This window comes from Nostoc sp. (assembly GCF_036917235.1).
Classification (GTDB): Bacteria; Cyanobacteriota; Cyanobacteriia; order Cyanobacteriales; family Nostocaceae; genus Nostoc.
Genome location: NZ_JBALDU010000070.1, coordinates 1 through 54666 on the forward strand (window position 1 = coordinate 1; position 54666 = coordinate 54666).

Below are 54666 nucleotides of genomic sequence, written 5' to 3' on the forward strand. Positions count from 1 at the left end.
TCTATGGGCTTAGTTAAAGCTGTTCGCCAACGACATCGACGTAACGCTGCAAGGTCGCTTGACATTTGGGCTTCTGCCTTAACTTGACACCAATGACATCTTGTCCGCCTCACAAAATGGATAATTTATTTCTTGGAAGTCCCTTGGGAGAAAAATCTATGCATTTGAAAAGCGCTTTAACCATCAAAAATCGCCAAAATCATTATCTATACTCAAGCTAATAGTCCAATCTTGTCGCATCAATTCGCTGCCATCATCAACATCACGCAGCGTTTCGTAGACAAAGAATTTGTAGAGAGTAAGTCCTAATTCATTCAATCTTGCATTTTTTTAAACATCTGTTACATTACTTTACAGACAGTTACAACTGCTACAACACTTGAACCTTGGAGTTATGCTCATGTCAGGCTTTAAGAATCCTGCGCCTATTGTTTCAGAAGATCCTAATGCTGTGCGTTTTGGCTTCACTCCTCAGAGTGAAAATTGGAACGGTCGTCTAGCAATGATTGGTTTTGTATCTGCGATTTTGATTGAAGCTTTTTCTGGTCAAGGGCTACTCCATTTCTGGGGTATCCTCTAAATTGATGATAGTAGGGTAGAACTGCTGTGCTACCCTACGTAACTCTCTATATTTCACGCTAGGAACTCGTTTCTAACATCTGGCAGTTGTTGCCATTGGTGCAAAATATCAGATTTTTCCGGTTGAGCCAAAATATAAGTGAATAATTACTTTACGTTGAATATGTATAGCTAAAACTCATGGAACTACCCCAACGCGTATCAGTCCGCTACAAAGACGCGTCCTTCAACACCAATGAAATCCGCTTGAGAACTTTTCGGCTTGGCTTGCAAATATGGGATGAACAGACCAAACCCAGAAAAACAGAGCTTTATCAGTTTATATCGTCTTGCTTGAAACAAGTTGACCGCCAAGATCGTTTTATGTTTTCTCTGTTGTTTATAGAATTAACAGACCTCATACGCAACTCTTCTCTAGAAAGAGGAACGAAAGAGGTTCTGATTAAAACAGCTTTTAGAGAATTTGCTTATGCGATAACAGATTTTGAAGACGTTGCCAAATAAGGTTAGTTATGGGGATGCTGGAATTGCGTAAGCGTAGGCATCACCCTAAAGTCGGCTGACCTAATCGAGTAGGATATATGTAAGTCAACAGAAACAGCTTTCCAATCAGATTAGTTTTTTCGCTAGATGCGCGGATGGGTGGGTGTTGGGGAAGGGGTGAATACAAAAATAGCTGAATTGCCGTATATGCAAGGATTTGACAGCTTTAGTATCTTGAAACCATCCGCGCACCTTATGTAGACTGACTTTCAGCTATTTACAGTTAGCACAATTACCACTTCTTATGTTATGATTTTTGCATTCGCATCGCAATCAACTAAAATCCCTATTAGGGATTGAAACGCACACGTAGGTATTTAGAGTAGCAAGGGCAAATCGCAATCAACTAAAATCCCTATTAGGGATTGAAACGTGGCAATTATATCATATATATATGTTTTAGGGATCGCAATCAACTAAAATCCCTATTAGGGATTGAAACAAGTGCCGGATGAGTTTAAGAGGGTACTTGTAAAATCGCAATCAACTAAAATCCCTATTAGGGATTGAAACCAACAATCTCTTCAGGACTCAAGTGAAGACAGGTACATCGCAATCAACTAAAATCCCTATTAGGGATTGAAACCAGTGCTAACCATTCCCTCCATGTGCTCAACCAATCGCAATCAACTAAAATCCCTATTAGGGATTGAAACCTCATTACGAAATCCACTATGCTCGCCAGAGGTAAAATCGCAATCAACTAAAATCCCTATTAGGGATTGAAACATAGTAGCTTGCCCCTTGCGGTTCCCATATTTATACTGCAAGCAATCAATTAAAATCCCTATCAGGGATTAAAACTTATACTGAGAATCAGTTCTAGAAATTAGTATTAAAAAGTACAAATATTGCCTCAAGAGTCATTCTACATCCAGCTTGAGGGCTGTGATATTATAGGAGACTGCTGCATACATTTTAGAAAAACTAGAAACTGAATCGACCATGGCCCTCACGCAACTGCGGAAACAAGAAATAATCTCCAACTACCAAGTTCACGAAACTGACACTGGCTCGGCCGATGTCCAAGTTGCTATGCTAACTGAGCGCATTAACCGCCTCAGCGAACATCTACAGGCAAATAAAAAAGACCATTCTTCTCGGCGGGGACTGTTGAAGCTAATCGGACAGCGCAAGCGTCTTCTAGCTTATATATCCCAAGAAAGCCGTGAAAAATATCTAGCTTTGATTGCTCGTCTTGGTATTCGTGGATAGGACTACCGCTTATGTCTGCTGAAGAATCTGAACGCAGTCGTTTGCCCTTTGAACCGAACAAAAAGCGCCAAAAACCCGCAAAAACTCAAAGTAAACCAGCAGCACAGCCCCAAGAATCCGTCAAACAGGCTGATAAAAAAGTGGTTTACACCAAACAAGAGATGGCAATTCCCCAAGTAGTCAGCCAACGGATGATCCGACGGGTAGCTGGGTTCTCTGGTGTACCAACAGCTTTGGGGATTAGCGCCTTGATTGCTAGCTATCTGCTTGCTACCTACTCTGACATCCGACTACCTCCCATCGCCGTGTTATTGGTGAACATGGGATTATTTGGTTTGGGAGTTTTAGGGATAACTTATGGCGTTCTCTCTGCCTCTTGGGATGAAGAAAAAGTCGGCAGTTTGTTGGGTTTGGGTGAGTTCAACACCAATTTGGGACGAATGGTGGCAGCTTGGCGCGAAACTCGGCAAAAAAACTTATAATGAACAGCGCTCAGGTATTAAGTAACTGTGATATTGGGTAAATGAAAAAGTTAATGTTGAAGTTGAAATTTTATCACTTCAACATTGTAATTAAAATTATATAATCCTTTTTATACCCCATATCTAGTTATTTAGTAGTAAGACTACTGACTGGGCGCTACATTTCGTCTATTTATTTTGTAAACAAATTTTATTTTTAACTATTTGTAATTAGGCCAATAGGTAACAATAAAGTTAGCCTATTTACAGAAAATTTTACTCAATTAATTAATCAGGAACTTTCAGATGATTATAGTAATGAAAAGTGGTTCCCCAGAGGCGGAAATAAACCGCATTGATGAGGAACTAACTAGCTGGGGGCTAACTCCAGAAAAAATTGTAGGTCAACACAAAGTAGTTATTGGTCTAGTAGGTGAAACCGCCAACTTAGATCCGCTACAAATTCAGGAACTTAGCCCCTGGATTGAGCAGGTGTTACGGGTAGAGCAGCCTTACAAACGAGCTAGCCGTCAGTACCGCCACGGCGAAGCTTCGGATGTGGTGGTTAATACTCCCAATGGAGCGGTGGTATTTGGCGAACACCAGCCTTTGGTAGTTGTTGCTGGCCCCTGCTCCGTAGAAAATGAAGAAATGATTGTGGAAACGGCGCGGCGCGTCAAGGCTGCTGGAGCCGCATTTTTGCGCGGAGGGGCATACAAACCCCGGACTTCACCTTATGCCTTCCAAGGACACGGCGAGAGTGCTTTGGATTTGTTAGCAAGGGCGCGGGAAGTCAGCGGACTTGGGATTATTACAGAAGTGATGGATGCCGCAGACTTGGATAAAATTGCCGAAGTTGCTGACGTGATTCAGGTGGGAGCAAGAAATATGCAGAATTTCTCCTTGCTCAAAAAAGTGGGAGCGCAGCCGAAACCAGTTCTCTTGAAGCGGGGAATGGCAGCTACTATTGAAGATTGGTTGATGGCAGCCGAGTATATTCTGGCATCTGGCAATCCCAATGTAATTTTGTGCGAAAGAGGAATACGCACCTTTGACCGTCAGTATACGCGAAATACACTAGATTTATCGGTAGTGCCCGTGTTGCGAAAGCTGACTCACCTGCCAATTATGATTGACCCCAGCCACGGCGTAGGTTGGTCTGAATTTGTGCCTTCAATGGCAATGGCTGCGATCGCAGCTGGTACAGATTCCCTGATGATAGAGGTTCACCCTAATCCTGCCAAAGCTTTATCCGACGGGCCCCAATCTCTGACACCAGACCGTTTCGATAACTTGATGCAAGAATTGGCAGTAATTGGTAAAGCAGTGGGACGCTGGCAGCAACCAGCAGTAGCTCTAGCTTAAAATTCAGTTGCAACTTGTTGCTAGGCATAAATAAATTAGGGACTTCCAAGAAATAAATTATCCAAATAAACGTAGACGCTTCTCTACGAGACGCTACGCGAACGGCTTGCCGCAGGCTACCACAGAGACAAGGCAGCGCGGTCTTGGGGGTTTCCCCCATGAGCGACTGGCGCGCAGAGAACACAGAGAGAAGAGAAATAGAGAGGATTTTTCCGTCAGTTTTGGGGTATTTTTTTATTTGGAAGTCCCTTAAATTTTGTAGTCAAGACATTAGTCCTGATAAATCAAATTCTCGCCAAATTGGGAGAATATGAGCCAATTTCAAAGTCCCTCTCCCAACGCTTGGGAGAGGGATTCAGGGTGAGGGATGAAGTCTATTGTAAATCTGAAATAATGCCCCTTTAGAAGATTTATAAAGGAGATTTTTAAACACTAACTAAAGCTATGAAAAAAGAAATCTGCAATCAATATTGATGGACAATATTTTTTGCAATTGTAAGACTTCTTATCTATATACAGAGCGAGCAGGTATCCAGCGGCGACCACGATTTGTTTGCACCCAACGTCCAGGAACCACTATTCTCCTTCTCGCTTGAACAGGGGTACGAACCCTAACTCGCACTGGTCTTCTGATTATTCTAGTTGGAACCGATCGCCTAACTGGTCGTCTGATCTGAGCATCGGCTTGAAAAGGAATAAAGGTAACAGCAATTGGTAAAATCAGCGCTGCACTAGCAAGCATTCTTTTAATACTCATTCGCAAACTTCCCTTTTATGATATTGACATCAAAGAAATTAATTTTTCATAAAATACGAATTCCTTTGACAAATAAATACTAGGACTGAAAAGAGCTATTCACTAGTGAAAAAGGTAATTACTGGACTTTAGACTAAAAAGCAGAAAATGACTCAGGGAAGCTGAGTTGAAAACAAGCAAAGCCAAAAAATTAAAAAATCAGAAATCAAGCAGTTTTTTGGGCGGCTTTACGTGAAATAGTAGTACGCTTTTTAACCATTGGATAGCGAATTCTACGCTGTCGGGGTTGTCCGGTCTTCCAACCAGGAGATTTACCTCGTGGTTTTGGTGGCTTTGCAGGAGTAGAAACTCTGACCAAAATCCCAGGCATCGCTTGTGCAACCCGTCCAGGCGTGAATTGAGTCATTTGTTTCTGCCAGGGCAGGGGATTATCACTGACAAGATCACGAGCCAGCCATAACTCCCAAGTCATGAGTGGCATGAGGTCACTCCATCGGTCGCACTGTTGGGGAGTAGAGAGCTTTGGTAGTGTCCAATGCAAGCGTTGTTTAATAAACCGATACCAGTGGTCAACCGCAAAGCGTCGTAAATAAAGTTTCCATAGTTGAGACAAAGGCGGCATTTCTTCACCCACAAAAGCCAACCACATCGGTTTATTGACACGTGGGGAGCCGTCTTCTTGCAGCCTTTCAACCAGTATAATGGACATCGGATGCTGTGGAGAAAGACGAAAATGCTTTGTTGTCCAGAGGCGAATTTTGACTCTACCCAGTTTGGCATCAAGTTGTTCAATGGTTTGGGTCGGTTCTGACCACGTACTGGTATCGTTGAGTTTAAACTTATCTCCGTGTACACGTGGTTTCCCCCTGCCTGAGTATTGTGGTGGTTCTCCCCATAAACACAAGTTTGAGCGCAACCGCATCAGTTTATCTGCATTAATGTCAGCAGTTTTGATCACAAATGGCGCACATCCATATTCGTTGTCCCATAATGTGATTGGTCGTGATGGTAAATGCTGACACACCTGTTTTAGTTGCCATACAGCTTTATCTATGGGATTTTCCCAACTTGTAATTCGCTCATGTCTTAGTGGTAATGCCCAACTCCCTTCAGTTTCTGGTATCCACGCAATACTACTGTATCCGTACCCAGGGGTGATGGGACGACCTCCTCTTCCACCTTGAGTATAATGCTCATAGGTTCTTTCCCTGAGCGTTGGCGCATGCGGTCTTGACCATGTGGTATGGTCTCCTGCGAGGATAATACGTTCTTGTTTTGGTATCTTTTTACTATATAGTCCCATCAGCTTCTGGCGCTGCGGTCTGGTATCCTGTATTGCCTCATAGATACTTGACCATTGACGACGGAACACTGGGCACATTGATAAATCCCCCAGGCTGTAAGCATTGCGTGTTAGCAATATTGCATCCATCAGTTCAAATGTTGCATCCTTTGCCCGACATAAACATTCGTATACTGCTTGACGGAATTCCTTCAGTTGTGCAAAAACATCCATAACGATAGATGAAGATTGGTTGTGCTTTTTTCATCTTCCGTTACTGGGGTGCTTGTGATTACAGGCATCCCTTTCTTTTTTGCCCACCCTCTCACTTACTGATCGCTCACCTTTAGTCTAAAGTTCAGTAATTCCCTTTGGCTGCCTTCTTTGCTTTGCCACGCACTTAATATCTTTTGTCGTAAGTCAATTGAATATGCTGCCATCTTTAAATACTATTCTTAACATTTTTACAGTTTACGATCTTTGTGACGGATTTGATATCAAATTGCTGTAACAGAACTTTTGCAAGTGTCATCTGGTGGTGTTGTCTTTACCACTATTCAAAAATTCGCACCAGAACCAAAGCAAAAATACCCGAAATTATCTGACCGTCGCAACATAGTTGTTATTGCTGATGAAGCCCACCGTAGCCAATATGGAATAGAAGGGCGTGTAGTCACAAGTCGAGATGAAAGCGACACCTATATGGTTTACGGCTTTGCAAAACACTTGCGAGATGCTTTACCGAATGCCTCATTTATTGGCTTTACTGGCACTCCTATAGAATCAACTGATATCAACACACCAAAGATATTTGGTGAATATATTGATATTTATGATATTCAAAGAGCCGTTGAGGATGAAGCCACCGTCCGCATTTACTACGAAGGACGCATGGCGAAACTGGAATTAACAGAATCAGAACGCCCCAAAATTGACCCCGAATTTGAAGATGTCACATAATCCGAGGAACAGTCAACCAAAGAAAAATTAAAAACTAAATGGACAACTTTGAAGGCTTTGGTTGGTGCAGAAAAACGCATTGCTTTAGTTGCTCAAGATATTGTAGAACACTTTGAACGTCGCCAAGAAATCATTGATGGTAAGGCAATAGACCTCTTGCAAAAGTCCCAGATACGTGAGACAAGTAGGTTAAAGTTGGGTAGTGTGATTTTACCCCTTGCATGACCAAATTGTGAATCATAGCGTGACCAAAAGTTAACGTAATTTCAAGGTTTTTAGCAAATCTTCAACCCAAATTTATGAATCAAATTTGGTTAGATCAGCCAATCGTAAGCGTTACATTACAACCTTGATATTTATCATTGTGCTTAAGGCGATAACAAACCAATGCCAGCCAAAATCTCCTTGCTCACTCGCTCTCCTGATTCCAGTGCCGATTCCATCCCACCAGATGCGATCGCAGTATGTTCGCCTGCAAAGTGAATTCGCTGCCAGGGTTTAGCCATTTTGTCTTGAAAGCGCCGGACTTGTCCGGGGGCAAAGTGGGAATAAGCACCCAGAGCATAGCGATCTCGTCCCCAAGAAACAACGCGCACAATATCGATATTTCCCTCTGTTCCAGGGCGAATTCGAGTCAGTTCCGAGGTAACATATTTGGCTAATGCGTCTGCACTCATGGCATCTAACTGTTTGGCATTACTGCCATTTGCCCAACAGACTAAGCTTTGCACTCGCCCCTGTTCATCCCGAATCGGTGACACCCTTTCAAGTCGTGAGTCTGTCCACATCATCGGCGGATAGCCATCAGTTTCCCAGAACGGATGACGAACCGTAAAGTGAATCTGCGTTACTGCTGTGTAGGGCAATTCCTGCACCGCCTGTGCTTGTATCTTTGGTAATGGTGGAGTGATTTCTACCTGGCGCAGCACCGAAAACGGCAACGTCACCACCACATAATCAGCATCGAACTTCGAGCCATCTGAGCAGTGAACTTTTACACCTGTTGCCTGAGAGTGAATCGACTCTACAACTTTGTTTAACTGCACAGGAGACTTGAGAGAGGCTGCCATCTTTTCCGGCAAACGACTGTTACCGTTCTGAATATGCATTGATTGCTTGCTGCGAATTTGGTCGCGCTGGTCATTCCGTAATGCCCACAAAGAAGAAGTAGTTTTTATACTGTTGAAGTGAGTGCCTGGATTAAAGTCGATTAACCGTAAGGCTTCATTTGAGGCACCTTGAGCGAGGAGATACTTGTCTAGGGGAATATCTAGATCCGCATATTTCGGATTGATCCAAGCCCTCGCACTTTCTAAGGGATTGTGTTGGCGGAGGTAATGACTCAGCAATTTTTGGGGAAGCACTTGGCGTTCGCTGGCTGCTAACTGGTTAGCAGTAGAGACAGCCCAGTCTTGTGGCAGCACTGCTTGTCCTCTAATATGCAGCAGTAATTCTTTGTCTAACCCTTTGCTATGTTCCGTTGGCACTTGCAAACGTTCAGCTAGCGCTAATAATCTGTGATATTCTTCGCTCAAAGCTTGTCCCCCCGCCTCTGGCTTCCCGGGAATATCATCTAAGGTCTGGATGCGACCACCAACGCGTTCGCGTGCCTCTAAAACCCTCACTGACAAACCCTTGGCTTCTAACAACAACGCCGTATATAGCCCAGATAAACCTGCACCGAGAACCAGGACTGAGGTCGACTTGTTTGCCGCCACCACTTGCCCAGATGCCCGACCCATAACGAGTAATGCTAGGGCTGATTGGCTCATGCCCCATAGGAATTCACGGCGATTCCAGTTTTTTAATGTCATTTTCTTATTTCTTTGAAGCTTTGAACGCCAACTTCCAGTAATGTCAAACGACAGCTATTTGCCGACCACAGCTATTTAACGATATTTAAGTTTCTAGAACCACACTTCTAGCTTGTTGAATTTAAACATTAGAAAAACTCCTTAGTTATGTTTTCTTTCGTAATCAAAAGTATTTTGTAAATAACAGCTAATTAACAGCATATTTTACAAAAATTAACACTATCTATAATTACCTTTTTACTGGACTTTAGTCTAAAGTCCAGTAATTAGTTGAACCGTGACTAATGTCATGGATAAAAAATGTAAACATGACTCTGCTATTGAATAAAACTATTTTTACGATTTTGATGTTGGTGACAGTGCCTACCTTGCCAGCAATACGGTTACTGCAACTCAATTGCGCCACATAAAAAAAGGACGGGCACAATACCCATCCCAGAAAATTCCCTTTTACTTAATTGACTAGCAAAACTTTTATTGCACTTGGGTGGGGAAAGCACCCGGTTGCACAGCTATGTTAAGACTCTGCCCATTGCGACGTAATTCCATACGTAAATCGCTCCCGACTTGGCTATTTTCTACTGCCCTTTGGACACTGCTGGCATCTGTGACTGCTTGACCTCCAAGCGTTTGGATCACATCACCAGCACGTATCCCTGCTTTAGCAGCTGGTGAATTTGGCACAACTTTCACAACCAATACACCTTTATCTTCATTCACACTCAAACCGCTGTTGGGATCTGAGTTGATATTTTGTTTTAGCTGAGGTGTTAACCCCACCATCTGAATTCCCAAGTAAGGATGTTCTACTTTACCTGTAGCTATTAGTTGACTGGAAATGCGTTGCGCTGTGTTGATAGGAATAGCAAAGCCTAATCCTTGTGCCCCTTGAATAATGGCTGTATTCATGGCAATTACCTGTCCACGAGAATTTAACAGGGGGCCGCCGGAGTTACCGGGGTTAATTGCGGCGTCGGTTTGAATATACTCTACTCGCTTATCGGGAGCGCCAATTAGATTGCTACTGCGTCCGGTGGCACTGATAATTCCGGTAGTTACTGTATTATCTAATCCAAGGGGGTTGCCGATCGCGATCGCCCATTCTCCGGGTTGTAGTTGATCTGAGTTACCCAAGGCTACTAACGGGAGATTCTCTGCCTGAATCTTGACAACAGCAACATCGGTCAGCTCGTCTTTTCCTAATACTTTACCTTTAAAGCTACGCCCATCTTTGAGTGTAACTGTCACGGTATCAGCACCATCAACTACGTGGGCATTGGTGAGAATACGACCATCAGCACTAATAATAAAACCTGAACCAGTACCTCGTTCTACGCGATTTTGTTGTTCTGGCATTTGAGAGCCAAAAAAGCGTTGGAAAAGTGGATCGTTAAATTCATCTGGTAACTGGGTTTTTACGGTTCGGGAAGAGTCAATTCGCACCACGGCAGGCCCTACCTTTTGCACCACCTGGATAACAAAGTTAGGATCTGTGCCTGCTGGTAATGGAGGAGCAGCATTTACTCGACTTACTGCCAAATTAGATGCATTTTCAGACACCTGCTGAGAGTGTCCAGCCATATAGCCGCCTGCCAATGTCATACCCGATCCCAGCAGCACCAGCGATAGAGAGGCGGCAGCCTTTTTCCAGGGTGCTTGATTGCGGTATTTGGCATCAGCAGTGTTATGTGAAATGCTATTTGATGGGTGTTCTCTGTCGCGAGATTCGTTTTGCATTGCTGTCTGGAAGGATATTTAGATGTATTACTAATGTAGATATGATTTGTGACAGTTTTGTTGCGGAGGTATTGCGTTGTTGTGAAAGCTTTGGTATTTTATTGAACCGTATTGGAATATAGTCATTCGTAGAGACGTACATTGCTGCCTACTCTTTACCAAACTCAGTGCTGTTAGCGGATAGCTAAGGTTTAGCCCGTGCTGAGTAAATTAAGAATTACTCAGTAATTTATGTACTTGGGTTTGAGCAAGGTCCCTTGTGGGCGGTCTTTAAACTCAGCACTCAGCACTCTTCATCATGCCTGAAGGAATAAAAGTGACAACTCTCACCGCTAATTGCAAGCAATGTAGCGTCCGACACTCAAATTCACATAAGAGACTTTCTGCTTCATAGGCTGACTATTGTCTAAGCCTCCACAGACAGGAGTCGGTAGTCCAACCGACCCACGCTTTAAAAGATTTAATGCGCTGTTCCAGTCGCGGTCAATGACCAATCCACAAGAACAACTATGAACACGAATTGCCAATGTTTTCTCGACTCTTTCACCACAACTCGAACAATTAATACTCGTGCTTCTAGGGTCAACTCCAAGTGTCAGCTTGCCGCGTTTTACCGCTACTGCTTGCATGATTTCCAGGAATGCGCCCCAAGCAACATCTAGTATTAATTTAGCTAGTCGTGTTCTAGCTAATCCTCTAATATTCAAGTTTTCAAAAACAATTAAATCGTATGATTTAACCAACCAATGAGCGACATGATAATGAAACTCTTTTCTTTGCCGAGCAACGTGCAAATGAGTAAGTGCAACCTTTTTGGCTTGTTTCTTATAGTTCTTAGACCCATTAATTTTACGTGCAAGCTTGTGCTGCTGACGGGCTAATTTTGATTGTGCCTTACGGTAATACTGCGGTACTTCAATACTTTGTCCATCAGCAGTAGTTAAAAACTTTTCCAACCCGACATCTATGCCAGTAGCAGTTTTAATTTTATCAATCGGCAACAATTCAGGTACAGTTTTATCTTCAAGAGAAAAACTGACATACCATCCATCAACTTTGCTTAAAATTGTTGCTTGCTTAATCTCAAATCCGTTACTGATTGGACGGTGCAAGATAACCTCAATTTCACCAATCTTAGAAAGCTTGAGGGTATTGCCTGTTAGATGTGCGCCTGCTTTGGGGTGGTTAACGCGAGGAAATGTAAAAGAACTTATATCACCACGCTTTTTAAATCGTGGCTTACCTCCTCGTTTGCCTTTTTTATCAGGTGTTAACCATCGTTTCCACGCCTTGTCCAACCTCATCAGATTTTGTTGTTGGCAGTCAGCATAGATGCTTTTGTAGTCAGGGAATAGTTCTTTGGTTCTTTTGAGGTCTGAAGCTTGTGTGTAATAGTCAGGTCTACTTGGTATCTCTCTTATCGGTTCACAGAATAAACTGCAACGATCAATTTGTGACCTTGTACGCCTTAACCAATCCAACCTCTGACCCAATGCGTAGTTCCAGTGACGGCGCAACAGTTCGCCCCAAGTTTCAAGAATGACAACTTGTTCAGGCGTGGGGTTGAGTTTGAACTGGTAGGTGAGTAACATATAGTCATAATACCATTTGGTGGCATGACTTACAATATAGGACACAGAGCAGTTTATAGTCTAAACATTCATTTAGTGCTTGTCACTAAATACCGAAAAAAGGTTATAAATCAAGCAATGCTAAAACGACTGCAAGAAATATTTGAAAGTACTTGCGCTAAGTGGAGAAGCAAGGTAACAGAGTACAACGCAGAGTCAGATCATGTTCACTTGGTTATTAGTTACCCCCCGGATGTGGAAGTAAGTAAACTCGTGAACAACATCAAGACGGTATCTAGTCGGTTAATTCGCAAGGAGTTTCATGAACACGTTAATCGGTTTTACAGCAAACCCGTCTTTTGGACAGGTGCATACTTTGTTGCATCGTGTGGAGGCGTTACCCTTGAACAACTTAAATCTTATGTTGAGAAGCAAAGTAGTCCAACCAATTAAGAAAATTGCTGACTTCGGGGCTATTAAAACCCACTCAGCCAGCCCTCCTATCCCCCTCACCGCCAAGCTTCGCTGTGGCGGGAGTACCCCGGAGGCTTAGATGGCACAAGGGAAAATCTTACTTAAACCTGGCACTTTATGGAGAAGTGTTAAAGAACGGACTGAATCTGCTTTGCAATGCGAGGCGCTACTCTCGATTCCGACAGAATTTGAATTTGTTGAACAGGATGGCGTGCGCTTTTTGGTGCGGATTTTGTCTAACCTGAATCGCAAAAAAGCAGCTAAGAAGAAACAGGAAAAACAATCTGCTACTTCTGGTGAAGAGTTTAATCCTTTTTTGCCCTACGAAGAAGATTTATTTGTAGCGGATATCTCCGATACCCATGTATGTATTTTAAATAAATTCAATGTTGTAGATTATCATCTGCTAATCATCACCCGTGGTTTTGAGGAACAAGAAAGCTTACTCACTCTGGAAGATTTTACGGCTATGTGGGCGTGTTTAGCTGATTTCGACGGTTTAGCATTTTACAACAGTGGCAAAACCGCAGGTGCTAGTCAGCGACACAAGCACTTACAATTAGTGCCACTACCACTTGCCCCTTCAGGGTTGCAAATACCGATTGAAGCTTTGCTAACATCAGCACAATTTCAAAACTCGAATGCAACTTTAGCAAAACTTCCTTTTGTACATGCTTTCGCACCATTAAATTCTAATTGGGTGCGATCGCCATTTGCAGGGGGTCAAGCAACACTGGAAATTTATCATACTTTGCGTCAGGCTGTGGGTTTAGATGCAAAGCAATCTGGTGCTTACAATCTGCTAGCGACACGAGAATGGATGTTGATAGTACCGCGATCGCAAGAGCATTTCCAATCTATCTCTGTGAATTCATTAGGATTCGCTGGTGCGCTGCTGGTACGAAACGCAGCAGAAATGGAGATTCTCAAAACCCAAGGGCCAATGAATATCCTCAAAAATGTTGCTATATCCTAATTGAGTGAGTGGGATATACAGCAGTTTTCAAGAAAATGAGGTACAAAATGCAGGACTTAAAATCAGCCATAAAAAAAGTTTTACTCCCCTCCCCTGCTCCCCTGCTCCCCTGCTCCCTACCCCAATTTAATCATTCTCAAGTGTTAGTGTTTCCCAATCCAAATCTGATGTTATTTGAGCAAGTTTATCTAAATCAGTCAGGTTATCTAGATAGGGTAAGCAGCCTAAAACTGGCGTGTTAGTGAGTGATTGAATCAATTGAAATGGTGTCCAGTCGGCTATTTCTGCATCCGTTCGGGGTTGTACGCAGTTCAAAACAATGCCTTTGAGATTGATGCGCGATTGTCTAGCTAATGCCACATTCGCCACTGCTTGAGCGATCGCACCCAATCTCACTGGTACTACCAATACTGTTGGTAAACGCCATTCCCCCGCCAAATCAGCTACCGTTAATTCCTCAGTTATTGGCGAACCTAACCCTCCCAAGGCTTCTACAAGCACAAAATCACGCTGCGATCGCAACTTAGATAAAGCTTGCCAAACTACTGCTAAATCTACCCGGCGATTTTCCCGTGCTGCTGCGATTGGAGGAGCCAGAGGTGCTTGAAAGTATAAAGGTGTAATTTCTTCAGCAGATTGTTCTAGCGCAAATAGCTTTTGATACCACTCGCGATCGCCAATCCCCGATTGAATCGGTTTCATAATTCCCCAGCGACGCTGCGGGTAATATTTTTGCCAATAAGCTGCTAACGCTGTCGTTAAAACAGTTTTACCAGCTTCGGTATCAGTTCCAGTAATCAGTAGTGTGTTTAACATTAATTTCTTTGGCCAGAAAATGGTTGTGTTTCATCAGCCGGCGGCAAAGTTGGCGCTTCAGTAATCGTCGGAATTGGTAAGGGTGTCTCTGTGGGAATTGGCAAAGGTGTTTCTGTGGGAAGTGGGAAGGGGGTTTCTGTAGGAAGTGGCAAGGGTGTTTCTGTGGGAATTGGCAAGCGTGTTTCTGTCGGTGTTGGTTTGACTGGTTTTTCTAATGCAACATTGAGATTGTAATTGCTTTCGGCAACTCCTGAAAGCAGAGTTAACTCAATAGTATATCTACCAGTAACCAACAATGTGCCTTGATAAAATGTGACTTGTTGGGCAGTACTCTCAATTGGTTGTCCATTGGGACTTAAGATTGTTAGCAGAATGCTGCTTCCTGGATCAATAAACGTGTTTAATTTAGTACCTTCTCGCCCAAAAAAGCTGTACTGGATGATTTGATTTGCTTTGAGAGTACCTTCAACCGCGATCGGGTTAGATGTTGTAAGCTGGAGGCGCTTAGTAGATATAACAGGTTGGTTAGTAGGTGTGGGTGTTGGTGTTGGCGTGGGCGTCGGTGTGAATGTAGTACCACTAGAAATTACTGGTGAAGGGAAATTTTGTGGAAGCGTCTCAGTTGGTGATGGTTTTGACTGACTGCGGATAGAACTAACTAATGCCCAAGAACCAAATCCTGCTACGATCGTGACACCAATAGCAATTGCGGCGATCGCTAACGGATTATCCAAAATTGAGCTAGTGGGACTTGGTGGAATCACAGGATCGGGTTTCTTGGGCGAAGCTGCTGGTGCTACTAAGTCAGGACGGCGACTAACTGCCATTGTCTGCAAGTTAGACACATTTACATTAGGAAGATTGACTTCGTGTAAAGGTTGTAGTGCTTGAGATACACTAGCAGCACTTTGATAGCGATCGCTCGGTATATGATTCAACATTCGATTCAAAACTACAGCAAATCGCGGGTTCACTTTTACCCACCGTTGCCAATTCCAAGTTAGTTGGTTTTGATCGAATAGCTCCTTTGGTTCTTTACCAGTCAGCAAAACAATCGCGCTTACCGCTAATGCATATAAGTCACTACTAGGATAAGCTCCCCCTGTTTGCATTTGTTCGCTGGGAGAGTAGCCTAATTTTCCTACGGTGGTTTTTGGTATGGGACTATCTGGCGATTGTAAACGCGTTGCCAGTTCCTTCACCACCCCAAAGTCAATTAACACAGGTTTAGCATCACTATCTCGCAAAATAATATTTTCTGGCGAGATATCTCGATGAATAATTCCTCGACTGTGAATATGCTCTAAAACAGGCAACAACAACTCTATCAGCTGCAATACTTCAGCCTCTGTGAAAGTTTTACCCATAGCTTGACGTTCAGCCAGCAGAGTGCGGTACGTCTGACCTGCAATGTAGTCCTCCACCAAAAATAAGCGTTGGTCTTGCTCAAATCTTTCCCGGAATTTCGGCACTTGTGGATGTTCGATTTGATATAAAATGGCCGCTTCTCGGTGAAAAAGCTCTTGTGCCCTCTCCCAATCCAAAGCCGACCCTGCTGTTGAATTCAATTCTTTGATCGCGCAAAGTTCGTTAAAGCGCCTCTGGTCTTCTGCCAGATAGGTTCTACCAAATCCTCCTTGTCCGAGAATTTGAATTATGCGGTAACGGTTTTGCAAGACAGTGCCAACTATAATCGGTGGTTGCATGATCGGTTGATTGAGTGTAGTAGCAACTGAGGAGGAAGTCACCCACAAAGATTAAGTCCAAGAGGCGACGGACAGTTACCTGCGGCAATATTCTACTATACCCAACAAGTAAATCCCCACCAGAGCAAGGTTGTTTCCTAGTCCATAACTTCAGAGTCCCCAATCCTCAATTCAATTTTTCTTCCTGGGAAAACGATAGATTTTGAAATATCTAAACCAAAACAGCAAGAAGAAAATCATGTCAGCACTTCAGTTTCTCTTACTCGAAGCTAATCTAACCGATGCAGAAGTCGTGCAAGCCACGCTGAGAGAGGGCGGGATTGACTGCGAACTACTGCGGGTAGATACTCGTACTGCTTTTATTAGGGCACTGGAGAGCAACGCCATCGACCTGATTTTGGCAGACTATGCCTTGTCTAATTTTGATGAGATTGCGGCACTAACGATCGCCCGTCGCCTACGTCCTGAGATACCGTTTATTTTCATCTCTGGCAGTTTGGGCGAAGAATTGGCGATCGCAGCGATCAAACAGGGCGCGACAGATTATATACTCAAGCAACGCTTAGGGCAATTAGTGCCATCGGTACAACAAGCATTGCAGGAAGTAGCGGAACTTGATAAAGATACTATCAAGCGCAAACAAGCTTTATCAGCCATCGAGTCAGACCTGAAAGATACGCAACTACTGCACGAACTGAGCGCAAGGCTTGTAATCGAGGGCGACATTCAGACGCTTTACCAGGAGATTATAGCTACTGCGATCGCCCTCACACGAGCAGATGCGGGATCGATCCAAATTCTCGACGAAGCGACGCAGGATCTCGTGCTGCTTGCCACTCAAGGCATAACGCCAACAATGCTTGAGCATTTCTATCGCGTCAACGCGGATTCAAACACGCCTTGCGGTATAGCATTGGCAACGGGCGATCGCGCCTTTGTTGATTTCGATGTACAAGAAAGCGAAGACCCGGATGGCTCAATGCGACTGCACCGTGAGGCGGGACTTCTCTCAGCACAGTCCACGCCGCTAATTACCCGTTCCGGTAAAGCGATCGGCATGGTTTCGACCCATTGGTGCAAACACCATCGATCCACAGAACACGAACTGCGCTTTCTCGATTTACTGGCCCGCCAAGCCGCTGATTTGATTGAGCAACGGCAAGCCCAAGTCGCCATTGCCGCCGACCTGCGCGACACTCAACGCTTACACGAACTAAGCACTTACCTGGCATCGGAAGACAATATTCAGGTGCTTTACAACGAGATTGTGGCTGCTGCGGTTGACCTCATGCAGGCTGATGCTGGGACAATTCAAATTTTGGAAGCAGAAACTCAATACATATTATTGCTTGCAAGTCAAGGTTTAGAACAAAAGACAGTCGAGTATTTCTATCGTCTTGACGCTAGTTCCAATACTGCCTGTGGCGTTGCTCTTGCAACTCGAAAACGGGCAATTATTAATTATGATGTACCCGCAAGTGAAGACCCCGGTGGTTCGCTGCAAAAGCTCGTAGAGGCAGGATTTCTCTGCGGACAGTCAACACCGCTAATTACCCGTTCGGGCAGAGCGATCGGTATGGTTTCGACCCACTGGGGCAAACACCAGCGACCGAGCGATCGCGAACTGCGGTTTCTCGATTTACTCGCCCGTCAAGCGGCTGATTTGATTGAGCAGCGACAAGCCCAGGTCGCCTTGCGCAAATCGGAAGAACGGTTGCAGGCTGTCGCCAACCTCGTCCCCGATCTGCTCTGGGACAGCGAACCGGACGGCTCGACCAACTGGTACAACCAGCGCTGGATGGAGTATACAGGGCAAACCTTTGAGCAAGCGATCAGTTGGGGCTGGATAGACGCGATTCATCCCGACGATCGCGCCGCCTCCGATCGTCGTTACCGTGAAGCCGTCGAACAGGGCGTACCGCTGCAACAGGAACACCGCATTCGCCGCCACGATGGAGAATATCGCTGGTTTGTGGTCAATGCGTTTCCGCTTAAGGATGAGAGCGGCAAGGTCATCAAGATGTACGGTGCGGCAACCGACATTCACGAAGCACGCATCTCACTCGAAGCCCTGCGCGAGTCGGAAGCCAAATATCGATCGCTGTTTGAGTCGATGGAGGAAGGTTTTTGCAGCGTCGAAGTGTTGTATGACGAGGATGGGCAGCCCGTTGACCATCGGATTCTTGAAGCGAATCCGGCGTTTGAAAGACATACTGGCTTAAGCAATGCCAGCGGCAGATTAGCGAGTGAGTTGATGCCAGAAATCGAACAATTCTGGAGCGACCATTACGCGCGAATTGTTGCCACAGGGGAATCTGAGCGACTTGAGCAGTACTCGTTTGCGTTTAACCGTTGGTTCAATGTTGAAGTTTCGCGCCTTGGTGACGAATCGCTGCCCCGCGTTGCGATTATTTTCCAAGACATTACCGATCGCAAACGCGCCGAAGCAGCCCTGCGCGAATCGGAAGAAAAATTCCGCGCTTTTGTCAGTGCAACTTCGGACATCATTTATGAAATGAGCGCAGATTGGCGGGAAATGCATTATCTTGGAAGCAAAGAGTTTCTCGCCACGACTGAAGAGCCGCGCCGCGATTGGACAGAGGAGTACATTCCCGAAACCGACAAGCCGCGAGTTAGGGCGGCGATCAACCGCGCGATCGCAACCCGCAGCAATTTTGAATTGGAACACCGCGTTATTCGGTTGGACGGCACTGTGGGCTGGACGTTCTCCCGCGCCATTCCGCTGATCGACGAGGCAGGCGTTATCGTCAAATGGTTTGGTGCGGCGAGTGACATCACCGAGCGCGTAGAAGCTGAAGCAGCCTTGCGCGAATCAGAAGAAAAATATCGATCGCTGTTTGAGTCGATGAACGAGGGGTTGGCGATCAATGAGCTTGTCCGCGACGAGAGTGGTCGCGCTGTAGATGCCCGATATCTTGAACTCAACCCAGCATATCAGAGGCACACAGGATTTGACCCAAGCAGCACCCTCGGTCGGTTAGCGAGTGAAGTCTTTCCAAACTACTACCGCTCCTGGTTGGAGATTGTTGAGCGCGTTGTCAGAACCGGACAGCCGGAACGCTTTGAGCATTTCGTTCTGGACAATGATAAGTGGTTCGCTTTCCAAGTCACTCCTTTTGGTCGAGCAGACGGCTTCACGATGCTCTACGACGACATCACCGACCGCAAACGATCGGAAGAACAATTGCGTCGTGTGGCTGAGATGGATGCGTTTCGGGTCAAGCTGTCGGATGCACTGCGATCGCTCTCCGACCCGTTGGAAATTCAACGCGCGGCGATGCATACTCTCGGCGAGTATCTCGCGGTTGACCGTGCGATGTACGCCGAGATTACGCCCGACGGCGAAAGGGTAATCGTCAATGACAACTATCTGAGCGGACGTTTTCCGGCGTTCATAGGCGAGTTTCCGCTCGCGGCTTACGGCTCAATCTTCGACAAGCTCCGCAACGGCGAGCAGTTGATTGTCGTGGATATTGACGCGCAAACCGAATTGACCGAGGCGGAAAAGACGAACTACAAGGCAATCGGCTCGACTGCCTTCGTTACCACCCCGCTCATCAAAGACGGACGCTGGGTTTCCAATCTCGTCGTTCATCAGGGCGAGCCGCGCCGCTGGACGACGGAAGAAATCACCGTTTTGCAGGAGACGGCGGAAAGAACCTGGGCCGCCGTGGAGCGCGCCCGCGCCGAAGCAGCCTTACGCGAATCAGAAATTGGGCGAGTTCGAGAACAATCAGCCCGCGAACAAGAACGCCAACGAGCAGAATCCCTGGCAGAACTCGATCGCGCTAAAATCCTCTTCTTTAACAACGTCAGCCACGAATTCCGCACACCGCTAACGCTATCACTGGCTCCCGTGCAAGATGCCTTGAGCGATTCGGTAAATCCCCTAACTTCTTCACAACGGGAACGGCTAAAACTAGCACATCGCAATAGCTTGCGTTTGCTGAAACTGGTCAATACCCTGCTCGACTTTTCCCGCATCGAAGCCGATCGCCTGAAGGCAAACTACGAACCCACCGACTTATCCACCTACACGGCGGAACTGGCAAGTGTTTTCCGCTCGGCGATTGAGAATGCCAATTTGCAGTTAGTCCTCGATTGTCCTCCCCTGCCCGATCCCATTTGCGTAGATCGCGAGATGTGGGAAAAGATTGTCTTGAATCTACTCTCCAATGCCTTCAAATTTACCTTCCAGGGTATCATTTCTGTCTCGCTCAAACCCAAAGCAAACAGAGTTGAATTAATGGTCAGCGACACGGGCGTAGGTATTTCCGCTTCCGAACTGCCTCACCTCTTTGAGAGGTTCTATCAAGTCAAAGGCGCGAAGGGGCGCAGCTATGAAGGCTCAGGTATTGGCTTGTCTCTGGTGCAAGAACTCGTCAAGCGGCACGGCGGCGCGATCGCGGTTACGAGTGCAGTAGACCAAGGCACAACCTTCACCGTCACCATCCCCACCGGAATCGCCCATCTACCCGCCGACCAAATTGAGGTTGCCTCTACACTGCCATCGACGGCTGTAACTGCAAATGCTTTTGTTGAAGAAGCCTTACGTTGGCTACCTGAAGAAGCAGGGGAGCAGGGGAGCAGGGGAGCAGGGGAGCAGGGGGCAGGGGGAACTGCCCTTGACAAAAGCACAGAATTTCAACTTCAAAGCTCAGAATTTCAACTTCAAAGCTCAGAATTTCAACTTCAAAGCTCTGAGGTTCAAGCTCAAAGCTCTGAGGTTCACGCACAAAGCTCGGAGGTTCAAGCTCAAAGCTCTGAGGTTCAAGCTCAAAGCTCTGAGGTTCAAGCTCAAAGCTCTGAGGTTCACGCTCAAAGCTCTGAGGTTCAAGCTCAAAGCTCTGAGGTTCACGCACAAAGCTCTGAGGTTCAAGCACAAAGCTCCAAGAGGGCGCGTATTCTCCTAGTGGATGACAACGCCGATATGCGCGGCTATCTCAGGCGGTTGTTAAACCAGTACTACGAGGTAGAAGCTGTAAATGACGGGTTAGCCGCACTGACTGCGATCCGGCGTGGTGAAAATGTCATCTATGACTTAGTGTTAGCAGATGTAATGATGCCCAGAATGGATGGATTTGAGTTACTGCGATCGCTACGGGCTTCACCAAATACCCAGACAATCCCGATTATTTTGCTCTCTGCCCGTGCTGGCGAAGAATCACGGGTGCAAGGTTTAGAAACTGGCGCAGATGACTACTTAATTAAACCCTTCTCGGCACGAGAACTATTAGCGCGAGTCAATGCCAACCTCCAATTAGCACAGCTGCGACGCGAAGCAGTCTACCGCGAACAGGTGATGCAAGCAGTACAAACACTCAACGATCGCTTAGAGCAACAGGTAAAAGCGCGGACTGCTCAACTAGAAGCCATCAACCAAGAACTGGAAACGTTCTCTTCCTGTATATCCCACGACTTGCGAACGCCGCTACGCTACATCAGCAGCTTTGCCGAACGGTTGGAAGGCAAGCTCAATGCAACCCTCGTCGATGCATCCAGTTTGCAAACTCTCAACATTATCATCAAATCTGCTCTTGAGGCAGAAAAAATGGTAGACGACTTGCTGGAATTTTCCCGCCTGGGGAAGACAGAGATGCATTTGACTACTGTTAATATCAGTCAATTGGTGCAGCAGGTGCGAGAACAATTGCAGCCGGAACTGGTTGGGCGATCGCTCCACTGGGAAATTGAGCCATTGGTAGCGGTAAAAGGCGATCCGGCACTGCTGCGGTTAGTAGTGCAAAACCTGCTGTCGAATGCCGTAAAGTACACCCGCAATAACAGCAAAGCTGCAATTACAATTGGTAGCATTGAACAGGAGCCAGAAGTGATTTTCTTTGTCAAAGATAATGGTGCAGGGTTCAACATGGAATACTGCGATCGACTATTTAGCATATTTCAACGGCTGCATCCCCAGGAAGAGTTTCCTGGCACGGGAGTCGGGCTTGCCACTGCACGGCGGATCGTTCATCGACATGGCGGACGCATCTGGGCAGAAGGCGCAATCGACGAGGGCGCAACGTTTTACTTTTCGCTGCCAAAACATGAGGCACAATAATTATGACAGCATTGCGGTTTCTTTTGCTGGAAGACAATCCCCTTGATGCAGAGGTGATAGATGTCACCCTGACCGATGGCGGCGCTAATTTTGAACTGCTTCGGGTAGAAACTCGCGCTGAGTTTGTGACGGCATTAGAAACCAATGCGTTTGATTTAATTTTGGCAGACTATGCTTTGCCCGGTTTTGATGGCATTTCCGCCTTGAAAATTGCCCAAAACCTGTGTTTTGACACGCCCTTTATTTTCGTCTCTGGCAGTATGGGCGAAGAATTGGCGATTGAAGCGCTGAAACTGGGAGCTACCGACTATGTGCTAAAGCGCAACTTACGGCGGTTGGTTCCTTGTGTCCAACGAGCGCTGCGAGAAGCCCAAGAAAAGCGCGATCGCCAACTTGTCGAAGCAGCACTGTACCAAAGCGAAGCCCGCCTGCGTCAAGTCGCGGCCAAACTACCTCATGGCGCTGTGTTCATTGTGGATCGAGATTTACGCTACCAGCTGGCAGAAGGCGAAGCGCTGGAGTGGATCGGTATGACTACTGAAAACTTTGTTGGCAAAACACTCTCTGAAGCCCTCGGCCCAACGCTGGCAGCCAGCTACGAACCCAACTACCGCAAAGCTCTCAATGGCGAATCGTTTACCTCAGAACACAACAGCCACGATCGCTACTATATCTCTCATGGCACACCCTTACGCAACGATCGCGGTGAAATTGATGCTGTGCTGGCAATGTCCTACGATATTACCGCTCGCAAACAAATCGAAATTGCCCTCAAACAAAGTGAAGCTCGCTTTCGGTTAATGTTGGCAAGTGCAAAAGAATATGCTATTTTTACCATTGATCCCAACGCTATAATCACCAGTTGGAGTGCTGGTGCTGAAGAATTGTTCAAGTATTCAGAAGCAGAAATCATTGGCAGTGACTGTCACAGCCTTTACAGCCGCGAAGAAAACCTAGAAAACCGCGTTGGCTGGGAATTTCAGACCGCCGAAACTGAAGGACAGGCAGAAAATGAGTGCTGGCATATCCGAAAAGACGGTAGTCGCTTTTGGGGTAGTGGCTTTGTGATGCCCATACGCGATGAAGCCGATGAGGTGCAAGGATTTATTAAAATCATGCGCGACGTAACCTCACAGAGGCAAGCCGATGAACGTTTTCGGTTGCTCTATGACATCACCAGCGATCTCCTGGCGGTCGAGCAACCGATGACGCTGATGCACAATTTATTCAGCAAACTCGCACCTGCGCTAGGGTTGGACTTTTACTACAACTACATCGTCGAGTCAAAAGACAACCGCCCCATCCTGCATTTGAAAAACTATGAGGGTATTACTCAAGAGTTGGCTGAGGCGAACAAGTGGATTGAGTTTGGTGAATCCCTCTGTGGCTGGGCAGCCCAAGAACGATCTGCTGTCGTTCTCAACCACACCCAAATTGCCACTGATCCTCTTGCCGAAATCGTCCGCAACCAGGGTGTTACTGCTTATGTCAGTCAACCGTTAATTGTGGAGGAGAGGTTATTAGGAACCATCTCGTTTGCTAGCCGCACCCGCACTGGCTTTACCCCAGAAGAAATCAATTTGCTGCAATTAATGTCTGAGCAGATAGCGATCGCCCTCGATCGCGCCAACCTAATTGTCTCGATTCAGCAACAGGCAGAACAGTTAAAACGAGCCAACCAGATTAAAGACGAGTTTTTGGCAGTGCTGTCTCATGAATTGCGATCGCCCCTAAACCCCATCTTAGGCTGGGCACAACTGCTGCAAAGAGGCAAGCTCAACGCCGCCCGTCAACGCGAAGCACTACTAACAATTGAGCGCAACGCCAAACTGCAATCACAATTAATTGAAGACTTGCTCGACATTTCGCGGATTATGCGGGGCAAGCTGTCCTTAACAGTGGCTTCCCTTAATTTAATCCCTGTTATTTCTGCTGCCCTGGAAACGGTGCGTTTAGCAGCAGAAGCAAAGAATATTAACTTACAGATCGATCTCAATCCAACTGCACTTATCTCTGGTGATGCTGTCCGCTTGCAGCAAGTGGTGTGGAACTTGCTTACCAATGCCGTCAAATTTACACCAGATGACGGACAAGTAATCATTGAATTAAGGCAAATTGCAGGGCAAGCTCAGATCCGGGTGATCGATACAGGCATTGGCATTCAACCGGAATTTATACCACAGGTGTTTGAGTATTTCCAGCAAGAGGATAGCTCGATGACACGCAGATTTGGTGGCTTGGGTTTAGGCCTTGCGATCGTCCGCCAAATTGTAGAACTGCACGGTGGCACAGTCAAAGCAGAAAGCTTGGGTGAGAATCAGGGCGCAATCTTTACAGTTCAAATACCGCTCTTGAACCAGTCAGCACAAATTGTACTTGACTCAGCCGACGCTGAAACATCAAGCGCCCAGACTCCCTTAAGCAACCTGCAAATTTTGGTCGTGGATGATGATACTGATACTCGTGAGTTTCAAGCATTTTTGCTAGAACAAAATGGCGCAAAAGTGACGGCCGTAGCGTCTGGGCTAGAAGCATTGCAAGTACTTGATAGTTTCATTCCCGATCTAATTATGAGTGATGTCGGCATGGCTGACATGGATGGCTATATGCTGATCCAGCAAATTCGTTCACGCCCAGCTAATCAAGGAAGAACGATTCCGGCGATCGCATTAACTGCCTATGCCGGAGATATTGACCAACAAAAAGCCTTAACTGCTGGGTTTCAAGCTCACATTGCCAAGCCATTAGAACCAGAGGAGTTAGTGAGGAAGATTGTCAAGCTGCTAGAACACAACTAATACCAATTCAAAATTCAGCAACGCCCAAAATTCATCTTAGAAAGTTCTGAGCGCCAGCATAGCAGTGCAGATTAAAAACCAAGATGATAAATTAATGCTAGTAGCAGTAGCATCGGCATAGGCTCGTAGAACAAATCCGATAGCGATCGACTCAACATCCAAAATTATCATCCGTTTGAGTCGCGCATCTTAGGCGATATGCAGTATTGCTGCAACCACCCAAAGATTAGAGTACACCCAACAGTACTAATTTTATTCCGGCAGCAATACGGATGCTAACTAATTCAGCCGCAATTGGTAGCTTACACTTGACAGAATGCTCAGGTTCAAGTTGAGATTTACAATGTTATTGATATTGAATAACTTTTCTAGATTTAATTAAAAAAATAAGTAAAAATATTTACATGAATTTACTTAGAGAGAAGTATTTTTTTTGAGCAATATTTTAGTATCAAAAAAATATGTTTATTTAATATTTATTTAATATTTATTCAAACTTTATCTAAAAACGTGCTTGTACGTGGAGTAATTTTGTCCACTGCTAGCGGCTTCTAGGCTGTATGATTGTCATTTTTGTCAATACGTATGCAGTGGAATAATAAGCTACTTTTTTACTACTTAGCCAGAGGTGCTATACTGTGTGAGAACAAACTCTTTAATATCGCTAAAGTTGTCAATGCTTTACTATCAGCTATCAATGAGGTAATTAGAAGAACCTACCACACCAATAATTTTTAAGCGATTAGGGTTATTTACCTCAACCAAAAAATTTAACTACAGACCTAGTGTATGAACTTGATGTCAGTTAAGCTATCAATAGCTTGTTTGCCAAGAAAACTAGATAGTTAGCGAATAACAATTTTATGCAAAAATGTTTAAATTTTGTATGGAAGCTTCAATAAAACTTACAGATGTTTTTTCAGGCTATTTCTTGGTTAAATCTATTAAATCTTTAATGATAATATTGCTATGAATGCACATAGAGGATCTGCTGTGCTCAGTTCTGCAACTTTCAAAGTGCAACCATCTGCAACAGGACTGAACGATAATCATCGCCTGCGGCTGTTTTCTGGCTCTGCCAATTTACAACTGTCTCAAGAAGTCGCTCGTTATCTGGGCATGGACTTGGGGCCAATGATTCGCAAAAGATTTGCGGATGGAGAACTTTACGTTCAAATCCAAGAATCGATTCGGGGTTGTGATGTCTATTTAATCCAGCCATGTTGTCAACCCGTCAACGATCATTTGATGGAATTATTGATTATGGTTGACGCCTGTCGTCGAGCTTCTGCGCGACAGGTAACGGCAGTAATTCCCTACTATGGCTATGCTCGTGCCGATCGCAAAACAGCAGGACGAGAGTCAATAACCGCCAAACTGGTTGCTAACTTGATCGTGGAAGCAGGTGCCAACCGCGTTCTAGCAATGGATTTACACTCGGCTCAGATTCAAGGCTATTTCGATATCCCCTTTGATCATGTTTACGGTTCACCAGTATTGCTAGATTATCTAGAAAGCAAACAGCTGCCAGACTTGGTAGTTGTTTCTCCCGATGTTGGTGGTGTCGCACGAGCTAGGGCATTTGCGAAAAAACTGGGTGATGCTCCACTGGCGATTATTGACAAGCGTCGTCAAGCCCATAATGTTGCAGAAGTGTTAAATATCATCGGCGATGTCAAAGGCAAAACGGCAGTATTAGTAGATGACATGATCGACACTGGGGGAACGATCGCAGAAGGAGCGCGATTACTGCGTGAAGAAGGAGCGCGTCAGGTATATGCCTGTGCAACTCATGCAGTATTCTCTCCACCAGCGATGGAGCGGTTGTCTAGTGGCTTGTTTGAGGAAGTCATTGTTACAAATACGATTCCAATACCAGAAAACAATCGTTTTCCACAACTAGTAGTGCTGTCAGTAGCTAATCTGTTAGGAGAAACTATCTGGCGGATTCATGAAGATACTTCAGTCAGTAGTATGTTCCGCTAACTACATTCCCGTTACAAGGATAAAGGGGTTGCATATTTGCGGGATGATTTTACTATTTTTGTGGGATGGGCAACATGAGCGTCCCTTGTATTTCCGGGCGCTCATGTTGCCATTGGTGTCAAGTTAAGGCATCAGCCCAGATGTCAAGAGAGCGAGCAGCCGTTCGTCGGTGACGTTGACGGACGGCTTTAACCAAGCCCATCGAACGATAATGTTCGACAAGCCAAGGAATAAGTTTTAACTCAGGGTTAAGTAAAAGTGCGCGGTGAAAAAAATATAAACGGCGTTTCACCATTTCTACGGAAATGCGTTCAAGGGGAAGCCGCAAAGGGTTGCATCATAATCTATCTATTTTGGGATTGAGATGGGCGAGTATTGCCCACCCCAAAATTATTATTTTTTGAAAGATGATTATTGAGGATTGCCTTGTTGACGGCGTGATGGAGCATTTTGACGAAATTGCTCCATTTTTTGACGCTGTTCCGGGGTTAAGACTGCTTGAATCTGTTGTTTTTCAGACTCGCGGATTTGTCGCATTTGGGTTTTTTGTGTTTCAGTTAGATTTAAGTCACCAAAACCACCCTTTCCTCGACGTTGGCCGGGTTGCCGTTGACCTTGACCTGTTTGCCCTTGAGCCTTACGCGCTTGCCACTCAGCCCGATGTGCTTGTTTCGCTGCCTCTAATTTTGCTTTTTGTTCTGGGGTCAAAACTGCTTCAAATTTGGCGCGGCTATCGCGGCGAATCGTCTGAATTTGGGCTTTTTGGGCATCTGTTAAACCCAATTCTTTCCAAGGGCCTCTTTCTTTTTGTGTAGTTTGTGCAAGTAACAGGGGTGAAGGAGAGGCTGTTTGGGCGTGAACAGCAAAGGAGGTTGCAGTTAAAGTTAAGGCGATTGCGGAAGCAACTAGCGATAATGCTTTGAGTTTCATTACTTGTTTGGTGGGTTTTTCCTGGTTGGATGCCACCATCATAAGAACTTATCTTTAGCAGTTACATGAGGATAAAGTCATGGTTATACCCATGACTTTAGTCATGATTGACAATAGATAGTTAAGAGTTAAAAGTTAGAAGTTAGGAGTTAGGAGTTAGGAGTTATAAATCTTGAAAATTTTGATTATGATGATTTTATAAGTCATTATTTAGATTATTAACTAACGATTCTGTTGTTTGAATTTACTTTTGATTTCTCACTCAGGGAAAATTGTAAGCGGCGGAAGCCACTGCTCAAATCTTCGGAATTATTAACTTCTAATTCCTAACTCATAACTCATAACTTATAACTTATAACTGGAGCAACGCGACTCATGAGTCGTCCAATTGAAATTAAGAAACATCCTTTTCCGTCTCTGCTTTATCTGGAGTGGACATTACTGGCGATCACCGCATTGACAGCTGTTATACCACCTCCGTTACGGCGTTTTCGTCCCAAGCCTCCAGAACTATCAATTTGTGTTGCATTTCCAGACTTGTCAGTTTGTAGTATATTGCCAGAGCTATCGATTTATAGTCTGATTATTTTTGCATTAATGGGCTTAAGATTACCCAGAAAAAATCAGACAACTAAGATAATATATACAGCTATTGAATTTTTATTAATTTTAATAGTTGGACTTTTTGGGGAAAGATTTGCTCGACTTTTCCCTTTTCTCTATATAATTTTAGTAACTCGCAGTTGTCTGATTTTTCAGTTAAATGGGCGCTTATTTGTTACAGCTTTGTCATTTGCCTTATTTTTAGTTACTACACAACTAAAATATCAGTTATTCAATTTTCAAGCATCGCCACAGGCACAAGAGCGATATCGATTTTTGATTTTGAATTCATCGTTAGTATTTGGCTTAAGTTTGGTTTTTGTGTTGTTGATGATGAATGCAGTTTTGTCTGAACGGCAAAGTCGAGAAAAGCTAGCTCTTGCTAACGACAAACTCCGTCAATATGCCATGCAAATTGAAAATCAAGCTACTTTAGAAGAACGTAACCGCATTGCTCGTGAAATTCATGATTCATTAGGACACTCTCTGACTGCTTTAAATCTGCAATTAGAAACTGCTTTAAAACTATGGCAATCTAACCCAGGTAAGGCTGAAACATTTCTCGCAACTGCAAAGGAATTAGGTTCAAAGGCACTAAAAGATGTCCGTCAATCTGTTTCTACTATGCGTTCTAATCCCTTACAAGAACAATCTTTAGAAGATGCGATCGCTAGCCTCTCAGAAAATTTTCATCGCTTTAATGGGATATTACCAATTTATCAAATCAACCTGGAATATTCTCTACCACCTGAAATAAATACTGCTATTTACCGGATTACTCAAGAATCTTTAACTAATATATCTAAATATGCCTATGCCACAGACGTAAAATTGGAACTCACTACGACTAAAGGCAATTTGCGATTGATAATTCAGGATAATGGTAAAGGTTTTGATGTAGGGCAAAATACTACTGGTTTTGGACTTCATAGTATGCGCGATCGCACTTTAGCACTTGGGGGTCAGTTTAATATTACTAGCGCTCTTGGCTCTGGTTGCAAAATTACAGTTAATATTCCATTAACATGGTTAACATAATGATTAAAGTATTGTTGGTAGATGACCAAAGTTTAATTCGTCAAGGATTAAGAGCATTATTGGAACTAGAACCAGATTTAGAAATAGTTGGAGAAGCAGAAAACGGCGAACAAGCAATTAATTTTGTTGCAGAATTCCAGCCAGATGTAATATTGCTAGATATTAGAATGCCGATTATGGATGGAGTTGCAGCCACAAAGGAGATTCAAAAACGTTTTGCCAAAACTAAAATTTTAGTACTAACGACTTTTGATGATGATGAATATGTGTCAGCAGCTTTAAAGAATGGGGCTATGGGTTATTTATTGAAAGATACACCATCAGAAGAATTAGCTGTTGCTATTCGTGCCGTTCATAAAGGATATACGCAATTAGGGCCAGGTATAGTTAAAAAGCTGTTGACCCAATTTTCTCATGTTGCACCAACTCATTCATCGCCTGTACCATCTAGTTTAGCTGAACTTACTCCTAGAGAAAAAGAGGTTTTGCGATTAATTGCTACAGGCGCTAGTAACCGAGAAATTGCTCACGGACTTTACATTTCTGAAGGGACAGTAAAAAATCATGTTACGAATATTTTAAACAGGTTGAATTTGCGCGATCGCACTCAAGCTGCGATTTGGGCAAATACATATTTATCCTATTTGAATGAGCCAAGTTAAATAATTCGTAATTCGTAATTCTAAGCTCTATATAGCAATCCTATTTGATTTGTGAAAATGCGCGGGTGTCCAGATCCCCGACTTCTCGAAGAAGTCGGGGATTTAATTTTTCACAAATGATTAAGGAATACTCTAAAAATAAGTTTCTTGATAGCTTATTTAAATAATTCCAAACATTCATTTTTTAAAACATCTTTTGTGATTTTTATTTTCCTAAATGACTTATCGATTACCTCTTCGCAAGATATACTAATTTGTGATTGATTTACTGAAATTAAATCTTGAATTGAAGCACCATATACAATCTCTGATAAACCACTCCAAACACAAGCAGTTGCACACATCGGACAAGGTTCGCCAGTTGTATATATCCTATAACCTTCTAAAGAGGGGTTTTTCAGTTTAGCTGTTAAACTACGAATAGCATTGATTTCTGCATGGGCTGATGGATCGTTGTCTCTCCTCACAGTATTATGAGCTACGGCAACGACTTCGTTATCTTTAACAATCACTGCACCGTAGGGTGCATCACCTTCTTTTGCTTCTGCTAATGCTAAACGCATAAAATATTCTGGGTTCATATAAGCTGAGGTTAACATAAGGATAATGGTTAATAATATCGTATTTCTAATGCTATAACTGGGAATTAAGATGTATTAATGGTCGAATATGTTACTGAGCAGACAAGAAACAGAGTTTTACTTAGAAGACCTAGAAACACCAATAGGTAAAGCGATTAATTTAACCCTTGCCTCTTTGGTGTTAATATCATCAGGAATTTTTGTGGCAGAAACATATAATATTCCTGATTATATGCGGTTTCAGTTAAATGTAGCTGATACTGCGATCGTCATCATCTTCGCTGTGGAATATTTACTCCGCCTGTGGAGTGCGGAAAACAAAATTAAGTATATTTTTAGCTTTTATTCGATTATTGACTTAATGGCAATTTTGCCATTTTTTCTAGGTATGGTTGATATTAGCTTTATCCGCCTATTACGATGGTTTCGGATTTTACGATTAATTAGATTTATAGATCGAAAATTTTTATTTGCCAGTATCAGCAGTGAAGACGGGATGATTTTTGCGCGAATATTATTTACATTATTTGCAATTGTTTTTATTTATTCTGGCTTAATTTATCAAGTCGAGCATCCGGTTAATCCTGAAAATTACGGTACATTTTTGGATGCATTCTACTTCTCTGTTGTCACAATGACAACTGTAGGATTTGGCGATGTTATTCCCATTTCGGAATTAGGACGCTTGCTAACAGTATTAATGATTTTTACTGGAATTGCATTGATTCCTTGGCAAGTGGGAGATTTAATTAAGCAAGTGGTGAAAACTGCTAATCAGGTAGAAATAGTTTGTTCAAGTTGTGGTTTAGCTTTCCATGATGTAAATGCTGGGTTTTGTCAGAGGTGCGGGACTAAGTTACCTAGTCGCAGGATTGATTAGACAATAAACTCTTTGAGGTTCTTTTATTATGGCAATTCAATAAACATGATATCAATCCTAACCCGTCAATTTGATAGGTTGCTTAGGGTGTCGTCTGCGGTGGATTGGTAGAATTAGGAAATGGAAGAGTTGGTACAATTACAGGTACAGGCTTTGCTTTTTCGCCTTGCAGTTGAATTTGGGCTTGATTGCGGGCGTCTATTGCTTGTTGGTAATTAGGTTTGTATTTTATTGCTCGATCGTAAGAAGCGATCGCATCTTGATATCGTTTTAAATTTAATAGAGCATTGCCTCTACTAAACCAGCTTTCGGAATGGTCTACTTTATAGCGAACTGCCTTATTATAAGACGCGATCGCATCTTCGTATTTCTGCAATATGTATTGTGAATTACCTAAATTATACCAGAGTTGATAGTCATTTTGCTTAATAGTTGCCGCTTTATTATAAGATTTTATTGCTTCTTCATAGCGTCGGTTTTGATGCAGCGACCAACCCAAATTATACCATGCTTGATAGTTTCTGGGACTGTATTTAATTACTTGATTAAAAGATTCAATCGCTTCTGGATAACGTTGTAAATTCAGCAGTATATTACCTCTAGACAACCAAGCTTGGTAATAATCTGGCTGATATTGTACAGATTTATCATAAGCTGCAAATGCATCTTGATAGCGTTTTAAATTGACTAGTGCATTCCCCAAATTATACCAAGCTTGCTCGTAGTCTGGTTTTAAATCAACGACTTTTTGATAAGCTGCGATCGCTTCTTCATATTGCCTAGAATTCTGCAAAGCTAATCCTTTTTTATACCAAGCTTCATAATTATCTGGTTTGAGTTCAATTGCCTTTTCATAAGACTTAATTGCTTGATCGTATTGGTTTAAATTACTGAAAGCCTCACCTTTAGCATTCCAGACTTCTGAGTTGTCATTCTTTAATTCTAAGGCTTTATCAAAAGAGGCGATCGCTTCTTGATATCGCTGTAAATTTCCCAATACAGTACCACGTCCAATCCAAGCATCTAAATAATCTGGCTTAATTTGAATTGCTTTATCATACGCCACTAATGCGTCTTTGTATTTTCGTAATTTATTTAGTGTTTTGCCTTGACCATTCCAACCTTGAGCATAATCTGGTCTGATATTAACGGCTTTTTCATATACTTCTAGCGCGTCTTGATAGCGTTGCAAATCAAAAAACGTGTTTCCTTGTTTAGATAATTCTATAGCGTTATTTGAATTAATGTAATTCCAAATAAATATTGATGCTACTCCGCCAACAGCAAAGAAAAATATTGTTAGTAAAATTTTACCTAAAATACCTTTTTTTGGTTCAGGTTTGTTGATTTTGTTGATATTTTTTGGTGGAGAAGGAGGAGTTAACGCTATTGTCTGAACAGGTGGTTGTCTTAACTCTTTTAGCGCTTGTAATGCCACCGTTGCCGAAGGATAGCGTTGCCGAAAATCGTAGCACACCATTCTATCTAAGAATTTAGCAAATTCTGGTGTTACTGTAGCTTTATCGTGCCAGATAATTTCATTAGTATCAGCATCTTTTACTATTTCCTCTGGTGATAATCCAGTGAGAGCTTGAATAGCAATTATTCCCGCAGCATAGATATCACTACTTAATTTTGGCGTACCATGAGCTTGTTCGCCAGGAATATATCCAGGCGTACCGATAGCTACTGTTGCTAAAGTTTGACCTTGGGGAGTAATAACTTGAGTTGCAATTTGTTTAACTGCACCAAAATCAATTAAAATTAGTTTGCCATCTGGTTGGCGTCTGAGGATATTGTGGGGATTGACATCACGATGAATTACATTCTGTTGATGGACAAATTCTAAGATTGCCAAAAGCTCTTGTAAAAGTGAAATTACTTCCTCTTGACTGAGGATTTTACCTGATGTTAATTCTTGACTCAGGTTATGACCTTCGATCAATTCCTGTACAAGATAGAATTCGGCATTTTCCTCAAAGTAAGCTAAAAGTTGGGGAATGCGATCGTGAGTTCCTAATTTATATAGAACTTGTGCTTCCGTATCAAATAAACGTCTAGCTGTTTCCAAAGTTATCGGATCGCTAGACTGGGGTTTGAGTTTCTTAACAACACATAGAGGTGAACCAGGTAATTGGGTATCACGAGCCACAAAAGTTTCACCAAAACCCCCACCTCCCAAGTTACTAATAATTTGGTATCTTCCTACAAGTGTGTTTCCTAGCATCTTGTTTGCCTAGTTAAGTGGGATGCGATCTGATTTCAATCTTGCCACAGGTTAAGGGGAAGTGAGGGAGGCAGGGGAGGCAGGGGAGGCAGGGGAGGCAGAGGGGCGGAGGGGCAGAGGGGCAGAGGAGCAGAAAGAGAAAACTAATAACTAACGACCAATGACCAATGACAAATGACAAATCTATATGATTCCTATTAGTGATAATATTCGTTGTCGAAGTAAGCCAATTATTAATTACTGGTTGATTGCCATTAACTTGGCTGTATTTTTATGGGAACTTCAACTAGAGTTTATCGGTCAATTAGGCTATTTTGTGAATACTTGGGGTATGATTCCAGCGCAGATTAGTGGAGCAGTTACCAATGCTCTCTTTTTCAACTCTGCTGCTTGGATAGTTGTCATTTGGCGGATATTTACTCTAGTTTTTGGTATATTTCTGCATGGCAGTTTTAGTCAAATATTAGGAAATTTACTATTTTTGTGGGTTTTTGGGAAAACTGTCGAAAATATTCTAGGACATGGACGCTATCTAGGATTTTATCTGGCTGCTGGTGTAATGACAGGGGTAATACAAATTCTGGCTGAACCGAGTTTGACAGTCCCATTGATTGGGGGCAATGGTGCGATCGCAGCTATTTTAGGAGCATACGTTATGAAGTTTCCTAAAGCTAAAATTGACACTGTTTTGCCGCTAATAATCCTGTATATCCCTATCCAAATACCAGCCTTTTTCTATATATTTTGGTGGTTTTTACAACAATTATTTTATGCTATCGGCAGTTTAAATATTCCTCCTGTTGGCGTAAATCAATCGGGTGTTGTCTTCTTAGGTCAGATTGTGGGATTATTAATTGGTGCAGCTTTCATTCGATTGAAAAGATAAACGTAAGAATTCAGGAGTCAGAATTCAGAATTCAGAATAGTTAAAGAATTAGGAGAAAATTTGATACATAAATGTACTAATCATGCTGCATTCCTTTTAAATTCTGACTTCTGACTTCTGGGTGCTGAATTATTACAGATGAACTTTATTCAACTATCTAACTATTTTTTAGGGTGGGCACTATTAACTAACTGATGTCACAAAGCTCAATTTTGATGTTTTTGGCAGTGCTTACCCTACATTCATCGAAACTTATATATACCTTTTGGCTGAAATTACTAAACTGTTTTGCTTAATAAAGCATATATTAAATCAGCAAAATGATTAGTGTTATTATTTTTTGACTTTTATGTAACCTTTGATAGATTACATTTGATAGTTGAAAAAATAATAGATCAAACTAGGGGATACCTACTCTTCAAGTCGATATTGTGAAATGTTAGCGGTGTACAATATGCAAAAGCAAAATGTTAATAAAATTAACTTTCAACTCACTGATGAATTAGCAGTTTTGCAGCAGCGGATAGCTGAGTTAGAGCAATCAGAGAGATTTTATCAACAAAGGCAAGCAGCACTTGAGGAACAATTAACAGAACTAAAAAGAAAGCTGCCAGTAGAAGCAGAAAATCCTCAGATTGAAGTTAAGGAAACATCTGTACATCTCAATCTGCCAACAGAGGTAGCAGTAATTTTAGAGCAACTCCAACAAGAAAGTGCGGCGCGTCAGCAGTTAGAAGTACTTCTCAGAGAGAGTGAAGAACGGCTGAGGCTAACTCTAGATGTATCTCAGATGGGTTTGTGGGATTGGAATATTGTTACCAATCAAGTCATCTGGTCGGAAAATTATGAACTACTTTTTGGTCTACTTCCAAGTAGTTTTGATAGCCCTTATGAGACGTTTCAAAAGTTCGTTCATCCTGAAGATAGCCAATCTGTAATGCAAGCTATCGCTCACGCTTTGGCACAAAAGACTGACTACAATGATGAATTTCGTATAGTTCGCTCAGACCAAAGTACACATTGGATTTCTGCCAACGGAAAATTTATCTATAACGCTCAAGGGCAAGCGGTGCGAATGCTCGGCGTTTGTATGGAAACTACTGTGTGTAAGCAAGCAGTAGAAAGTACTCGCGAACTCACGACACAAGTCCAAGAACAGGCAAATATTTTAAATGCCATTCTCACCGCCTCAGTCGATCATATTTATATTTTTAATCGCCAAGGTTGTTATCAGTATGTCAGCTGTGATGGAGCAACTATACTAGGTTTAAATCCCCAAGATATTATCGGCAAAAGTTTGCCAGAACTGGATTTACCCGCAGACCTAATGACGCAGGTAGATAATCAACGAGAAGCTGTGATGAAAACTGGTCAGCCGCTTAAAGATGAGTGTAGATATGTTACTCGTGATGGCGTACATTATTATGAATATATTCTCACACCATTACGGAATGTTGACCAAACTATTGAAGGCGTAATCGCTGTTTCTCGCGATATTACCGAACACAAACGGGCAGAAAAGACTTTACGCGAAAGTGAAGCACGATTTCGGCGTTTGTTTGAATCTAACCTAATTGGGGTCGCTTTTTGGAATGTGCATGGTTTTGTGATTGATGCCAATGATGCCTTTCTTCAACTAGTTGGCTACACTCGTGATGAATTTGCCACTTTAGGCAGAATTAATTGGAGAGAACTTACTCCTGTTGAGCATCAGGATTCAGACGATCGCGCCCTTTTGGAGGTGCAAACCACTGGAGTTTCCAAAATTTATGAGAAAGAATATATCCACCGCAACGGTAAGCGAGTACCAATTGTTTTGGGGATAGCTTTGTTAAATGACTCCCAAGACAACGGTGTTGCTTTTGTACTAGATATTACCGAACGTAAATTGGCTGAACAAGAATGCGATCGCCTACTCGACTGCGAAAAGGCAGCACGACAACAAGCAGAAATCGCCAACAAAATTAAAGATGAATTTCTGGCGGTTCTCTCTCACGAACTGCGAACCCCACTCAACTCTATTCTGGGATGGTCGAAAATGCTGCGGACTCGCAAGTTTGATGAAAAAACTACTCATCACGCCTTAGAAACCATTGAACGCAATGCGAAGTTACAAACCCAGCTAATTGAAGATTTGTTGGATGTGTCGCGCATCCTCCAAGGAAAATTAAACTTGAATATCTGTCCAGTCAGCTTGGTAATGGTAGTTGAAGCAGCACTAGAAACAGTACAACTAGCAGCACAAGCCAAGTCAATTCAAATTAAGACCGTATTTGACACCAATTTGGGACAAGTGATGGGCGACCCAAATCGGCTGCAACAAGTTGTGTGGAACTTGCTTTCTAATGCGGTAAAATTTACACCAACAGGCGGACGGGTAGAAATTCGACTCATGGAAGCTGATAGTCAGGCTCAAATTCAAATTAGCGATACAGGTAAGGGAATTAGCCTAGACTTTTTGCCTTATGTGTTCGATTACTTTCGCCAAGCTGATGGCACAACTACACGGACGTTTGGTGGGCTAGGTTTAGGACTAGCGATCGTGCGTAAGGTTGTAGAAATGCATGGGGGAAATGTTCAAGCCGAAAGCCTTGGAGAAGAACTGGGTGCAACCTTCAGTCTCGAGTTACCGCTTTTGGTTAGAAGCGAACAAGTTCGGGGTGAAGAGAATCAGTCTTCATATTTTGAGCCGGAATCCTCGCTGCTTGCAGACACTCAAGTTTTGGTAGTGGACGATGAACCAGATATCCGCGATTTAATTACCTTTATATTGCAAGACTACGGCGTACAAGTAACTGCCGTATCATCAGCACAAGAAGCATTACAAGCACTATCTGAGTCGATACCAGATGTTTTAATTAGCGATATTGGAATGCCAAAAACTGATGGTTATATGCTGATGCGTGAAGTGCGATCGCGATCGCCTCAACAAGGAGGAAACGTACCAGCGATCGCACTGACAGCCTATGCAGGGGAAATGAATCAACAGCAAGCATTAGCCGCAGGATTTCAAATGCATATTTCCAAACCAGTAGATCCAGATGTATTGGTGCAAGCGATCGCTGATTTGATTGAGCCAAGCTGATACTAGATCCGTTTTTGAAGTAATAGACTTTTTGCATGAATCCCTTGCCCTCACCCTAAATCCCTCTCCCAAGCTTGGGAGAGGGACTTTGAAATTCGCTCCCCTTCTCTCAATATTGGGAGAAGGGGTTGGGGGATGTAGCAAGATCCCGCAGGGTGGGCGAATTTTGCGACAATACAGTTCAGAATGAGCAACAAAACCCAGCCAGATTGTAGAGACGCGATTTATCGCGTCTTGAAAGACCAATCGCATTGTTAGCCGAAACAATAATTTGCTGGTACTACCTTTTTCTACGGCGACGGACTGTATAGGAGTGTGAGCTACCGCTACCTCCAGAAACGAGTGAGTCGCACCAGTTTTGGGCTAATCAACCCAACTCCAAAGGCAATAAACGAAGTTATGTTAATTAGGCAAAGCAAGCCAAACATAGGATGACATCTCACTCATAATTGATGATCTGTCATAACAAATACTTCGGAGCTTCTGTGTGATTTTAAACATAGAAATACGGCGAAGAGCCAGTGTTTTTTTCTCACCTTTATTTAGTAAGGTAATCAAAAAACGCGATCGCCCATGCCCAGGAACACTACTAAAGGTACTAGTTATCCCTTTGAAAATCGCTATAAGATGACAAAAAGGGTCTTCTAGATTTGGATGAAAATGACTGAGCAACGTGATGCTGACTTACCATCAACTGATTCTCAGCAATTGAGCGAACCGACCGACAAAACGATTACCAAGTCGGTTGATAATTCCTGGACAAATCAGATTGGTGGTGTGTGGAACAAAGCAACAACACGTCTAACCCAACTTCTACCCGTAGAACAAGTGGCACAGACAGTTGTGGAATGGTTTAGTGTGAGTGATACTCAGATTGCAGAGATTTTAGAGAAAATCCGAGCTGAACTGCCAACCACAGAAGCCCTTCTAATTGGGAAACCCCAAGCCGGAAAAAGTTCCATTGTCAGAGGATTGACAGGAGTTTCTCCTGAGATTATCGGTCAAGGATTTCGCCCACATACACAACACACCCAACGCTATGCCTATCCATCCAATGACCTGCCGCTACTGATTTTTACGGATACGGTGGGACTGGGCGATGTCAAACAAGATACTCAAACAATTATTCAGGAGTTAGTTGGCGATTTACAACAGGAAACTCGTTCCGCCAGAATTCTCCTTTTGACCGTTAAAATCAATGATTTTGCAACTGACACCCTACGACAAATTGCTCAACAGTTGCGCCAGAAGTATCCAGACATTCCCTGTCTGCTGGTAGTTACCTGCTTGCACGAGGTTTATCCTGGCAATACCGTCGATCATCCCACTTATCCGCCAGATTATGAGGAAGTCAACCGCGCATTTGCCGCAATGCAACAAGCCTTTGCCGGAATAACAGATCGCTCTGTACTCATTGACTTTACCTTAGAAGAAGATGGCTACACTCAAGTATTTTATGGCTTAGAAGCACTGCGAGATTCCTTAGCAGAACTCCTCCCACAAGCAGAAGCCCAAGCGATTTATCAGCTATTAGATCGAGAAGAAGTTGGGAAGCAAATTGGCAACCTTTACCGAGATGCTGCCCGCCGTTATATTTTGCCATTTGCGATTATGTCTGCAACTCTGGCTGCTGTACCTTTGCCATTTGCGACAATGCCCGTACTCACTGCCTTGCAAGTATCAATGGTGGGTCTGTTGGGTAAATTATATGGACAGACAGTTACTCCATCTCAGGCGGGAGGCGTTGTGAGTGCGATCGCAGGTGGTTTTTTAGCACAGGCAATTGCACGGGAGTTAATTAAATTTATACCAGGTATTGGGAGTGCGATCGCAGCCTCTTGGGCAGCCGCCTATACTTGGGCACTAGGCGAAGCTGCCTGTGTTTACTTTGGCGAGCTAATGGGAGGCAAGAAACCCGATCCTCAAAAAATTCAGTTAGTGATGCAAGAAGCATTTAAAGCGGCGCAAGAACGCTTTAAGGGAATCAAACATTAATCGTAGCCTTGTATAACCCTATACTTCAGCTACTAGCGTGCTTGCCAATCCAGTTATAATCGCCTTTGGTGATGAATTTACCTACCACATTATCAGGCTTGATAGGCTTATTTGAATCTTTTTGTTGGGTGTCAAAATTACAAGCGATGATGCTGTACTTGACTGTGGCACTCTCAGATTTAGAGTTAGAGTTGTAAATGCCGCCACCCTTGCCAGGCTGTTCTGCACTAGAACTGAGTTCGATCCCGAAAGCTTTATTGTGCCTGATAATGCTGTTGCCCACCGTCAAGTTGGCATTATTATAGATGCCACCGCCAAAGTGTGCTTGATTGCCAGTTATACTGCTATAACCCACATTAACGATCCCTAAGCCATCGTATGTAATATTAGCTGTCAAAGCAGTGCCTTTAGTAAATTCCACCACCTTGCCAAAGTCTTGGTCGGCATCATTGTAGATGCCACCGCCGCCTGTACCTGCCGTATTGTCACGAATACTGCTATAACTCACAGTAACAATACCTAATGTATTGTACCTGCTGGTGCTGGACTCGTTAAAGCTAGGGTAGGAGATGCCAAACTCGTTAAAGCTAGAGTTGTAAATACCGCCACCGTAGTCTTTGGCATCGTTATCACTGATAGTGCTGTAACTCAGCGAGAGAGTGCCATTATTGTAGATGCCGCCTCCAGTTGATGCAGAATTGTCACTGATAGTGCTAGCGATCGCCGTCAAGTTGCCATAAGCTACAGTATCAGGCGATCTATAGCCGGGATATGTAAAGCCTCCGTTGTATATACCGCCGCCGTCTTCGAGTGCTGTGTTGTCACTAATGGTGCTATTGTTCAGGGTTATAATACCCAGATTATAGATTCCACCGCCGTACTCTGCTGTGTTGCCACTGATGATGCTATTACTCACGGTTATAGTGCTGGAGGTAGAATTAGAACCATTATCCCCTTGAGAATAATTACAAATACCACCACCGCTACCTTTGAGTGCCGAATTGCCACTAATGATGCTATTAGTTATAGTTATAGCGCGATGGGTTAAGCCGGGGAAATCTATGATAGCTCCGGTAGTATCATATATACCATTGCCAGGGATACCATCATAGATCCCACCGCCGCCTTGGAGTGCTGAGTTACCACTAATGATGCTATTACTCACAGTTATATTTATAGTGTCAAGGAGTGAGCTGTAGCCGCCAATATAGACGCCGCCGCCGATAAAAGTTGCTGAGTTGTCACTAATACTGCTGTTACTCACTGATAGAGTTAGGGTAACATCCGAGGAGATATCGATGTAGATGCCGCCGCCACTGCCATTATCTGCTGTGTTGCCACTAATGATGCTGTAGTTCACTGTTGTTATAGTGGCATTGCCATAGCCGCTTTCGATGCCGCCGCCACTGCTACTTGCAGTATTGTCAGCGATCGTACTGTGGTTCACGGTCAGGCTGCCAGCATTATAAATACCGCCGCCACTGCCATAGTAGCCACCGTTTCCGCCGTTGTCACTACTTGCAGTGTTGTCAGTGATGGTGCTGTGGTTTACGGTCAGGCTACCAACGTTGTAAATGCCGCCGCCCACGCCAGTACTTACTGTGTTGTTAGCGATGGTGCTGTCATTCACGGTTGTTGTTATAGTAGCATTGCTATTGCTATAGCTACTTTCGATACCGCCGCCACTATCAGATGCAGTGTTGTCAGTGATGATGCTGTGGTTCACTGTCAGGCTGCCAGTGCTTTCGATGCCACCACCGCCATGCTCTGCTATGTTGCCAGTGATGGTGCTGTTGTTTACCGTCAGGCTAGCAGTGTTGTAAATACCGCCGCCCTGTCCGAGGAGGTATCCGCCGTTGATGTTTCTTGTGTCGCCCTTTGCTGTATTGCCAGTGATGATGCTATTGCTCAAGGTAAGTACGCCTTCATTGGAGATAGCACCACCTCCTCCGACGTTTTTGTAGCTATTGGTAATAGTCAGCCCGTTGATTGTAGATGTTACACCTTTGCCAATGTCAAAAACACGGTCAGCACTATCATCTTTAATAGTTAGTAAGCTTGAACATCTGCCTTGAATGATAAGGTCATCTGTAATACTCAGACCACTACCAGTCAGACTGATGGTATGAGCTAGCCCATCAGTAAACAGTCCACTAAAATTGATAATGTCTTTTCCTGTTAGGGTGTTGGCATCTAGAATTGCCTGCCGCAGGGAACCTGCACCACTATTCTTAGTATTCGTGACGGTAAATATAGACATTGATCCGACTCCAATTTTTTGACCTTGTATAAAAATTGATATCAAGACTGATTTTGATACTACTACGAGTCTGCAACAATTTTTCTGCTCAACGTTATTGGACTTTTTTTGCAAGGCATGAAAATTATAGCGATCTCAATAGATCGCTTCACAAAATCTTCAGACAGGGAATAAGTTTTGTCTGCTTTGAGTGAGTCGATGGCTTTGAGATAAGCCGTTTTCCTACACCTTCTCCTTCGCTGCTGGCACAATCCCAAACTTATTTAAACCCGCATCGATTTCCCTAAGTGTTTTAAAATCCTCCTCTGGTAAAGGATAGCTGCTACTGCCGAACAAATTCCCACTGACAGCAGGCTGCTTTTCCAAAAAAGAGAAAGCTTGGCGAAACTGATGCGGTTCGGCTTTAATGGGTGAATCAAAGTGGCAAGAAATAATCGACTGGAAGTCCCAACTTGCAACTTTATCAGCCCACTCAATGGTTTCCTTCGGTGCGCGGTTGAGAATTAGCGTCTGTAAAATTGGTGCGACAAACAAACGCCCATTGCCTCGCAGGGCATTAAACGATCGCTGCCAATCTGACTGCCATTTAAAGGGATACAATCCAAAATAAGCTTTCCTTGAGCGTTCTGGGGCTTTCAAGGAATCTTGTAACACCTGACTCCATCGGCGTATATCTAATGCCTTTGGTTGAAAGTATAAAGCAAACAGACAGATACGCTGCCAACCCTTACGGCGATTTGCCTGACTATCTACAACAATATCAGAAGCATAATCCTTGGCATGGAATAATAAAGGATATGAATCTAATAGAGCGATCGCAGGTGGATCTTCTGGGATCGAAAGCACAGAATCTGTTACTAAAAGAGTATGCGATCGCTTGTGGAAAAAAGCAACTTCCGCAAACCTACCAGGGCCGAGACCGATGGGGCCGAGCATTGCATAATCAAACTCGTCAGCAAAGGGTGTTTTGCTGCTATCTTCTGGAAGTACTTGAGTTCGTTTTGGAGGTAAGCCAAGCCAACTAAGGGGAAGATTTAGCGGGAAACTCCACTGATGGGGAGCCACAAACACCTGTGCAGTCGCAAAATATCTAGCGAAGGGGCCAACAAAGACCTTGTGTTCTATACCAGAGATAGTTGGCAGAATGATGTATTTAACGTTGCCATATTTCGCCACCAACTCATTTACAAGTCTGATACACTCTGGGGTTGGTGCAACAGGCGCATAAACAAGAAGCCCCCCGGTTTCCAACTTTACAACAGTCATCCGAATTGGTACAACAACATAGAAAATGCCTTGAATCTGGTCAAAATTCCAGATTGTGTCTTTAAGCACTTCTTGACGAATTGTCTGCCGCCTACCATAGGGGTAGAGTGGCACAACAGGCCATAGTCCCCAGGAAAAATCCTTTGGATAAATCTGTTGTGTATTGACTATGCGTTCATCAGCCACTCTGCAACCCCCTCCAAATTCCCAATACTCAAATTGTTTTATTTGCTCCCCACGAAGGAGAGCAAATTGTTGAGATAATAATACCAATTTGTAATTCGCAATACTTGCCAAAGGTAAGAAGTAAGCTACGTAATTAGTAATTCGTAATTAAGAGGGGTTAGATTTAATCTAGATTTCCAGCTTTGCATCTGTAGATTTTTTTGCAAATGGTATTACCAAAAGGAGATGTTACGGCACTGGGGTTCTTTATATGCGTCTTCATAAAGAATTGGTATCAGTCGTAAAAACAATTAATCGGAGAACACCATGAAAATAGCGATTATTGCTAAAACATTAATTACATCTATAGGTTTGTTAACTTTGTTTGCCCCAAGTCAAGCATCGGCTCAACTGATACCGCAACCTTGGGTTTCAGTCGGTGGAAAAGATGGTGATGTAACTTATGCTGTCGGAGCTAGGGCTTTGAATTTCGGGGTTGAAGTGGGAACTGGCGCTGATGGTGCTACGGGAGTAGATGTTTTAAAATTTATCAATTTGCCTGTAATTTCACCTTATGTAGGAATTGGACTTTATTCAGAGGATAAAGGTGTTGCAGTTTCAGGTGGCGTTCAGGTAGGTGCTACTAATAACGTTTTTGTTGGCGCTGGTTACAATACTATTCGTGGCTTTAACGGGCAACTGGGAATCAGATTTTAACAGTTATCAGTTAAATGAAAGGGGAAGCGGTAGTGGTGGTTCAAGATGCCCGTAATTTCCAACAGATGCTTAATCGATTGGAACAGCTTAAAAAGGAGCTAAACCAACTGAAACTAAAAAGCTTGCAACAGGAAATTCAAAAGGGTATTGCTTGTTATGCCGCGATCGCTTCAGATTAAATCTGCTGCTTGCTAACCCAAGTAACTCGCTTCTGAACGCCAAAGCCATCTTGAATGGTATGGTCTGGGTAAGAACCTACTCGTGACTGAATCACAATCCAGCACAAATCCTCAGCATCTGAAGTATTTCGCATACAGCGTTCTCCCTCAGGATCTACTCGCACAACGGTTCCTTCACCTACAGCAAACACACAACCATCGACCTGAAACTCTCCTTTCCCCTGAACAAAGATATAAATTTCCTCATTTAAACGATGCTTGTGAGAAAAAGGCAGGGATGTCTTAGGGGGAAGGTTGTTAAACGAAATTTCGGCGCTTGAGAGATTAAGAATCTGCTTCAAAAATACCTTTCCCTCTAGCTTCATAGGAGCTTCTGGAGTCTCAAAAAGAAACTGTCGTAATTCAGAAAATAGTCCCAAATCAGCCACAGCAAAGTTTTGCCCAGTTCTAGCAGTTGGTGCAACTTGAGCCACGATCACCTCACTCAATTTTTAACTTGCAGTTTGCAATTTAATATAATTGATATTACTTGTAAAATGCAAGTAACGTGCAAATCTAGTTTTTCCAATGACCAAATCTCGCCGTTCACCCTGTCCAATCGCTTGTTCGCTTGATTTAATCGGCGATCGTTGGACACTTCTGGTTATTCGAGACATGATGTTTTTTGGAAAACAACGTTTTGAAGAGTTTTTAGAATCCCCTGAAGGAATTTCAAGCAATATTCTGGCAAATCGCCTTAAGTCTCTTGAAGAGATGGGCTTGGTGGAGAAACAGCCATACAGCAACCATCCTCGCCGAATGAACTATCAATTAACAGAACGAGGAAAAAGTCTGCGCTGTGTACTAAAAGTGATGACTGCTTGGGGATTAAAGCATATTTCTGACACAAAGATTCCCGATGATGAGCAGTCTAGCAGTTTACACTGATTTCAGTACGATGTAGGTATTTCATGCAGAGTGAGTAACTGAAGTTGACATTAGTTCTCTGACATCAAGTGCGGAATCTTGTTGCAATGCTGATGCTGCGATCGCTTCACTTTCAACTATACTCAACCGAGCGATCGCCTGTTTCACTCCAGGTATACTTTGAGGATTCACGCTCAATTCATCCAGCCCTAAACCTAATAAAATTGGTGTTGCTAAAGTATCTGCTGCCAATTCTCCACATAATCCTACCGAAATCCCCGCCGCATGAGCCGCTTGGATAGTTTGCTGCACCATTCGCAAGACGGCTGGATGTAGCGCATCAACCAAATGTGCCACGCGTGGGTTAGTGCGATCGCTAGCCATGACATATTGACTCAGGTCGTTAGTCCCTATACTAAAGAAGTCTACTTCAGCAGCTAATTGATCTGCGATCGCAACTGCTGACGGAACCTCCACCATAATTCCGACTTTCATCGCGGCATCAAAGGAAATACCAGCTTGATTTAATTCAGCTTGCACTTCAGCCAAAATTACCTTCGCTGCACGTACTTCAGTTACACTAGCAATCATCGGCAACATGATCTTAATTTGGTGTCCTACACTGGCTCTCAAAATTGCCCGTAACTGAGTTTTGAAGAGTTCTGGACGATCCAAACAGAAACGAATTCCCCGCCAGCCCAAAAAAGGGTTAGCTTCGGGAAACCCAACTCTGATATAGGGAAGCGGCTTATCACCACCGACATCTAAGGTACGAATAATTAGCGGACGATTATCTAAAACTTGAGCGATCGCCTGATACACTGCTAATTGTTCTTCTTCAGTGGGAGCGCTTGTCCGGTCTAAATACAGAAACTCAGTGCGGAGTAGCCCCACGCCTTCTGCACCGCTAGCCACAGCCACTTGCACATCACTGATACTACCAATATTGGCGAAAACGCTAACTTGCCGTCCATCACGAGTAATCGCTGGCTGGTGTGCCGTAGCTTGTGCTTCTTGTTGGGCAGTTTGCCAAGCTTCTTGTTTTGCTGCCAATAAATCTAAAATATGTGATTCTGGTTCTACCCAAGCTCTGCCACTTTCACCATCAAGTGCCATCATTGTACCATCAGCCAAGTGCAATACCTGGGCATCGACTCCCAAAACTGCGGGAATACCCAATGTCCGGGCGATAATTGCACTGTGGGAGGTGGCGCTACCAGAAGTTGTACAAATACCCAACACCTTTGTCGGATCTAATCCAGCCGTATCTGAGGGGCTTAAATCAGTCGCCACCAAAATCGCTGGTTCCTCAAGATGCAAGTTAGCTGGGGCATTTCCAGCGAGTAATCGCAGCACCCTTTGCCCAACATCCACAACATCGTCAACTCGTTCTTGCAGATAAGAATCCTCAAGTGTGCGGTAGGAAGTCGCTACTTCATCGACTACAGCTTGCCAAGCCGCTTCAGCATTTATATAGTGGTCTAAAATACGTTGATGAGCCGCTGACAACAGTACTGGATCTTCTAAAAATAATAGTTGGGCATCGAAAATGGCGGCTTCAGCGTCACCAATTTGCAGAGATGCTTGTGAGAAAACTGCTTGAATTTCTTGTCTGGCAGTGTGAATTGCCGATTGTAATCTTTGCCACTCAGCATCAGCATTGTCTACATGGTATTGCGTAATAGCGATGTGAGTGGGTTGATAGTGAACAACGGGTGCGATCGCTACTCCTGGAGAAGCTGCAATCCCCGAAAGTTCGCCGTGAGTTGCTGGAGTAACTTCATGGTGAAATGGTAGTGGAAAACTCAAAACAACATTATCTTCACCAAAGTTATTGGCAAATAATCCCTGTAATGCTGCCAGCGCCTCATCTGCATCAGAACCAGTGGCAGTAATCAGCAGTTCGTGTCCTTGACGCACCCCTAAAGTTGTAACTTGGTTAATACTGTCACCCCTAACTAGCTCAGTATTTCTCGTTAAATTCCGCACCATAATTTGGGATTGGAACCGGGCTGCGGTGGCCACAAACTGGGCTGCGGGACGGGCGTGTAATCCCAAACGATTGCTCACAATCAGCCGGATTTCTCGCGTTGGCGATTCTGTATTGGTTGTTATTGGGCTGACAACTGACAACGGCCTACTAACTACACCCAATTGAGTTGCTTTTGCGAGGAGTGCCCCGCGTGCTTCCGCCATAACTTGATGAATATCTCTACCAGCCGCCGCCGCCACCACAGCAGCGATCGCACCTTCTACTAGAGGTGCTTCACACAAATACACTTTCTGCTGCTGTGCTTCTGGCAGAAACTCTATTGCCATTTCGGCACTCAGCAAAGCACTACCCAAATCCATTAACACCAAGACACCATCATCAGAAAAAACAGAAGCGATCGCCTCATAAACCTGAATTGGATCTGTACCCAATGGATTTTCCGAATCTTCAATACCTGCTGCAACAGCAATGGAAACTTGGCCTTGAACCATTTGCGCGGCGAGTTCCCGCACACCCAAAGCTAGTTGTTTACTGTGAGAAACTATAACAATTGCGATCGCGGCCACACCGTCAACCTTGTTGAGAGGTTTGCGTTTAGCTAGTTATCCATTTCATTTTCCCATTCTGCTACAATTGCAACTGTCGGAAAATATTCCGGTTTTTCCAGCTAGAAATACGAATAAAGTAGCCTTCTTTTACGGAAATACGTGGTTTCCACTCATAAACTCCATCGCTAGCAGTACGGGAAGAAATGTTTTGGATAAGTTTGTTCCCATCGTACAACTTAATCGAGACATCGCCGTCAAAATTATCCCGCCACAATATTAAAAAAGGTTGATCCTTCTTTGGAAGTACTTTCCCAACTGGCTGATCGATCGAGATTTTTGGCGCAACCTGATTTTTGCTTTTCTTACGGAATCCCAGATAATGAGGTAAGTGTCGGAAAGTAGGATTTTCTTGCAGATTAGACAGTTGAGGAACAATAATGTTTCCCTTCTGGGAATTGAACAAATAAGTTGATTTACCGCCGTCAACGGTAATGATATCGCCTTTGACTCCTAATTTACGTAATAAATCGGCTGCCTCATCCAGAGTTGCTTGGTTCACCGTCATAATCAACAACAACTCGTCACCTTTAACACCATCTTTGTTCAGAGTACCGATGACTTGATACTTATTCGCTTGATTTTGAGCTAATACTTTCGCCGGATGATCGCTATATCGGTAAGTGACGATCGCATTCTTGACTGCTTTTTGGTTAAGAGGCGCACCACTAGCTTGGTTGTAATCGGTAATATATGCCTGCTTATCATCCCAGACTAAAGTCTTGAGGCGAATATTACGATAATATTTATCTTTTGGTTCCTTGATTGGGCCATAGGGGCTAGTGCCACCAGTGATGACTACACCATTGAGTTTAATCGGAAAGGATAATTGAGTACTAGATTGGTATTGTTCAAAAAAAGAACAATTAATCATCGAAAAAACGTTGTTTGCGTAAAGTTTTTGATATTCGTCTGTCACTTCAGAAAACAACTTATTTTGGAAAAAAGGGCTGTAATGTCCACCTTCTCCTTGATAATATTTACCTTCTTTTAGACCCATATTATCTACCTCTCCGGTAATTTGGTCTATGTGCATTTTACGAAGATTAATAACTTGTAAATATGCTTCATTACCATTCGTTAATTGTTTTTTATATAAAGCTGCACCATCTACAGCTTGGAGAGACTGATAAGACGATAGAGGGTTGAAAGTTTGGGCAATCCAAAAGCTACTCAGAATCGGCAGCAAAAAAAGTAGTAAATTGATTAGAGCATTCATCGTCTTGCGATCGCAATTCCGCAAAAAGTTGTTGTTATTACTTTAAGCTAATGAGTTACGATGCCTGCGGTTTTGCTAGCCTACTCATAACGGTATTCATATCGTGTCCGGCTAAAGACTTATCATTAATTTCTGGAGATGTCTAAAGTAATTGCATTCAATTGCTCAACGAGCAGAGAATGCTAATTACGATTAAACTACTACAAAGTTCTTTTCAGTTAGTGTTACACCACCAGATAATTGTGCAAATTTTACCTGAGTAAATGTACTTGCACTGCCATCTTGGTCAAAATACAGCGCACCTGTAATATTGTCACAGATAAATCGTTGATTGCTTGTTGTTGCAGATGTTCCGATGGTAAACTGACTTGTCTTAAGTGAACCTGTTGACAACCCGCCACCAAAACCAGCAGCCGATACCTGAATCAGTTCATTAGTGGCATTGAAGTCATAAATAGTATCAACACCTTCATTGAAACTATTGAAAACAAAGGTATCAGTACCAGTTCCTCCATAGAAGCTATCATTACCATTGCCACCTGTGAGAATATTCTTACCAGAGGCGCCATACGCTGTAAAAGTATCATTACCATCACCACCTATGAGGATATTCTTACCAAAGGCGCCATACACTGTAAAAGTATCATTGCCATCGCCCCCAGAGAGCAGGTTATCACCTGTTGAATAATCAGCCCTTAAGCTATCGTCACCTGTGCCTCCGTTGAGGGTGTTATTACCAGACGAACTAGATTCGTAGTCGCTAGCAGAGCTACCAGAGATGTCAAGCTCATCATTGCCATCACCCCCAGAGAGCAGGTTATTGCCTTTTGAACCGCCAGCATTCAATCTATCGTTACCTGCACCACCTTCTAGGGTGTTATTGCCCTCTGAGCGAGAGTTAATGGCGTTGTAACTGTCGCTGTAGCCAAAAACGGAGAGAAAATCATTGCCATCGCCCCCAGAGAGGAGATTATTACCTTTTGAACCGCCAGCATTCAAGCTATCGTCACCAGTACCACCTTCTAGGGTGTTATTTCCCAAGGAGCGAGAGTCGTAGGAGTAGTCGAAAAAGTTGGTAGCATACTTGGAGTTGCCAGAGATATCAAGAGAATCATTGCCATCGCTTCCAGAGAGCAGGTTATTGTCTGTTGAACCGCTAGCATTCAAGCTATCGTCACCAGTTCCACCCTCAAGAGTATCATTGCCTACACGGTTAACGAGAGTATCATTTCCCACGCCGCCAATGAGAATATCATTTCCTGCACCACCTCTGAGCAGGTCATTACCACTTTTGCCGTCGATGATATCGTCACCCCGCTGACCATTAATGACATCATTGGAGTTGTCAAAACCCGTAATGTTATTGTTGAGGTCATTGAGGAAGGTAACAGTGTTCCTGTTGAACAAGCTAGTTTGAGTGGAATTAGCATCAAACACATCAAAACTGTCAACGGTACTGGTTTGTCCATCAAACAGGATATTGCTAATAGCTGGTCGTGAAGAAGTTGCTGGCAGATTATCTAAGTTTTCTAATTTGAAGTTTTGCACAATGACTTTGTTGCTACCAGCAAAACCTTCAAAGGTAATTTCTAAATTGTTACCATTTTGAGTTAATTGCAGATTTTGAGCAGTGAAAAGACTACCAGTAAATTGCAAAGTGTCTAAGGAGGCAACCACCGTTGCTGAAGGATTTGAACCTTTACCTACGCCACCGAAATCGGTGATAATATTGTTACCGTAGCCCAAGTTGGAAACAAATTTATCATTGCCAGCACCACCAGTTAGGGTGTTGTTACCATCCCCGCCTGTCAGGATATCATCACCTACATCGCCGTTTAGGGTGTCGTTACCATCCCCGCCTGTCAGGATATCATCACCTACACCGCCGATTAGGGTGTCTTTACCATCATAGCCCCCACCTCCAAAGAGCGTATCGTTCCCATTGTTTCCTACGATGTTGTCATCATAGGCTGTACCAAAAATATTTAATCGTTCGATATTCTTGTAGTCAACCCGATTAGTGCCCGCCGTAATTGCTCCAATATTTGTAGTAGCATCAAAAGTCGTTATTATCGCCTTTGTATTCACATTGTTGTAATTGACGGACAACACATCGTCACCGGCTCCTCCATCGATGGTATCTTTGCCACCATTGCCCCCAGAGAGCGTATCGTTCCCACTGTTCCCAACAATGTTGTCATTATCAGTTGTACCAAAAATATTTAATCGTTCAATATTTTTGTAGCTAACCGGATTCGTGCCTGCTGTAATTTCTCCAATGTTGGTAGCGCCATTGAAAGTCGTTGTGATACCCCCAAGGGTATTGCTATCTTTGTAATCAACAGACAACACATCGTCACCCTGACCCCCATCGATGGTATCTTTGCCACCATTGCCCCAAGAGAGCGTATCATTCCCATTGCTCCCCATAATGTTGTCATCGTAGATAGTACCTGAGATATTTAATCCTTCGATATCCTTGTAGCTAACCCGATATGTGCCCGCTGTAATTTCTCCAATGTTGGTAGTAGGATTGAAAGTCGAAATTATCCCTTCTGTAGATAAGGTGTAATCGACGGATGACAAATCGTCACCTCTTGTCAAGATTCTATTCGTAGATTTAGTCAAAGTAGCCAAGCTGTAATCGACGTATAACAAATCCTGACCCTCATCCCCATATACAGTTTGAGTCACTAAAGAGGAGGTGGCAGTATCTAAGGATAAGCTGGTTAGATAGAAGGAATCATTGCCATTGCCCCCAGAAAATAAGTTATTGCCTGTTGAATACCGAGCACGCAAAGTATCGTCACCAGCACCACCGTTGAGGGTGTTATTACCTGAAGAGGGGTAAAAATTCCCTGCACTAGTGCCGAACAGGACGAAATCGCCAGAGATATCAAGAGAATCATTGCCATCGTCCCCAGAGAGCAAGTTATTGCCTGTTGAAAACTCAGCACGCAAAGTATCGTCACCAGCACCACCGTTGAGGGTGTGATTGCCTGAAGAGTTAAAACTAAAGTACGGTCTATAAGGATTAAAGCCAGACGTGGAGAGATAATCATTGCCATCATCCCCAAAAAGTAAGTTATTGCCTTCTGGAGAGTCAGCACGCAAAGTATCGTTACCAGCACCACCGTTGAGGGTGTTATTGCCTGAAGAGCCAATAAAGCTGTATCCGAAGTTAGTAGAAACGTAGGACGTGTCAAGATAATCATTGCCATCGCTCCCAGTGAGGAAGTTATTGCCTTTTGAAGCCCCAGCACTTACTCTATCGTCACCAGCGTCACCATTGAGGATGTTATTGCCTGTTGAAAAATCAACATTCAAGATATCATCACCAGTGTCACCATTGAGGATGTTATCGCCTGTTGAAGAGTCAACATTCAAGATATCATTGCCCACACCACCAATGAGAGTATTGTTCCCTGTACCACCCCTTAAAAGGTCGTCGCCACTTTTGCCGTCGATGCGGTCATCACCCCCCTGACCATTTATGACATCATCTGAGTTGTCAAAGCCGTTAACATTATTGGAGAGGTCGTTAAGGAAGGTGACTGTGTTCTTGTTGAAGATAGTGCTTTGGGTGGAGTTGGCATTGAAAACATCTAAGGTGTCTGTAATCCTAGTTTCCCCATCATTATTAAACAGTATATTGCCCAAGTCTACAGTTGCTCCAGTAGATTTGCTAAGGTTATCCAGGTTTTCCAGAGCAAAGTTTTGCAGGATGACTTTGGGACTATAGTCCGCTATGAAGGTGATTTCCAGATTGTTGCCATTCTGGGTAAGCTGTAGATTTTCAGCAGAGAAAGAGTTTGAAAATATTAGGGTGTCTACTTCAGCAATTACTTCTGCCGAGGGATTTACGCCTTTACCTGTGCCACCAAAATCGGTGATGGTATAAACATCATAGTAAAAATCGTTGCCACCTCCACCAGTCAAGGTGTCGTTGTAACTTCCCTGTAGGGTATCGTTCCCCTTAGTGCCGTTAATATTTGCCATAACTTTTACCTACCTAAATTTATTTTTTCAGTAACTTCAGTTCTCAATTTGCTGTTTGTGCGGTTTTCAGGCGCAAAAATTCACCTAAATTTGACGTTTTAGGCATACTTTCTACGTCAACCGTGATATCTGAAAAATCGATAAAATTCATTCACAGTAGGCATTTCAATAAAATTCAATTTAATTGCTTCAATCACCTTTTGCCGAAAATCGTAACTGTACGGGTTTGGCATTGGTAGTCAGTCCTGATTGAGGAACACAATACGTTTTCTAGTCTACGTCCTAACTGTACTAGCGACAGCCATATCTTATATCTGTTATCAATGCAAGAATCATTATAGGCGATTCAAATTACGAACGCAGACATAATTAAATTTAGCCAATAACACTTGCAAACCATCCGCACTCATATCAAAAGTTGAGAAAAAACCCAACATCTACTCTCTGCTAGAAGTAATTGCAAAGCAATCGAATGCGAGGTGCTTACAAAAGCACCTCGCAACCCGTGTCACTTAACGATTAGAAAATCTAATTACGATTAAACAAGCACAAAATTCTTTTCGGTTAGTGACAGTCCACCAGATAGTTGTGCAAATTTTACCTGAGTAAATGTACCTGCACTGCCATCCAGGTCAAAATACAGCGCACCTGTAATATTGTCATAGACAAATCGTTGATTGCTTGTCGTTGCAGATGTTCCGATTGTAAACTGACTTGTCTTAAGTGAAGCTGTTGACAACCCGCCACCAAAACCAGCAGCCGATACCTGAATCAATTCATTAGTGGCGTTAAAGTCATAAATAGTATCAACGCCTTCATTGAAACTATTGAAAGCAAAGGTATCAGTACCAGTTCCTCCATAGAGGCTATCATTGCCATTACCACCGATGAGATAGTCATTGCCATTACCACCTTTGAGGATGTTCTTACCAGAAGCACTAGAGGCTGTAAGAGAATCATTACCATCACCCCCAGAGAGTAGGTTATCACCTGTTGAACCGCCAGCACTCAAGCGATCGCTACCTGCACCACCTTCTAGGGTATTATTGCCAGATGAACGAGAGTCGTAGAAGGAGCCGTAGTAATTGTTATACTCGCCAGAGATGTCAAGAGAATCATTGCCATCACCGCCAGAGAGTAGGTTATCACCTTTTGAACCGCCAGCACTCAAGCTATCGTTACCTGCACCACCTTCTAGGGTATTATTGCCAGATGAACGAGAGTCAGTGCTGGAGTAGGAGTTACCAGAGATGTCAAGAGAATCATTGCCATCACCTCCAGAGAGCGAGTTATCACCTGTTGAACCGCCAGCACTCAAACTATCGCTACCTGCGCCTCCATTGAGGGT

At 43.6% G+C, this 54666-nt stretch carries 42 protein-coding genes, 1 pseudogene and 1 CRISPR repeat array; of the genes and pseudogenes, 22 read left to right on the forward strand and 21 right to left on the reverse strand.

Translation table 11 applies throughout. From position 1 onward, the window contains the following. Positions 1 to 183: 183 nt before the first annotated feature. Positions 184 to 318 (reverse strand): hypothetical protein, encoded by a 135-nt coding sequence (locus V7K44_RS20700; protein ID WP_334933869.1) that lies wholly within the window; start codon positions 316 to 318, stop codon positions 184 to 186. 82 nt (positions 319 to 400) lie between these two features. On the opposite strand from V7K44_RS20700, the gene V7K44_RS20705 reads away from it, so the two are divergent. The 5 genes from V7K44_RS20705 (at position 401) to aroF (ending at position 4163) form a co-directional block, all read left to right on the forward strand. Next, a complete protein-coding gene (locus V7K44_RS20705; protein ID WP_094348356.1) occupies positions 401 to 580 on the forward strand; it encodes a chlorophyll a/b-binding protein in 180 nt (59 codons plus the stop codon). A gap of 179 nt (positions 581 to 759) precedes the next feature. Continuing rightward, a complete protein-coding gene (locus V7K44_RS20710) occupies positions 760 to 1083 on the forward strand; it encodes a hypothetical protein (RefSeq protein ID WP_194046858.1) in 324 nt (107 codons plus the stop codon). Between the two features lie 305 nt (positions 1084 to 1388). Continuing rightward, positions 1389 to 1926: a CRISPR direct-repeat array (repeat unit 37 nt; unit sequence ATCGCAATCAACTAAAATCCCTATTAGGGATTGAAAC). Positions 1927 to 2067: 141 nt separating this feature from the next. Further along, a complete protein-coding gene (gene rpsO / locus V7K44_RS20715; protein WP_094348354.1) occupies positions 2068 to 2337 on the forward strand; it encodes a 30S ribosomal protein S15 in 270 nt (89 codons plus the stop codon). Positions 2338 to 2348: 11 nt separating this feature from the next. Beyond that, positions 2349 to 2819: a PAM68 family protein gene (locus V7K44_RS20720; RefSeq protein WP_099103390.1), complete on the forward strand. Its 471-nt coding sequence runs from the start codon at positions 2349 to 2351 to the stop codon at positions 2817 to 2819. A gap of 285 nt (positions 2820 to 3104) precedes the next feature. Continuing rightward, the gene (aroF, locus tag V7K44_RS20725; RefSeq protein ID WP_334933872.1) at positions 3105 to 4163 is read left to right on the forward strand and encodes a 3-deoxy-7-phosphoheptulonate synthase; all 1059 of its coding nucleotides are present in this window, start codon (positions 3105 to 3107) and stop codon (positions 4161 to 4163) included. Positions 4164 to 4668: 505 nt separating this feature from the next. Here the strand turns inward: aroF and V7K44_RS20730 are convergent. After that, the gene (locus V7K44_RS20730) at positions 4669 to 4920 is read right to left on the reverse strand and encodes a hypothetical protein (RefSeq protein ID WP_334933874.1); all 252 of its coding nucleotides are present in this window, start codon (positions 4918 to 4920) and stop codon (positions 4669 to 4671) included. 205 nt (positions 4921 to 5125) lie between these two features. Continuing rightward, a complete protein-coding gene (locus V7K44_RS20735; protein ID WP_334933876.1) occupies positions 5126 to 6436 on the reverse strand; it encodes an NF041680 family putative transposase in 1311 nt (436 codons plus the stop codon). Positions 6437 to 6721: 285 nt separating this feature from the next. Here V7K44_RS20735 and V7K44_RS20740 point away from each other — a divergent pair, with 285 nt between their 5' ends. Beyond that, positions 6722 to 7162, forward strand: a complete 441-nt coding sequence (locus V7K44_RS20740; protein WP_334933878.1) for a DEAD/DEAH box helicase family protein — start codon at positions 6722 to 6724, stop codon at positions 7160 to 7162. Between the two features lie 48 nt (positions 7163 to 7210). Continuing rightward, a complete protein-coding gene (locus V7K44_RS20745; protein WP_334933880.1) occupies positions 7211 to 7387 on the forward strand; it encodes a hypothetical protein in 177 nt (58 codons plus the stop codon). A gap of 143 nt (positions 7388 to 7530) precedes the next feature. Here V7K44_RS20745 and V7K44_RS20750 read toward each other — a convergent pair whose 3' ends face one another. From V7K44_RS20750 to V7K44_RS20760, 3 genes are all read right to left on the reverse strand, one after another. After that, positions 7531 to 8976 (reverse strand): flavin monoamine oxidase family protein, encoded by a 1446-nt coding sequence (locus V7K44_RS20750; RefSeq protein WP_334933882.1) that lies wholly within the window; start codon positions 8974 to 8976, stop codon positions 7531 to 7533. Between the two features lie 474 nt (positions 8977 to 9450). After that, a complete protein-coding gene (locus V7K44_RS20755; RefSeq protein ID WP_334933884.1) occupies positions 9451 to 10713 on the reverse strand; it encodes an HhoA/HhoB/HtrA family serine endopeptidase in 1263 nt (420 codons plus the stop codon). A gap of 332 nt (positions 10714 to 11045) precedes the next feature. Continuing rightward, positions 11046 to 12350, reverse strand: a complete 1305-nt coding sequence (locus V7K44_RS20760; protein WP_334933886.1) for an RNA-guided endonuclease InsQ/TnpB family protein — start codon at positions 12348 to 12350, stop codon at positions 11046 to 11048. Between V7K44_RS20760 and tnpA the strand changes: the two genes are divergently transcribed. Further along, positions 12330 to 12737 (forward strand): IS200/IS605 family transposase, encoded by a 408-nt coding sequence (gene tnpA, locus V7K44_RS20765; RefSeq protein WP_334933888.1) that lies wholly within the window; start codon positions 12330 to 12332, stop codon positions 12735 to 12737. The genes V7K44_RS20760 and tnpA overlap by 21 nt on opposite strands. A gap of 100 nt (positions 12738 to 12837) precedes the next feature. Beyond that, complete coding sequence (locus V7K44_RS20770; RefSeq protein ID WP_334933890.1) at positions 12838 to 13734, forward strand: ATP adenylyltransferase family protein; 897 nt, start codon at positions 12838 to 12840, stop codon at positions 13732 to 13734. A 126-nt stretch (positions 13735 to 13860) separates the two neighbouring features. On the opposite strand, the gene bioD is transcribed toward V7K44_RS20770, so the two are convergent. Both bioD and V7K44_RS20780 read right to left on the reverse strand, forming a co-directional pair. Further along, positions 13861 to 14550 carry a dethiobiotin synthase gene (bioD, locus tag V7K44_RS20775; protein WP_334933892.1) on the reverse strand — a complete coding sequence of 230 codons (690 nt, stop codon included), beginning with the start codon at positions 14548 to 14550 and terminating at the stop codon, positions 13861 to 13863. Continuing rightward, a complete protein-coding gene (locus V7K44_RS20780) occupies positions 14550 to 16256 on the reverse strand; it encodes a protein kinase domain-containing protein (RefSeq protein ID WP_334933894.1) in 1707 nt (568 codons plus the stop codon). The genes bioD and V7K44_RS20780 overlap by 1 nt, the downstream gene beginning before the upstream one ends. A 238-nt stretch (positions 16257 to 16494) precedes the next feature. Here V7K44_RS20780 and V7K44_RS33270 point away from each other — a divergent pair. Further along, positions 16495 to 18651: pseudogene (locus V7K44_RS33270) on the forward strand (GAF domain-containing protein); the annotation flags it as partial. On the opposite strand, the gene V7K44_RS20805 reads toward V7K44_RS33270, so the two are convergent. Next, positions 18543 to 18764, reverse strand: coding sequence for a hypothetical protein (locus V7K44_RS20805; protein WP_334933947.1), 222 nt, complete (start codon positions 18762 to 18764; stop codon positions 18543 to 18545). The pseudogene V7K44_RS33270 and the gene V7K44_RS20805 overlap by 109 nt on opposite strands. A gap of 7 nt (positions 18765 to 18771) precedes the next feature. Here V7K44_RS20805 and V7K44_RS20810 point away from each other — a divergent pair, with 7 nt between their 5' ends. After that, positions 18772 to 22338, forward strand: coding sequence for an ATP-binding protein (locus V7K44_RS20810; protein WP_334933937.1), 3567 nt, complete (start codon positions 18772 to 18774; stop codon positions 22336 to 22338). A gap of 2 nt (positions 22339 to 22340) precedes the next feature. Further along, positions 22341 to 25136 carry a response regulator gene (locus V7K44_RS20815; protein WP_334933896.1) on the forward strand — a complete coding sequence of 932 codons (2796 nt, stop codon included), beginning with the start codon at positions 22341 to 22343 and terminating at the stop codon, positions 25134 to 25136. A gap of 36 nt (positions 25137 to 25172) precedes the next feature. On the opposite strand, the gene V7K44_RS20820 is transcribed toward V7K44_RS20815, so the two are convergent. Then, positions 25173 to 25307 carry a hypothetical protein gene (locus tag V7K44_RS20820; protein ID WP_334933898.1) on the reverse strand — a complete coding sequence of 45 codons (135 nt, stop codon included), beginning with the start codon at positions 25305 to 25307 and terminating at the stop codon, positions 25173 to 25175. 798 nt (positions 25308 to 26105) lie between these two features. On the opposite strand from V7K44_RS20820, the gene V7K44_RS20825 reads away from it, so the two are divergent. Then, positions 26106 to 27122, forward strand: a complete 1017-nt coding sequence (locus tag V7K44_RS20825) for a ribose-phosphate pyrophosphokinase (RefSeq protein WP_334933901.1) — start codon at positions 26106 to 26108, stop codon at positions 27120 to 27122. Between the two features lie 118 nt (positions 27123 to 27240). Here the strand turns inward: V7K44_RS20825 and V7K44_RS20830 are convergent, their stop codons facing one another. Both V7K44_RS20830 and V7K44_RS20835 read right to left on the reverse strand, forming a co-directional pair. Then, positions 27241 to 27450, reverse strand: a complete 210-nt coding sequence (locus V7K44_RS20830; protein ID WP_334933903.1) for a hypothetical protein — start codon at positions 27448 to 27450, stop codon at positions 27241 to 27243. A gap of 83 nt (positions 27451 to 27533) precedes the next feature. Beyond that, positions 27534 to 28052: a Spy/CpxP family protein refolding chaperone gene (locus V7K44_RS20835; RefSeq protein WP_334933939.1), complete on the reverse strand. Its 519-nt coding sequence runs from the start codon at positions 28050 to 28052 to the stop codon at positions 27534 to 27536. Positions 28053 to 28427: 375 nt separating this feature from the next. Between V7K44_RS20835 and V7K44_RS20840 the strand changes: the two genes are divergently transcribed. Both V7K44_RS20840 and V7K44_RS20845 read left to right on the forward strand, forming a co-directional pair. Beyond that, positions 28428 to 29693, forward strand: a complete 1266-nt coding sequence (locus V7K44_RS20840; RefSeq protein ID WP_334933905.1) for a sensor histidine kinase — start codon at positions 28428 to 28430, stop codon at positions 29691 to 29693. Further along, a complete protein-coding gene (locus tag V7K44_RS20845) occupies positions 29693 to 30355 on the forward strand; it encodes a response regulator transcription factor (protein WP_334933907.1) in 663 nt (220 codons plus the stop codon). The genes V7K44_RS20840 and V7K44_RS20845 overlap by 1 nt, the downstream gene beginning before the upstream one ends. 155 nt (positions 30356 to 30510) lie before the next feature. On the opposite strand, the gene V7K44_RS20850 is transcribed toward V7K44_RS20845, so the two are convergent. Beyond that, a complete protein-coding gene (locus tag V7K44_RS20850; protein WP_334933941.1) occupies positions 30511 to 30936 on the reverse strand; it encodes a nucleoside deaminase in 426 nt (141 codons plus the stop codon). 88 nt (positions 30937 to 31024) lie between these two features. Here V7K44_RS20850 and V7K44_RS20855 point away from each other — a divergent pair, with 88 nt between their 5' ends. After that, positions 31025 to 31816, forward strand: coding sequence for an ion transporter (locus V7K44_RS20855; RefSeq protein ID WP_334933909.1), 792 nt, complete (start codon positions 31025 to 31027; stop codon positions 31814 to 31816). 82 nt (positions 31817 to 31898) lie between these two features. On the opposite strand, the gene V7K44_RS20860 is transcribed toward V7K44_RS20855, so the two are convergent. Continuing rightward, on the reverse strand, positions 31899 to 34043 hold the full coding sequence (locus tag V7K44_RS20860; protein WP_334933911.1) for a tetratricopeptide repeat protein: 2145 nt from the start codon (positions 34041 to 34043) through the stop codon (positions 31899 to 31901). 187 nt (positions 34044 to 34230) lie between these two features. Between V7K44_RS20860 and V7K44_RS20865 the strand changes: the two genes are divergently transcribed. The 3 genes from V7K44_RS20865 to V7K44_RS20875 all read left to right on the forward strand — a co-directional run bounded on the left by V7K44_RS20865 (position 34231) and on the right by V7K44_RS20875 (position 40009). Next, on the forward strand, positions 34231 to 34929 hold the full coding sequence (locus V7K44_RS20865) for a rhomboid family intramembrane serine protease (protein ID WP_334933913.1): 699 nt from the start codon (positions 34231 to 34233) through the stop codon (positions 34927 to 34929). 454 nt (positions 34930 to 35383) lie between these two features. Beyond that, on the forward strand, positions 35384 to 38014 hold the full coding sequence (locus V7K44_RS20870) for a PAS domain-containing hybrid sensor histidine kinase/response regulator (protein WP_334933915.1): 2631 nt from the start codon (positions 35384 to 35386) through the stop codon (positions 38012 to 38014). Positions 38015 to 38674: 660 nt separating this feature from the next. Beyond that, positions 38675 to 40009 (forward strand): GTPase family protein, encoded by a 1335-nt coding sequence (locus tag V7K44_RS20875; RefSeq protein WP_334933917.1) that lies wholly within the window; start codon positions 38675 to 38677, stop codon positions 40007 to 40009. Positions 40010 to 40034: 25 nt separating this feature from the next. Here V7K44_RS20875 and V7K44_RS20880 read toward each other — a convergent pair whose 3' ends face one another. Both V7K44_RS20880 and V7K44_RS20885 read right to left on the reverse strand, forming a co-directional pair. Beyond that, entirely contained in the window at positions 40035 to 42269 is a 2235-nt protein-coding gene (locus tag V7K44_RS20880; protein WP_334933919.1) for a beta strand repeat-containing protein, read from the reverse strand. Between the two features lie 222 nt (positions 42270 to 42491). Next, the gene (locus tag V7K44_RS20885) at positions 42492 to 43721 is read right to left on the reverse strand and encodes a DUF4336 domain-containing protein (protein WP_334933921.1); all 1230 of its coding nucleotides are present in this window, start codon (positions 43719 to 43721) and stop codon (positions 42492 to 42494) included. Positions 43722 to 44027: 306 nt separating this feature from the next. Between V7K44_RS20885 and V7K44_RS20890 the strand changes: the two genes are divergently transcribed. Both V7K44_RS20890 and V7K44_RS20895 read left to right on the forward strand, forming a co-directional pair. Further along, on the forward strand, positions 44028 to 44417 hold the full coding sequence (locus V7K44_RS20890; RefSeq protein WP_334700135.1) for a hypothetical protein: 390 nt from the start codon (positions 44028 to 44030) through the stop codon (positions 44415 to 44417). Between the two features lie 14 nt (positions 44418 to 44431). After that, a complete protein-coding gene (locus tag V7K44_RS20895; RefSeq protein WP_334933923.1) occupies positions 44432 to 44596 on the forward strand; it encodes a hypothetical protein in 165 nt (54 codons plus the stop codon). Here the strand turns inward: V7K44_RS20895 and V7K44_RS20900 are convergent. After that, a complete protein-coding gene (locus tag V7K44_RS20900; RefSeq protein ID WP_334933925.1) occupies positions 44593 to 45069 on the reverse strand; it encodes a cupin domain-containing protein in 477 nt (158 codons plus the stop codon). The two genes, V7K44_RS20895 and V7K44_RS20900, sit on opposite strands and share 4 nt — an antisense overlap. A 94-nt stretch (positions 45070 to 45163) precedes the next feature. Here V7K44_RS20900 and V7K44_RS20905 point away from each other — a divergent pair, with 94 nt between their 5' ends. Next, on the forward strand, positions 45164 to 45523 hold the full coding sequence (locus tag V7K44_RS20905; RefSeq protein ID WP_334933927.1) for a winged helix-turn-helix transcriptional regulator: 360 nt from the start codon (positions 45164 to 45166) through the stop codon (positions 45521 to 45523). A 21-nt stretch (positions 45524 to 45544) separates the two neighbouring features. On the opposite strand, the gene ptsP is transcribed toward V7K44_RS20905, so the two are convergent. The 4 genes from ptsP to V7K44_RS20925 form a co-directional block, all read right to left on the reverse strand. Beyond that, positions 45545 to 48061, reverse strand: a complete 2517-nt coding sequence (gene ptsP, locus V7K44_RS20910) for a phosphoenolpyruvate--protein phosphotransferase (RefSeq protein WP_334933929.1) — start codon at positions 48059 to 48061, stop codon at positions 45545 to 45547. Between the two features lie 61 nt (positions 48062 to 48122). Continuing rightward, a complete protein-coding gene (locus V7K44_RS20915) occupies positions 48123 to 49319 on the reverse strand; it encodes a hypothetical protein (protein ID WP_334933931.1) in 1197 nt (398 codons plus the stop codon). A 192-nt stretch (positions 49320 to 49511) separates the two neighbouring features. After that, a complete protein-coding gene (locus tag V7K44_RS20920; protein WP_334933933.1) occupies positions 49512 to 53318 on the reverse strand; it encodes a beta strand repeat-containing protein in 3807 nt (1268 codons plus the stop codon). A 538-nt stretch (positions 53319 to 53856) separates the two neighbouring features. Further along, positions 53857 to 54666, reverse strand: an 810-nt coding sequence (locus V7K44_RS20925; RefSeq protein WP_334933935.1) for a calcium-binding protein, incomplete at its 5' end; no start/stop codon positions are given.

Coding starts and splice junctions, on each gene's coding strand:
- V7K44_RS20705 (WP_094348356.1), top strand. CDS start 401: ATGTCAGGCTTTAAGAATCCTGCGCCTATTGTTTCAGAAGATCCTAAT.
- V7K44_RS20710 (WP_194046858.1), top strand. CDS start 760: ATGGAACTACCCCAACGCGTATCAGTCCGCTACAAAGACGCGTCCTTC.
- rpsO (WP_094348354.1), top strand. CDS start 2,068: ATGGCCCTCACGCAACTGCGGAAACAAGAAATAATCTCCAACTACCAA.
- V7K44_RS20720 (WP_099103390.1), top strand. CDS start 2,349: ATGTCTGCTGAAGAATCTGAACGCAGTCGTTTGCCCTTTGAACCGAAC.
- aroF (WP_334933872.1), top strand. CDS start 3,105: ATGATTATAGTAATGAAAAGTGGTTCCCCAGAGGCGGAAATAAACCGC.
- V7K44_RS20730 (WP_334933874.1), bottom strand. CDS start 4,920: ATGAGTATTAAAAGAATGCTTGCTAGTGCAGCGCTGATTTTACCAATT.
- V7K44_RS20735 (WP_334933876.1), bottom strand. CDS start 6,436: ATGGATGTTTTTGCACAACTGAAGGAATTCCGTCAAGCAGTATACGAA.
- V7K44_RS20750 (WP_334933882.1), bottom strand. CDS start 8,976: ATGACATTAAAAAACTGGAATCGCCGTGAATTCCTATGGGGCATGAGC.
- V7K44_RS20755 (WP_334933884.1), bottom strand. CDS start 10,713: ATGCAAAACGAATCTCGCGACAGAGAACACCCATCAAATAGCATTTCA.
- tnpA (WP_334933888.1), top strand. CDS start 12,330: ATGACTTACAATATAGGACACAGAGCAGTTTATAGTCTAAACATTCAT.
- V7K44_RS20770 (WP_334933890.1), top strand. CDS start 12,838: ATGGCACAAGGGAAAATCTTACTTAAACCTGGCACTTTATGGAGAAGT.
- bioD (WP_334933892.1), bottom strand. CDS start 14,550: ATGTTAAACACACTACTGATTACTGGAACTGATACCGAAGCTGGTAAA.
- V7K44_RS20780 (WP_334933894.1), bottom strand. CDS start 16,256: ATGCAACCACCGATTATAGTTGGCACTGTCTTGCAAAACCGTTACCGC.
- V7K44_RS20805 (WP_334933947.1), bottom strand. CDS start 18,764: ATGATGTCCGAAGTTGCACTGACAAAAGCGCGGAATTTTTCTTCCGAT.
- V7K44_RS20810 (WP_334933937.1), top strand. CDS start 18,772: ATGAGCGCAGATTGGCGGGAAATGCATTATCTTGGAAGCAAAGAGTTT.
- V7K44_RS20815 (WP_334933896.1), top strand. CDS start 22,341: ATGACAGCATTGCGGTTTCTTTTGCTGGAAGACAATCCCCTTGATGCA.
- V7K44_RS20820 (WP_334933898.1), bottom strand. CDS start 25,307: ATGATAATTTTGGATGTTGAGTCGATCGCTATCGGATTTGTTCTACGA.
- V7K44_RS20825 (WP_334933901.1), top strand. CDS start 26,106: ATGAATGCACATAGAGGATCTGCTGTGCTCAGTTCTGCAACTTTCAAA.
- V7K44_RS20835 (WP_334933939.1), bottom strand. CDS start 28,052: ATGAAACTCAAAGCATTATCGCTAGTTGCTTCCGCAATCGCCTTAACT.
- V7K44_RS20840 (WP_334933905.1), top strand. CDS start 28,428: ATGAGTCGTCCAATTGAAATTAAGAAACATCCTTTTCCGTCTCTGCTT.
- V7K44_RS20845 (WP_334933907.1), top strand. CDS start 29,693: ATGATTAAAGTATTGTTGGTAGATGACCAAAGTTTAATTCGTCAAGGA.
- V7K44_RS20850 (WP_334933941.1), bottom strand. CDS start 30,936: ATGAACCCAGAATATTTTATGCGTTTAGCATTAGCAGAAGCAAAAGAA.
- V7K44_RS20855 (WP_334933909.1), top strand. CDS start 31,025: ATGTTACTGAGCAGACAAGAAACAGAGTTTTACTTAGAAGACCTAGAA.
- V7K44_RS20860 (WP_334933911.1), bottom strand. CDS start 34,043: ATGCTAGGAAACACACTTGTAGGAAGATACCAAATTATTAGTAACTTG.
- V7K44_RS20865 (WP_334933913.1), top strand. CDS start 34,231: ATGATTCCTATTAGTGATAATATTCGTTGTCGAAGTAAGCCAATTATT.
- V7K44_RS20870 (WP_334933915.1), top strand. CDS start 35,384: ATGCAAAAGCAAAATGTTAATAAAATTAACTTTCAACTCACTGATGAA.
- V7K44_RS20875 (WP_334933917.1), top strand. CDS start 38,675: ATGACTGAGCAACGTGATGCTGACTTACCATCAACTGATTCTCAGCAA.
- V7K44_RS20880 (WP_334933919.1), bottom strand. CDS start 42,269: ATGTCTATATTTACCGTCACGAATACTAAGAATAGTGGTGCAGGTTCC.
- V7K44_RS20890 (WP_334700135.1), top strand. CDS start 44,028: ATGAAAATAGCGATTATTGCTAAAACATTAATTACATCTATAGGTTTG.
- V7K44_RS20895 (WP_334933923.1), top strand. CDS start 44,432: ATGAAAGGGGAAGCGGTAGTGGTGGTTCAAGATGCCCGTAATTTCCAA.
- V7K44_RS20905 (WP_334933927.1), top strand. CDS start 45,164: ATGACCAAATCTCGCCGTTCACCCTGTCCAATCGCTTGTTCGCTTGAT.
- V7K44_RS20915 (WP_334933931.1), bottom strand. CDS start 49,319: ATGAATGCTCTAATCAATTTACTACTTTTTTTGCTGCCGATTCTGAGT.
- V7K44_RS20920 (WP_334933933.1), bottom strand. CDS start 53,318: ATGGCAAATATTAACGGCACTAAGGGGAACGATACCCTACAGGGAAGT.